52 protein-coding genes and 1 pseudogene (2 of these 53 cut by a window edge) are annotated in these 57,671 nt (G+C 34.6%); 19 read left to right on the top strand and 34 right to left on the bottom strand.

Features of this window, described 5'->3' with window-relative positions; all coding sequences use genetic code 11:
- The 13 genes from serS to BN30_RS09720 form a co-directional block, all read right to left on the bottom strand.
- Positions 1 to 1,198: the 5' portion of a serine--tRNA ligase gene (gene serS, locus BN30_RS07755; RefSeq protein ID WP_019214940.1), read on the bottom strand. The gene continues 80 nt to the left of window position 1, outside the view; 1,198 of the gene's 1,278 nt are visible here — the first part of the coding sequence; it begins with the start codon at positions 1,196 to 1,198; its stop codon lies off the left edge, out of view.
- An 11-nt stretch (positions 1,199 to 1,209) separates the two neighbouring features.
- Complete coding sequence (locus tag BN30_RS07750) at positions 1,210 to 2,124, bottom strand: ATP-binding protein (protein WP_019214939.1); 915 nt, start codon at positions 2,122 to 2,124, stop codon at positions 1,210 to 1,212.
- A 1-nt stretch (position 2,125) separates the two neighbouring features.
- Complete coding sequence (locus BN30_RS07745) at positions 2,126 to 3,193, bottom strand: DnaD domain protein (RefSeq protein WP_019214938.1); 1,068 nt, start codon at positions 3,191 to 3,193, stop codon at positions 2,126 to 2,128.
- Positions 3,168 to 3,758 (bottom strand): GNAT family N-acetyltransferase, encoded by a 591-nt coding sequence (locus BN30_RS09440; protein WP_019214937.1) that lies wholly within the window; start codon positions 3,756 to 3,758, stop codon positions 3,168 to 3,170. The genes BN30_RS07745 and BN30_RS09440 overlap by 26 nt, the downstream gene beginning before the upstream one ends.
- Positions 3,751 to 5,079 (bottom strand): replicative DNA helicase, encoded by a 1,329-nt coding sequence (gene dnaB / locus BN30_RS07735; RefSeq protein WP_019214936.1) that lies wholly within the window; start codon positions 5,077 to 5,079, stop codon positions 3,751 to 3,753. The genes BN30_RS09440 and dnaB overlap by 8 nt, the downstream gene beginning before the upstream one ends.
- Positions 5,080 to 5,088: 9 nt before the next feature.
- Positions 5,089 to 5,532 carry a 50S ribosomal protein L9 gene (rplI, locus tag BN30_RS07730; RefSeq protein WP_019214935.1) on the bottom strand — a complete coding sequence of 148 codons (444 nt, stop codon included), beginning with the start codon at positions 5,530 to 5,532 and terminating at the stop codon, positions 5,089 to 5,091.
- Positions 5,532 to 7,541 (bottom strand): DHH family phosphoesterase, encoded by a 2,010-nt coding sequence (locus tag BN30_RS07725; RefSeq protein WP_019214934.1) that lies wholly within the window; start codon positions 7,539 to 7,541, stop codon positions 5,532 to 5,534. Before BN30_RS07725 ends, rplI begins: the two co-directional genes overlap by 1 nt.
- A 1-nt stretch (position 7,542) precedes the next feature.
- Positions 7,543 to 8,442 (bottom strand): DUF2232 domain-containing protein, encoded by a 900-nt coding sequence (locus BN30_RS07720; protein WP_019214933.1) that lies wholly within the window; start codon positions 8,440 to 8,442, stop codon positions 7,543 to 7,545.
- Positions 8,442 to 9,113 carry an orotate phosphoribosyltransferase gene (gene pyrE, locus BN30_RS07715; protein WP_341348935.1) on the bottom strand — a complete coding sequence of 224 codons (672 nt, stop codon included), beginning with the start codon at positions 9,111 to 9,113 and terminating at the stop codon, positions 8,442 to 8,444. Before pyrE ends, BN30_RS07720 begins: the two co-directional genes overlap by 1 nt.
- Positions 9,110 to 10,390, bottom strand: coding sequence for a metallopeptidase TldD-related protein (locus BN30_RS07710; RefSeq protein ID WP_019214931.1), 1,281 nt, complete (start codon positions 10,388 to 10,390; stop codon positions 9,110 to 9,112). The genes pyrE and BN30_RS07710 overlap by 4 nt, the downstream gene beginning before the upstream one ends.
- Positions 10,390 to 11,814 (bottom strand): TldD/PmbA family protein, encoded by a 1,425-nt coding sequence (locus tag BN30_RS07705; RefSeq protein WP_019214930.1) that lies wholly within the window; start codon positions 11,812 to 11,814, stop codon positions 10,390 to 10,392. The genes BN30_RS07710 and BN30_RS07705 overlap by 1 nt, the downstream gene beginning before the upstream one ends.
- Positions 11,804 to 11,989 carry a hypothetical protein gene (locus BN30_RS07700; RefSeq protein WP_019214929.1) on the bottom strand — a complete coding sequence of 62 codons (186 nt, stop codon included), beginning with the start codon at positions 11,987 to 11,989 and terminating at the stop codon, positions 11,804 to 11,806. The genes BN30_RS07705 and BN30_RS07700 overlap by 11 nt, the downstream gene beginning before the upstream one ends.
- Before the next feature lie 295 nt (positions 11,990 to 12,284).
- Positions 12,285 to 12,926, bottom strand: a complete 642-nt coding sequence (locus BN30_RS09720; protein WP_019214928.1) for a glucosaminidase domain-containing protein — start codon at positions 12,924 to 12,926, stop codon at positions 12,285 to 12,287.
- Positions 12,927 to 13,297: 371 nt separating this feature from the next.
- Between BN30_RS09720 and BN30_RS07690 the strand changes: the two genes are divergently transcribed.
- From BN30_RS07690 to BN30_RS07625, 15 genes are read left to right on the top strand one after another with little or no spacing between them, the layout of a single operon-like run.
- The gene (locus tag BN30_RS07690; RefSeq protein WP_019214927.1) at positions 13,298 to 14,125 is read left to right on the top strand and encodes a GDSL-type esterase/lipase family protein; all 828 of its coding nucleotides are present in this window, start codon (positions 13,298 to 13,300) and stop codon (positions 14,123 to 14,125) included.
- A gap of 13 nt (positions 14,126 to 14,138) precedes the next feature.
- Positions 14,139 to 14,594 carry a DUF4358 domain-containing protein gene (locus tag BN30_RS07685; RefSeq protein ID WP_019214926.1) on the top strand — a complete coding sequence of 152 codons (456 nt, stop codon included), beginning with the start codon at positions 14,139 to 14,141 and terminating at the stop codon, positions 14,592 to 14,594.
- Positions 14,594 to 15,973, top strand: a complete 1,380-nt coding sequence (locus tag BN30_RS07680; RefSeq protein WP_019214925.1) for an MBOAT family O-acyltransferase — start codon at positions 14,594 to 14,596, stop codon at positions 15,971 to 15,973. The genes BN30_RS07685 and BN30_RS07680 overlap by 1 nt, the downstream gene beginning before the upstream one ends.
- Before the next feature lie 9 nt (positions 15,974 to 15,982).
- Complete coding sequence (locus tag BN30_RS07675; RefSeq protein WP_019214924.1) at positions 15,983 to 17,032, top strand: DHHW family protein; 1,050 nt, start codon at positions 15,983 to 15,985, stop codon at positions 17,030 to 17,032.
- Between the two features lie 50 nt (positions 17,033 to 17,082).
- Positions 17,083 to 17,391 carry a hypothetical protein gene (locus tag BN30_RS09715; protein WP_051149419.1) on the top strand — a complete coding sequence of 103 codons (309 nt, stop codon included), beginning with the start codon at positions 17,083 to 17,085 and terminating at the stop codon, positions 17,389 to 17,391.
- A gap of 5 nt (positions 17,392 to 17,396) precedes the next feature.
- Complete coding sequence (locus tag BN30_RS09430) at positions 17,397 to 18,170, top strand: FAD:protein FMN transferase (RefSeq protein WP_084691403.1); 774 nt, start codon at positions 17,397 to 17,399, stop codon at positions 18,168 to 18,170.
- Positions 18,170 to 18,622 carry a hypothetical protein gene (locus tag BN30_RS07665; RefSeq protein ID WP_019214923.1) on the top strand — a complete coding sequence of 151 codons (453 nt, stop codon included), beginning with the start codon at positions 18,170 to 18,172 and terminating at the stop codon, positions 18,620 to 18,622. Before BN30_RS09430 ends, BN30_RS07665 begins: the two co-directional genes overlap by 1 nt.
- 4 nt (positions 18,623 to 18,626) lie before the next feature.
- The gene (locus BN30_RS07660) at positions 18,627 to 18,830 is read left to right on the top strand and encodes a hypothetical protein (protein ID WP_019214922.1); all 204 of its coding nucleotides are present in this window, start codon (positions 18,627 to 18,629) and stop codon (positions 18,828 to 18,830) included.
- Positions 18,831 to 18,853: 23 nt separating this feature from the next.
- Positions 18,854 to 21,058, top strand: a complete 2,205-nt coding sequence (gene recD2 / locus BN30_RS07655; RefSeq protein WP_019214921.1) for an SF1B family DNA helicase RecD2 — start codon at positions 18,854 to 18,856, stop codon at positions 21,056 to 21,058.
- Positions 21,055 to 21,642 (top strand): ComF family protein, encoded by a 588-nt coding sequence (locus tag BN30_RS07650; RefSeq protein WP_019214920.1) that lies wholly within the window; start codon positions 21,055 to 21,057, stop codon positions 21,640 to 21,642. The genes recD2 and BN30_RS07650 overlap by 4 nt, the downstream gene beginning before the upstream one ends.
- A gap of 2 nt (positions 21,643 to 21,644) precedes the next feature.
- Positions 21,645 to 22,370: an MTAP family purine nucleoside phosphorylase gene (locus BN30_RS07645; protein ID WP_019214919.1), complete on the top strand. Its 726-nt coding sequence runs from the start codon at positions 21,645 to 21,647 to the stop codon at positions 22,368 to 22,370.
- Positions 22,367 to 22,750, top strand: coding sequence for a metallopeptidase family protein (locus tag BN30_RS07640; RefSeq protein ID WP_019214918.1), 384 nt, complete (start codon positions 22,367 to 22,369; stop codon positions 22,748 to 22,750). Before BN30_RS07645 ends, BN30_RS07640 begins: the two co-directional genes overlap by 4 nt.
- Positions 22,737 to 23,399, top strand: a complete 663-nt coding sequence (locus BN30_RS07635) for a uracil-DNA glycosylase (RefSeq protein WP_019214917.1) — start codon at positions 22,737 to 22,739, stop codon at positions 23,397 to 23,399. The genes BN30_RS07640 and BN30_RS07635 overlap by 14 nt, the downstream gene beginning before the upstream one ends.
- Positions 23,396 to 24,094, top strand: coding sequence for a gamma-glutamyl-gamma-aminobutyrate hydrolase family protein (locus BN30_RS07630; RefSeq protein ID WP_019214916.1), 699 nt, complete (start codon positions 23,396 to 23,398; stop codon positions 24,092 to 24,094). Before BN30_RS07635 ends, BN30_RS07630 begins: the two co-directional genes overlap by 4 nt.
- Complete coding sequence (locus tag BN30_RS07625) at positions 24,091 to 24,975, top strand: YitT family protein (RefSeq protein ID WP_019214915.1); 885 nt, start codon at positions 24,091 to 24,093, stop codon at positions 24,973 to 24,975. Before BN30_RS07630 ends, BN30_RS07625 begins: the two co-directional genes overlap by 4 nt.
- 154 nt (positions 24,976 to 25,129) lie before the next feature.
- On the opposite strand, the gene truA is transcribed toward BN30_RS07625, so the two are convergent.
- From truA to BN30_RS09425, 4 genes and pseudogenes are all read right to left on the bottom strand, one after another.
- Positions 25,130 to 25,864 (bottom strand): tRNA pseudouridine(38-40) synthase TruA, encoded by a 735-nt coding sequence (truA, locus tag BN30_RS07620; protein WP_019214914.1) that lies wholly within the window; start codon positions 25,862 to 25,864, stop codon positions 25,130 to 25,132.
- Complete coding sequence (locus tag BN30_RS07615; RefSeq protein WP_019214913.1) at positions 25,861 to 26,673, bottom strand: energy-coupling factor transporter transmembrane component T family protein; 813 nt, start codon at positions 26,671 to 26,673, stop codon at positions 25,861 to 25,863. Before BN30_RS07615 ends, truA begins: the two co-directional genes overlap by 4 nt.
- Positions 26,666 to 27,529: an energy-coupling factor transporter ATPase gene (locus BN30_RS07610; protein WP_026880714.1), complete on the bottom strand. Its 864-nt coding sequence runs from the start codon at positions 27,527 to 27,529 to the stop codon at positions 26,666 to 26,668. Before BN30_RS07610 ends, BN30_RS07615 begins: the two co-directional genes overlap by 8 nt.
- Positions 27,523 to 28,364 (bottom strand): annotated as a pseudogene (locus tag BN30_RS09425) (energy-coupling factor transporter ATPase). Before BN30_RS09425 ends, BN30_RS07610 begins: the two are co-directional and overlap by 7 nt.
- A gap of 239 nt (positions 28,365 to 28,603) precedes the next feature.
- Between BN30_RS09425 and dinB the strand changes: the two are divergent.
- On the top strand, positions 28,604 to 29,842 hold the full coding sequence (dinB, locus tag BN30_RS07600; protein WP_019214910.1) for a DNA polymerase IV: 1,239 nt from the start codon (positions 28,604 to 28,606) through the stop codon (positions 29,840 to 29,842).
- A gap of 61 nt (positions 29,843 to 29,903) precedes the next feature.
- On the opposite strand, the gene BN30_RS07595 is transcribed toward dinB, so the two are convergent.
- Positions 29,904 to 32,756 (bottom strand): stalk domain-containing protein, encoded by a 2,853-nt coding sequence (locus BN30_RS07595; RefSeq protein ID WP_019214909.1) that lies wholly within the window; start codon positions 32,754 to 32,756, stop codon positions 29,904 to 29,906.
- An 834-nt stretch (positions 32,757 to 33,590) separates the two neighbouring features.
- Between BN30_RS07595 and BN30_RS07580 the strand changes: the two genes are divergently transcribed.
- The 3 genes from BN30_RS07580 to BN30_RS09420 all read left to right on the top strand — a co-directional run bounded on the left by BN30_RS07580 (position 33,591) and on the right by BN30_RS09420 (position 35,919).
- A complete protein-coding gene (locus BN30_RS07580; protein ID WP_019214906.1) occupies positions 33,591 to 34,733 on the top strand; it encodes an AI-2E family transporter in 1,143 nt (380 codons plus the stop codon).
- Between the two features lie 239 nt (positions 34,734 to 34,972).
- On the top strand, positions 34,973 to 35,542 hold the full coding sequence (locus BN30_RS10185; protein ID WP_195890981.1) for a hypothetical protein: 570 nt from the start codon (positions 34,973 to 34,975) through the stop codon (positions 35,540 to 35,542).
- Complete coding sequence (locus BN30_RS09420) at positions 35,482 to 35,919, top strand: helix-turn-helix domain-containing protein (protein ID WP_195890980.1); 438 nt, start codon at positions 35,482 to 35,484, stop codon at positions 35,917 to 35,919. The genes BN30_RS10185 and BN30_RS09420 overlap by 61 nt, the downstream gene beginning before the upstream one ends.
- A gap of 51 nt (positions 35,920 to 35,970) precedes the next feature.
- Here BN30_RS09420 and BN30_RS07570 read toward each other — a convergent pair whose 3' ends face one another.
- The 16 genes from BN30_RS07570 to BN30_RS07495 all read right to left on the bottom strand — a co-directional run.
- A complete protein-coding gene (locus BN30_RS07570; protein ID WP_019214905.1) occupies positions 35,971 to 36,711 on the bottom strand; it encodes an alpha/beta fold hydrolase in 741 nt (246 codons plus the stop codon).
- A gap of 349 nt (positions 36,712 to 37,060) precedes the next feature.
- Positions 37,061 to 38,491, bottom strand: coding sequence for an aminoacyl-histidine dipeptidase (locus BN30_RS07565; RefSeq protein WP_019214904.1), 1,431 nt, complete (start codon positions 38,489 to 38,491; stop codon positions 37,061 to 37,063).
- An 11-nt stretch (positions 38,492 to 38,502) separates the two neighbouring features.
- Positions 38,503 to 38,736: a glutaredoxin family protein gene (locus BN30_RS07560; RefSeq protein WP_019214903.1), complete on the bottom strand. Its 234-nt coding sequence runs from the start codon at positions 38,734 to 38,736 to the stop codon at positions 38,503 to 38,505.
- Positions 38,737 to 38,745: 9 nt separating this feature from the next.
- Positions 38,746 to 39,675, bottom strand: a complete 930-nt coding sequence (locus BN30_RS09710) for a ribonuclease H-like domain-containing protein (protein ID WP_019214902.1) — start codon at positions 39,673 to 39,675, stop codon at positions 38,746 to 38,748.
- Positions 39,675 to 40,772: a redox-regulated ATPase YchF gene (ychF, locus tag BN30_RS07550; protein WP_019214901.1), complete on the bottom strand. Its 1,098-nt coding sequence runs from the start codon at positions 40,770 to 40,772 to the stop codon at positions 39,675 to 39,677. The genes BN30_RS09710 and ychF overlap by 1 nt, the downstream gene beginning before the upstream one ends.
- Positions 40,772 to 41,878 (bottom strand): non-hydrolyzing UDP-N-acetylglucosamine 2-epimerase, encoded by a 1,107-nt coding sequence (gene wecB / locus BN30_RS07545; protein WP_019214900.1) that lies wholly within the window; start codon positions 41,876 to 41,878, stop codon positions 40,772 to 40,774. Before wecB ends, ychF begins: the two co-directional genes overlap by 1 nt.
- Positions 41,875 to 42,900, bottom strand: a complete 1,026-nt coding sequence (locus BN30_RS07540; protein WP_019214899.1) for an MraY family glycosyltransferase — start codon at positions 42,898 to 42,900, stop codon at positions 41,875 to 41,877. The genes wecB and BN30_RS07540 overlap by 4 nt, the downstream gene beginning before the upstream one ends.
- A 9-nt stretch (positions 42,901 to 42,909) precedes the next feature.
- Complete coding sequence (gene upp, locus BN30_RS07535; RefSeq protein ID WP_019214898.1) at positions 42,910 to 43,533, bottom strand: uracil phosphoribosyltransferase; 624 nt, start codon at positions 43,531 to 43,533, stop codon at positions 42,910 to 42,912.
- Between the two features lie 9 nt (positions 43,534 to 43,542).
- Positions 43,543 to 43,977, bottom strand: a complete 435-nt coding sequence (gene rpiB / locus BN30_RS07530) for a ribose 5-phosphate isomerase B (protein WP_019214897.1) — start codon at positions 43,975 to 43,977, stop codon at positions 43,543 to 43,545.
- Between the two features lie 42 nt (positions 43,978 to 44,019).
- Complete coding sequence (locus tag BN30_RS07525; protein WP_019214896.1) at positions 44,020 to 45,039, bottom strand: L-threonylcarbamoyladenylate synthase; 1,020 nt, start codon at positions 45,037 to 45,039, stop codon at positions 44,020 to 44,022.
- A 220-nt stretch (positions 45,040 to 45,259) separates the two neighbouring features.
- The gene (locus BN30_RS07520) at positions 45,260 to 48,301 is read right to left on the bottom strand and encodes an S-layer homology domain-containing protein (protein ID WP_019214895.1); all 3,042 of its coding nucleotides are present in this window, start codon (positions 48,299 to 48,301) and stop codon (positions 45,260 to 45,262) included.
- 11 nt (positions 48,302 to 48,312) lie between these two features.
- Positions 48,313 to 52,752 carry a S8 family serine peptidase gene (locus tag BN30_RS07515; protein ID WP_019214894.1) on the bottom strand — a complete coding sequence of 1,480 codons (4,440 nt, stop codon included), beginning with the start codon at positions 52,750 to 52,752 and terminating at the stop codon, positions 48,313 to 48,315.
- A gap of 188 nt (positions 52,753 to 52,940) precedes the next feature.
- Positions 52,941 to 53,441, bottom strand: coding sequence for a DUF4446 family protein (locus BN30_RS07510; RefSeq protein WP_019214893.1), 501 nt, complete (start codon positions 53,439 to 53,441; stop codon positions 52,941 to 52,943).
- Entirely contained in the window at positions 53,425 to 54,594 is a 1,170-nt protein-coding gene (locus BN30_RS07505) for an aminotransferase class V-fold PLP-dependent enzyme (protein ID WP_019214892.1), read from the bottom strand. The genes BN30_RS07510 and BN30_RS07505 overlap by 17 nt, the downstream gene beginning before the upstream one ends.
- A gap of 105 nt (positions 54,595 to 54,699) precedes the next feature.
- Positions 54,700 to 56,826 (bottom strand): polyphosphate kinase 1, encoded by a 2,127-nt coding sequence (ppk1, locus tag BN30_RS07500; RefSeq protein WP_019214891.1) that lies wholly within the window; start codon positions 56,824 to 56,826, stop codon positions 54,700 to 54,702.
- A 4-nt stretch (positions 56,827 to 56,830) separates the two neighbouring features.
- On the bottom strand, positions 56,831 to 57,671 hold the 3' portion of the coding sequence (locus BN30_RS07495) for a Ppx/GppA phosphatase family protein (protein WP_019214890.1). 44 nt of this gene lie beyond the right edge of the window; the window shows 841 of its 885 coding nt (coding positions 45–885); its start codon lies beyond the right edge, outside the window; its stop codon occupies positions 56,831 to 56,833.

The raw sequence follows: 57,671 nt of genomic DNA, 5'->3' as shown, positions 1-57,671 counted from the left end.
TTTGATAATTTTCTACAAGTGCTGCAAATGTTCTACCAACTGCAAGGCCTGAACCATTAAGTGTGTGAACGAAGTTTAATTTGCCTTCTTCGTTTCTATATCTAATGTTGGCTCTTCTTGCTTGGAAGTCCTCAAAGTTCGAACAGCTTGATATTTCAACGTATCTACCATAGCTTGGCATCCAAACTTCTATGTCATAAGTCATTGCTGATGAAAAACCTAAGTCGCCTGTTGATAATTGAACAACTCTGTATGGTATTTCAAGCTTTTGAAGAACCGCCTCAGCATCTGATAATAATTTTTGTAATTCATCATAGCTTGTTTCTGGTTTAACAAACTTAACAAGTTCAACTTTATCAAATTGATGGTTACGAATAAGTCCTCTGTTGTCTCTACCTGCTGCGCCCGCTTCTTGTCTGAAGCATGGTGTGTACTCAGTTATATTGATAGGTAATTGGCTCTCATCAACAATTTCGTCTCTAAGCATATTTGTTAAAGGTACTTCTGCTGTTGGCACTAAGAAAAAGTCTTTTGATGGTAAATAAAACATATCATCTTCAAACTTTGGTAATTGTCCTGTGCCTAGCATGGACGCTCTATTAACCATGAATGGAGTGCTCATCTCAGTATAATCTTGTTCAAGCGTATGAAGATCAAGCATGAATTGAATTAAGCTTCTTTCAAGTCTTGCTCCGTCGCCTTTAAATATAGAGAATCTTGATCCAGCTATCTTACCAGCTCTATCAAAATCAAGTATATCAAGGTCTGTTCCTAAGTCCCAGTGAGCTTTTGGCTCGAAATCAAACTCAGTTGGTGTGCCATATTTCTTTACTTCAACGTTATCACTATCATCCTTGCCAAAGACAACATCTTTATTAGGAACGTTTGGTATGCTTAGTAAGTACTCAGATATTTTGTCATCTATTTCCTTAACTTTTTGGTCATACTCCTTGATCTCGTTTGAAAGCTCTTTCATCTCTTCAAAGATTTGGCTAACGTCTTCACCAGCCTTCTTTAGCTTAGGTACTTCTTTTGAAATGGCATTTTGCTTTTGCTTCATTGTTTCAACAACGGTTAAAAGCTCTCTTCTCTTCTTGTCTTCTTCAAGAAGTTCTTCAATTGGGAAACTTCCGTGTCTCTTTTTTAAAGCTTCTAATACTTCTTCTGGATTTTTTCTAATTCTTTTTATATCTAGCATAAAATCACTCCTTATCTTAATCTTAAATCGCGTCCTTTAAAGCGATATATATAATAATTTGATAATATCCTTGACGATAGTCTCTCTCCATACTTTTCTTTTATTGCGTCAACATTTAAATTGCTTGTGATTAGCGTCTTTAAATTTTTACTTAGTCTATAATTTATCAAATCAAGTATAGATTTCGAGCTAACCTGTGTATCTATCTCGGTTCCAAGGTCATCAATGATTAAAAAGTCTGTGTTATAAAATAAATCTCTCTTAGTTACAGCGTCGCCATCGGCCTTGAATATAGCTTCGTTAATGGTTTGGCACATTTCATAAGAGCCCACGTATGTAACATTGATAAGCTTTTCTATAAGTCTCTTTGCAAGTGATACCGCCATAAATGATTTACCTGTACCAACGTCTCCAAAGAAAAATATGGATCTGTGCTCTTTATTAAAATTATCCGCATAAGACTCAAGACTCTTTTTTATCTCAATCATTTCATCTCTTACATCATCTGAAAATATATTGGCATCAAAATTTTCAAAACTTTTTTCTCTCATCTCAGTATTTAGTTCATTCGTCTCAAGCATTTTTTCTCTGAGCATATCGTCAATGCAGGAGCATCTCTTTGATTGATAAATGCCTGTATCTTCACATTTGTCGCAGTCGTAATGAACTTTGAAAGCATCATTAAGACCATAAGTCTCTATAAGTTTTTGTTTTTTAGCTTCTATATCAAGTATCTTTTTATTAATATCTTCATAATTTGTAAAATTCATAGACGCAAAATCATTAAGCACAGAATTTTTTTCGTTCTCAAGGCTTAAAAACTCAGGATATTTTTTATAAATAGCTTCTATCCTCTCGCTTCTCTCCCTCTCTCTAATGTTCTTAATATTCGCTTTTTGTCTATAAACATCATCTAACAAAGTCATGCTACTTCCTCCAATTGCCTTCATAGGTATCGCTTAGATAATCATCTGGGTACTCTCTCTCGTCAAAATCCTTTACTCTCGCCTTTGGCTTCTTAGTATTATTATTTTTTCTATCGGACCTATAAAGCTCATTCGTTCTTTCAGCGTCTTCAACTGTCTTTATGCCTTCTTTGTGCCAAGCTTCTAAGATTGCATCAAGATATGCGATAGAAGGCTTAGCTGTATATATAAAATTTTCAGCAGCTTTTAAAATTATATCATTGCCATAATTAAAATCGTCATACCACTTGTCTATGATTTTCTTTTCAAAATCAGATACATTTTTAAATGGCATTGCTAGTGACTGCATAAGTTTATTGTAATTTCTTTGGCTATCGTTCATCACGTTAAAATCGCTCATAACTTGAGAAAGATTTGTAAAACCCTTATCGTACCAATTCATGATGATGGTCTCAACATAAGCTGGTGACTTCTTCTTAAGTATATCATAAGCGTATGAGTAAGCATGTGATATCATCTCACAGCTGATATTGTAATCACGAAGCCACTTTATAATCTTAATCTTCTCTTGAGTATTAAGCGGCCTTCTGACTATGTGGGCGACGTCTTGGAACATCTTTTTTACGCCGTCGTCCTTATTTACTTCAATAATTAATTTAGTGTCGCTACTTAAGTCTCCTTCATCTATATCAAGCTCATCATCATAAGTATTTTGACTAAGAGAATTATTTGAGCTGTTCTTATCAAGTGATGAGCCGCTAAGATAAAGAGCTCTTAAATCTTTAAATAAGACACTAAAACTCAAGCTATCACCATCGTCATCGAAATCAACTATACCAACCGATTTCCAAAATCTCCAAGCTGATACGACATCTATGACAGGAATTTTTAAAACTTCGGCTATCTTCTCGTTGCTCGCCTCTATGTCATCGTCTTGCGCAAATCTTAACGCTAAAAGATAAACTTTAACGAAGGTTCCGTCCGCTTGAGGCATAAACTCACTGATAAATATATTATTAACTGATGTGTCTAATAAATTTGAATTAATTTTCTCTAGCGTGAAGCTCAAAAAACTCACCTCTCTTTATCTCATAAGTATATACATAAGAAAACAGCTCCCTGCCATTTTGTATAAACTCTTCTTCATTTTCTATGTATTCCTCTCTAGTTTTATCAATATCTTGAATATTAAATGTATCTAGATAATATGCCTTCTTAGTAAAACCTAATTTTTTATATAAATGTATGGCTCTCTCGTTAAACGCATTAACATCGAGCCATATTCTCTTAAATTTTAGTTCAATAAAAACAAAATTTAAAAATTCTACAAGTATTTTATAGCCATGGCCTTGATTTTGATAGCGTACGTCCATGACTATAGATAACTCAGCAGATTTTGTTAAAATATTTATCTCTTTCAGTCCAATGTAGGCAATAGCCTTATCTTCATAATAAATTGCAAAATAGCGCTTAAATATGCCCTTCTTAGTTTTAAGCCACTCTTTTATTTCCCAATCCTCTTCATAAATGAAGTCATAATCATTTAAAAGATAGTAATTGCCTCTCTCCCAGCCCCTAAACTTGTATGCGTCTTCAAGCTCTAAAGGCTTTATCCTGTATTTATTATTATTCATACGCATTCTTTGAAACGTCAAAGAACCTTGTGTATTCATCTTTCCAAATTAAGTTAACCACGCCAATAGGACCGTTTCTGTGCTTTGAAACGATTACTTCTGCTAAATTTGGATTTTCAGTTTCTTTGTTGTAAACATAGTCTCTATATAAGAACATAACTATGTCCGCATCTTGTTCTATGGCTCCTGATTCTCTTAAGTCCGAAAGTTTTGGTCTTTTATCTGGTCTTTGTTCAAGCGCTCTTGATAGCTGTGAAAGTGCTAAAACTGGTACGTCTAGCTCTTTAGCAATGGCTTTAAGGCCTCTTGATATTTGTGAAATTTCTTGAACTCTGTTTTCAATTCTTTCGCCAGTTGTCATAAGTTGTAAGTAGTCAATAACAACTAAATCTAAGCCTTCTTCCATCTTAAGCCTTCTTAATTTTGCTTTAAGCTCTATTAAAGAAATGGCTGCTGTATCATCTATATGAAGATTATAATTTGATAATTCATTTGAAGCAGTAATCAGATTGACAAGGTCCGTGCCTTCAAGCTCACCCTTGAATAAGCTAGATAAGTTCATTTGAGCAAATGCCGCTAAAATTCTTTGACCGATTTGTGTCTTACTCATTTCAAGAGAGAACATGGCAACTTTTTTGCCTGCCTTGGCTGCGTTTACTGCAAGGTTAACCGCAAGAGCAGTTTTACCCATGGATGGTCTCGCCGCTAATAACACTAGGTCTGATTTTTGAAAACCGCCTAAAAGTGAGTTAAGATCAGTAAAGCCTGTAGTTACACCGCTAAGCTCGCCTCTGTTTTGTACCCTCTTCATTATAGTTTGAACTGTTTCGCTCATAATATCTTCAAGAGCTGTTAATGAGTTTCTAAGACCTCCTTGAGAAATTTCAAAAAGTTCTTTTTCAGCCTTTTCAAGCACATTCTTCGCTGGCGATTTATCTTCAAGCGATAAAGCTTTTATTTCGTCAGAAAATTCTGCAAGACTCCTAAGTACAGACTTTTCCTTAAGTATATCTATATAAGCATCTTGATTTGAGCTAAGTCCTTCGTTATTTGCATAAATATTTGCAATATAAGTTATTGTATCAGCATCAATTTTTTCATTTCTTTCAAGTGTTTCTGTTACTGTCAATAGGTCTATGGGCTTGTTTAAAGAGAATAAAGTCCTAATCGCACTGAAAATCTTTCTATGAAGCTCGTTATAAAAATCAGCTTCATAAAGTCCTTCAATAGCTTTGACAGCAGCAGTTTTATTTTGCATTGCATTTGCTAAAACTTCCTGCTCAACTATTAAGTTGTTAGGTAATTCTCTTAAAACTTCCATATTACTCCCCTATATACTTATATTTACTCTTAAATTAGCTGTGATTTGTGGATAAAGTCTTAAAACTACAGTATATACACCTGCTTGTTTAATATTTTCCTTCATCTCTATCTTTCTTTTATCAATATCTAAACCAAATTCTTCAAGCAAAGCCTTTTGTATGTCTTGTGATGTAACTGCGCCAAATAATTTGCCAGTAGCGCCGCCTTCAGCCTTCATCTTAAGAACTTTCTTTTCTATATCTGCTTTGATCGCATTTGCTTCTTTAGTTTCTTTTTCGATTTTAGCTTTTAGTTCGGCTTGCTCTTCTTTCCATTGCTTTATGTTTTCATCAGTAGCTTCTAAAGCAAGTTTTTTGGGAAACAAGAAATTTCTTGCGTAACCGTCCTTACTATTAACCATCTCGCCTTTTTTGCCAAGGCCTTTAACGTCTTCAATTAGTATAACTTTCATTATTTAACACCTTCTTCTTTCTTAGATTCTTTTTCTTCGTCTTTATATTCTTTAATTTTTCTCTTTAATTCTTCAACAGCCAAATCAACTGATAAATCTATCCTAGTAGCTGCTTGATTTAAGTGGCCGCCGCCTCCAAGCTTTTCCATAATTAATTGTACGCTTATCTCGCCAAGTGATCTAGCTGATACATGCGTTTCATTATTTGAGATCTTAACCGCAACGAAGGAAGCCTTCATGCCATTGATACTTAGCATCTCATCTGCTGCTTGTGCCGCGATAAGTATTGAATTATCAACCTTATCTTCAAGTATACCGATAATTGTATCATCCATAAATATTTCTGACTGTCTAACTATGTCAGCCCTATTCTTAATAACCATGTAATCTTCTTTAAAGTATTTCTTAACTACTTCAGGATCAGCTCCAAACCTTCTAAGCATTGATGCTGCCTCAAATGTCCTTACACCAGTTTGAACAGTAAAATTCTTTGTATCAACTGTAATTCCCGCAAGTAATGCCTCTGCCTCAAACTTGCTTAAAACAACATTGTCAGTCATATATGTGAATAGCTCAGTTACAAGCTCTGCTGTACTCGATGCATAAGGCTCTAAAAATACAAGTTCAGTCGATTCAATAAATTCACCGCTTCTTCTATGGTGGTCTATAACTACCCTGTCTCTAATTTGATCAACTAAGTCTGGTGCCTCAGAGATGGATTTTTTATGATGATCGACAACTATAAGTAAAGTCTTGTCATCAATTAGTGAGCTAAGTTCAGCCTCAGTCCTTACAACGCCATTAAGACTTTTTTCTTCTTTAAGTCTAGCCATGATATTTCTAATACTCATATTAACTGAGTTAAGTGCGATATAGGCAGTCTTACCTCTCATTCTAACAAGCTTTACTACACCGATGGCTGAGCCGATTGCGTCCATATCAGCGTTTTTATGAGGCATGATAACTACGTTTGATGCGTCATCAATAAGTGATCTTAACGCGCCTCCAACTACCCTTGCCTTAACCTTAGTAGTTTTTTCAACTGCTTTTGATTTTCCGCCAAAATACTCGTAATTGTGTCCTCTTCTAAGAACTGCTTGGTCACCGCCTCTACCTAAAGCTATATCCATAGTGTTTCTAGCGATTTCATATTGCTTAAGAGGTGTCTCTCCATCAGTAGTTGCTGCGATTGATAGAGTTAGTGGTATTATGCTTTGCACTTTTAAATCACGAACCCTATCAAGAATATCAAATTTCTTTTGTATAATTTTTTGAAGATTTTCATTATTTGCAATGATTAAATATCTGTCGTCATCATATTTTCTAACAGTTGCTTCATAAGCGTTAAAATAATTTATGATTTCAGTCTCAACATTACCAGTGATAGTCGCTCTGGCGCTGTCCTCAACACTGCTCTTAACCTCATCAAGGTTATCTATATATAAAAGTATAGTCGCAATCTTTTCTTTGTCAATAGTGTCCTTTGCTTCTTTAAGGTCAGTTCTGTTAATCCAGTAAAGAAGAAGCATTTCTCTGTCTTTGCTGTCTTTTGATTTAACTTTATTAACATAAACTTGATAATAGTTATCTCTGTATAAAATTTTAAGTGGCTCATCGCCTGCGCTTAAAATTTCATTTAGGTTAAGTGATGATATAGCGTCAAGAATATTGTTTTCAGGCTCGCCATCAATTTCAAGCATTTTTATAAACTTACTGTTATACCAATTAATTTCACCATCTTGGTTAATGATAACCATAGGAAATGGCATCTTAAATACAGCTTGTTTTGTTAACGAGTCAATAGTTTCCTCTATATTTTCAAAATTCTTTTGCATAAGTGTAGTTTGATCTTCAAAATCTTGCAAAAATCTTATGTGTAGTGAAACAAAGATTACAAGCGCAATAAAACCTATGATGATATTTAATATCATAAGCAATATAACTAAAGCAAGCTCAAAAATCACTTCTATTAAATTTTCTTTTACATATGCTTCGATTTTTTTAAACATCTTATGCACCCCTTATCCTTGTGGCACCGTCTATGAAGCCAAATATTATATTTATAAAAAACATTATTCCTAAGAAAAATATAGATATGGCAAAATATAAATTTGCCGCGACTGTTTTTTTGTAGCGTATTTTTAATGTAAACATCACAAAAGAAAGTCCTTGTACCGCTAAACTCATAAATATCATTAAAGATATATTGTCAATTATAAGCTCATTTATTCCTAAATCTGTTAGCATAAAAATCAAAAGAATTGTTAGCATTAAATAAAATGCTGATCTTTTAAATTTTAATGCTTCAATAAATGGCTCTGTTATATTGACATCGCCTCTTTTTCTTATTATATAATGAGGCAATTTTAAAGCTATGAAAGAGGCTATAAATGCTAGAAAAAAGACAGTGCTTGCTAAGTACTTTTTAAACTCTTGATACGCTAGGCTCACCATGTCCTTGTCAAAAATAAGTTCGCCCTCATAAGATTTAACGAGCTCCATTTGCTTATCTAAACTTTTATTAAAAACTTCTATGAGATTTATATTGAAAATATCTCTTAAAAAAATTATATAAACTATACTTGAGACCACCAAAGTAAGCGTCATAGCTAAAAGCAGCTTGTCGCCTCTCATTTTCATTTTGATTAAAGTGACAGCTATTATTAAGAATGGCAAACCTAATATTGCCTTTTCAAATATAAACGCTGGCTCTAAAAATATTGCCAAGACGCCAAGTGAAGCCATGTATAAATATATTGAGCTGTAATCTTTATTCTCAATCGAATTCATTAGATAAGCTCCAAGTACGAATGGCATCGCAAAGATGCCTAAGTACCTTGTTATAAACATGGTTAGCGTTAAGACTACAAAACTTATAGCCGTCTCAAGATTTTTATTCTCTATTTGCATTATCTTTCCTTATAAGTATCGAGATGCTTCATGATTTTTTCGTACATCTCTTCGTCTATATATACTTTACCATCAATTTCTTTATTTCTTAAGTAGTCAGCGATAAATTTTATATCAAGTATCGAATAAACTTTAACACCGTAATCATCTTCAAGCTCGTGAATAGCTGACTTATCGCCACTACCTCTCTCCATCCTATTAACAGAGATGATTAGAGCCTTGACCTTTGCATCATAGTGTTTAAGTATATCGATGGACTCTCTAACAGCAGTTCCTGCAGTAATTACGTCTTCGATGATAACTACATCTGAATCAGCATTTGGAGTCTCTCCAACAAAAATTCCTTTTTCGCCGTGATCCTTTGCTTCTTTTCTGTTAAATGAGTAGCCAATTTCAAGGCCATAGTTTTTGTAAAGACTTACAGCACAAGAAACCACTAGTGGTATGCCCTTATATGCTGGGCCGAATAGCAATGGCTTATCTAATTTAATATTGTCCATGTAAGCTTTGGCATAAAAGTCGCCAAGCTTAGCTATCTCTTCAGAATTATTAAAAAAACCTGTGTTTATGAAGTATGGACTCATCCTTCCAGACTTAGTCTTGAAATCGCCAAACTTTAAAACATCTGATTTAAGCATTAAATGTATAAAATCTTCTTTGTATGACATTATCCTATGTTCACATCCTTAATTAAAATATATTTTGGTCCATAGTAATTATCTATATGAATCATCTCTTTAGAAAAATACATATCCAAGCCTTTTTCCATGATATTAGCTGAAAAAGCACCGTTGTTAATGATTTTTGTTTCTTTGCCGTCAAAATACTTGGCAAGTCTAAACTCACCGCCAAATATACCGATGGAAGCATCTGCTTGGAAACTTGAGAAACTCTTTATCTCAAGGTGTCTAGTCTTTCTCATCTCATCGATTGACATAGATCCAGGAGTTACTTCGATATTTACTAAATTACCTGTAGGCTCAATGCCCATGTATGACGCGAATCTTTGTCCAGCAGATAAATTTATCATCTTGCCGTCCTTAAATATTTGTGTTTCTTTTAGTTTAACACCATCGCTGTCATACTTGCTATTATGCACGGAACCTTCAATCTCAGGCTTTAAAGTGATATTTACAAGATCACCCATGGCTCCTTTATGAGCCTCTTCATTTAATTTTAACTTATTTAGCTTCATATAATGAGTTGAGCCGCTTGCTTGATAATCATAAAAGTTAAAGAAGGCTGGAACATCTAGACCAGTGATGATTACATCAACTGATTCTATCGGCTCAGCTAGCTTAGACATAGCTCTATCCTCTGCCTCTTTAAGCTCTTCATAAATATTTTCTTCAAATTCTTTTTCATTTAGCTTAGAAAAAGTAAACATTCTATAAACCTCGATTGAGCCCGCTTCACCACACGCATCTGCAATTGATTCAACGATTATCTCGCTCTTTTTAGACTTGCAGTCGCAGCTCTTTGAGTTCACAAGATTTTCTTCTATATTATTAACAAAGATTTCGCATGAGTTTATCTTAGATTTTGTTCCATAGTCCTTGTATACTATGTCCTTCACCTTTTTTATAGTCTCAAGCTCATTTATATAATCTTTTTCATCTGTCAATATAGTTCCTTCAGCTAAAGGAAAATATTTATTCTTAATGAATTTTGCTCTTTCATAAGCAAGAGCTACTTTTCTTGCAATTTCTTCATCACTATCTGATGGAGCTGTATTAAATGAAGAGTCTCCTCTAAACTTTTTGCCATCTTCTTCAGTATCAGCATATATAGTCACACTCACGTCATCAGTCTCAACGCTTCTGTCCATATCTACCTTATCTCTTATTAAGAAAAGCTCCTTGCTAGATGTTTTCTTTCTAATTAACTTAAAATCAGAGATTTCTTTATTTTCTTTTATTATATCAATAATATTTTTAATTCTGTCCATTAGCTTAATCTCCCCTTAAATTTTAAGTAGCTGCCACCAGTTGAAGTCTTAACCCATTCCTTATATCCTTTGCCGCAGTAACCAGAGCCGTTCATTTCGATTTCACCAGAAACCATAGATATAGACTCAAGTACATCAGGTACGTAACCTGTTAATGTCGCTGGGCTAAATACTTTTCCAGTTAATTTGCCGTCCTTTATCTCTCTCGCCTTCATTGCAGTGCATTGAATTCCCCAGTTCTTAGGGTCTTCCATACCATTGTTCATGCCATCAAGCAAAAATCCGTAGTCAATGGACCTAATCATATCGTCAACGCTGTCCTTGCCGCCTTCAAAGAAAGTATTTGTCATTCTTGTATAAGCCTTTCTTCTGAAAGATTCTCTCTTGCCATTGCCTGTTGGCTTAACGCCTAAAGACATTGCAGATAGCTTATCTGCCATGCCTCTTCTAAGTATACCATTTTCAATAATAACAGTATCAGACGCTAAAGTGCCTTCATCGTCAAAGCTATAGCTTGAGCATTCGCCAATGGCTGTGGCGCCGTCATGCATTGTAGTTATGTCACTTGCCACTCTTTTATTGACATAATCCTTTGCCAAAGCTCTGTCCTTAACAAACATATCCATCTCTACTCCGTGGCCAAAAGCCTCATGAGCAAGTAGGCCAGTTATGTCTGGCGCACTAATTAAATCATAGTAACCAGGTTTAACAAGTTCTGATCCAAGAAGCTCAATCGCATTGTGAACAACTTCTTTATAAATATTGTCAAGCTCCTTAAGTACTTCCAAGCCGCCTAATCTACTAACGCTCTTGTAATCATATCTAAAGTCGTCATCCTTTTGTACGTCAGCTTCGGCCATGACGCTAGTAAAAGTGTATGCTTGATTTAAACACATCTTTTTAGAAACAAAAAGCTTTCTCACTTCAGTTTCTATGTACATAGCTCTCGCAGAAACAACTAAATCAGACTCTTTAAGCATCTTGTCCTTAATTTCTGTTAAATAATTTATCTTGTCTTGAACACTCATCTCGTCAAGAGAAATTTCTAAATCAGATGAAAAATCCTTTACAAATTCTTCCTCATCGATTAGAGAATATTTTCTCATAGAAAAATTATTCTCTTTATAAAATTTATAGTTTTCCTCAATTTCTTTTTTTATCATCTTGGAGAGCTCTTCTGGGCTTTGAAGTTTATCAAAAGATACTTCACCGTAATAATCATTATTATATACACGTGCTACAAAACCTCTCTCGCTGTCCATGCCTTCACCAACACGTGTTATGCTCTTTGATACCATATAATTAGTAGAGTCAGTATCAGTAGCAAGTATCGATACATAGTCAAAGTCCTTGCTAAGTAAGCCAACTGTCTTTACAAGGCATTCCTTTGCATCTACTAAGAACTGTGATAATTTATTTTTCATCAGTCTTTTTCTCCTTTCTCTCAGGTTTACTTGTAGATAAACCTACGATCAAAAGTATATCAACTATAGCTAGTGCATATACAGTGTATTCTTGCACCGGTTTATAAACTACATTAGCTATTGTAAACGCTAGTAAAATTATAAATGCTGCTTTGATTAAATATTTTCCGTTCATAATCACACCTCTTTAGATATTATATCACATATGAATTATATTTATCAATAATAATTATACATTAAAAAATTACTAATATATTTATAATTTTTAATGTATATTTCTTACTAATGATTCATGACTTTTAAATAATTTTTTATAATGAGTTAATTATGATTATCTTAAAATAATTTTTTAATAATTAAATATGGTTTCATGATTAAAATATAATTGCACAAAAAATAAGCCTGCAATTAAATTGCAAGCTTATCTATTACATTTTACTATTTTATTAATTCACTTTTTATTTTTATTCTTATTTAATTTCTTCCATTAACTTACCCATAAGCCAAACGACATCTGAGTGCCATTTTTTATAACGTGGTGGGCAATATATCTTTGCAAAAGTTTTTAATGTTTTTCCCTTATATACACTCTTTGTAATTAATTCTCCAAAGTACAATATATTATCCTTTGGTGTTTTAAAACTAAGGTAGCCATTTGATCCTCTCATACCGTAGAAGTTATTCTTACTAGCTTGTCTACCGTCCCAACCTGCTTCAGCGATCGAAACAGCTATAGCAAATATACCATTAACTCCGAACTCATCTTCAAGTGCCTTAAAGCTTTCGCCTTGTCCAGCAAGTGCTGTCTTTGCTAATACTTTATTAAACTCTTCTACACTTAAATTTGTTTTTTGATAAACATCGTATGTAAGATTCTTTTCTTCTTCTACCATAACTAAAACTAGTTCGTCTATGTTGGCAATCATCTCACCATCTCTTTTATTTACCATATCATCTTCATTGTAGTTAATAATCATATCTATATCTTCTTGATTATTGTTTTGATTGTTTTCATCTTCCCTTTGCGCCATAGTTCCTGTACTATTAAAAAAATATCCACAAAGAAAAACAAACAATAGTAAAAATGTAATTATAAATTTTTTCCTATTCATTTTGTCCCTCCTAAATTGTATGTCTTATTTTAACAAAATTTTTAACGAATGTCTAGTTAAAGTTTTTTAATTAAATTATGACATAAATGTTACAACTTGTGACAAATTCTTCATATCATTTTTCAATAATTTAGGCAAAGAGTATTGAATTTTCTACATTTACATTATATAATATTGAAAGAGATATTTCGAATGAAAACTTTATTTTTATGGTTAAAATTATTTCAAAAAAATGAAATTATATAATTTTGTTTCATAAAAATCATTTCGAAATAAATAGGGGTGTAATTAATGAGAGATAATTTTGAATATAGAAGAAAAAAAGAAAATCAAGAAAAATATTTTCTTCAATAATATTTATTCTTATTATATTGGGTTCATTATATTTTTTATATAATAATCATAAATTAAATAATAAAAAAGAAAAAATAAATCTTGATGAAGTTTTTGAAGGTATTAAACAAGCAGATATTGTTAAAAATTTAGTAAATGAAGAAATTTATAACTATAATTTTTCTATTAGAGAAAAAGAACTTTTAGCTTATAGAAAAAAAGTCAAGGAAGAAGAACTTGCAAAGCTACTTGAAAAAGGTAAAGAAATTGATCCTAAGGCATTTAAAAATGTTAAGGTTGCTAAATCTTCTGTAAATACTGTTCCTATATCGGTTTATACAGAATTCTTTAAAAATGACCTTTTCATTGGTGACTCTATCACTGAGGAGCTTAAATACTACAAATTTCTTTACGAAAACAATGTTTTTTCTAAGATTGGTTTAAATACTGATACTCTTAGAAAGCTTCTTCCAAATGAAAAATTTGGTATTGAGCCAAAAAATATTTATCTAATGATGGGTCTTAATGACTCTGTCTTTGTTAAAAGTGAAGAAAAGTTTAAAGAAAGGTATGTGGCTATGCTTGATGCACTTCAAGCTAAGTTTCCTAATGCCAAAATTTATCTTCAAGCAATCTTCCCTGTGAGCAAGGCTTTGGATGAGAAAGAAGATGCAAGGGTAAATAATACTAAGATAAATTCATTTAATAGTGTTATTAAATCTATAGCAAGTGAGAGAGGACTTGACTTTTTAGATTTCTCTTATCTATTAAATGAGAATCAAAATTACTTTGAACCTGATGGAATGCACTTAAAGAGTAAATTCCACAAGGTTTGGTTAAATGAAGTTAAAAATATAAACAGTTAAAGGTAGGTTATTTATGAAAAAGATATTAATAATTTTAAGCGTAGCACTTATGATATTTATGGTGGGATGCTCTACTAAGGACGTAAGCCTTAATGATATTAAGGACAAACTTAAAGATACTATTGATTTTTCTACTTTTTCTAAGGAAGAAGAAGATTCTTATCTAAAGGATACTTTTGATTTTGATAAGGAAAAAATCGATTCTTATGAAATGTATGGTCCTCAAACTAATTTAAATACAAACGCAGTGCTATTATTAAGACTAAAAAATGCAAGTGATGCAAGTGAATTTAAAGAAAAAATTGATGCATATAAAGAAAATCTTATAAAAATTTATAAAGACTACGCTCCTGATCAAGCAAAGCTTGTTGAAGACAGCGTATATGAAGAACATGGCAAGACTATCGTACTAGTAATTTCAGAAAAGTCTGAAGAAGTGAAGAAAGCTTTAGCTGAGCTTTATAAGTAATGGTATTCTCTTCACTTTTATTCTTATACGTATTCTTACCGATTGCATTATTCTTATACTATATATCGCCAAAAAAGATAAAGAACTTCACGCTCTTTATACTCTCGCTCATCTTTTATGCGTGGGGCGAGCCGATATATGTAGGGATAATGCTTTTTTCCAGTGTATTTGATTATTTTAATGGAAGACTTTTAAATAAATTTAAAGATGAATGGAAACGCAAAGCAGTCCTTATATTGAGTGTAATTGTCAATATTGGTCTGCTTTTTTTCTTTAAGTACTACAATTTTGTGATTGATAATTTAAATTATTTATTTAATTTAAATATTAGCGCAAATAATTTAAGTCTGCCTCTTGGTATATCCTTCTATACATTCCAAACGCTTAGCTACACAATTGATGTATATAGAGGCGAGGTCGAAGCATCAAACAGCTTTTTTGACTACAGCGCTTATGTTGCGATGTTCCCTCAGCTTGTCGCTGGACCTATAGTTAGATACATCGATATATTTAATCAACTAAAAAATAGAGACTTTTCTGACAATTCCATCGCCTATGGCATAAAAAGATTTGTTTATGGTCTTGCTAAAAAAGTTTTGATTGCAAATAAACTTGGTGAGCTATATAAAATTATTCTTGCAAAAGAAATATCAGCACTGCCATCGTCAATGGCTTGGCTTGGCATCATCGCCTTTACTTTGCAAATTTATTTTGATTTTAGTGGCTACTCTGACATGGCAATAGGTTTGGGCCGCATGCTTGGCTTTGACTTTTTAGAAAACTTTAATTTTCCATACATTTCAAGGTCAATAACTGAGTTTTGGAGACGCTGGCACATGAGTTTATCACTATGGTTCAGAAACTATGTCTACATACCACTTGGCGGTAACAGAGTGAAATTACCAAGACAGATACTAAACTTATTTATCACGTGGTTTTTGACAGGTTTTTGGCACGGAGCGGACTTTAACTTCATTTTATGGGGTCTATACTATTTTATTTTGCTAGTTTTAGAAAAATTTGTTTATGCAAAGGCACTTGAAAAGGCACCAAATTTTATAAAACATATATATGCAATTCTATTTATAATTATTGGCTGGGTAATATTTGAGTTTAAAGTGACTGAGATAGGTCCATTTATAAAGGCAATGTTCAATTTTAAAAATTTCTCATCCCTAGAAGCGTATTTTTACTTAAAAGAGTATGGTTTTTATCTAATCGTTGGTGCGCTTTTATCGCTTGGCGTATGCAAAAATCTTATTGATAAGGATAGAAAAACATCTTATTTAGAAATTGCCTTTTTATTCATCCTTTTAATACTTGTGACAATGTCACTAATTAGCGAGTCCTACAACCCATTCTTGTATTTTAGATTTTAGGTGATATATATGAAAGATAAATTATTAAAAATATTATTCTTTATATTTATAAGCTCAGTTTTAATCGCAAATATTTTTGCTAAAGATAAAAGTTTTAGCCAAAATGAAAATAGAGTTTTAGAAGAACTTCCAAAATTTTCATTTTTTTCACTTAAAAATGGTGACTTCACTAAAAAATTCGAGGCCTATTGCAAGGATCAATTTATAATGAAAGATGCTCTAGTTGGCGCAAAATCAAGACTTGACTACGCTCTTGGCAAAAGAGAATTTAACGGCGTTTATATCGGCACAGACAAAAATTATTACGAAAAATATATTTATGATGAGAAAAAAACTGATAAATTTATAAAATATATAAACGATATCGATGTAAAAAATAAATTCATCGCCATCTGCCCCGATAAAGGCGAAGTTTATAGAGAAAAGCTTCCAAAAGGCGCTACATTTAGCGATGAAACAGTGGTTCTTAATAGATACAAAAATGAAATCAAAGGTAATTACATCGATTTATATAAGCTTATGATGGATCACAAAGAGGAATATATCTTCTACAAGTCCGATCACCACTGGCGTGAAGGCGCTTACCTTGCCTATAAAGATATAGCTCTGGCCATGGGTCTTGATGAGATGAAGACAATTGAAAAAATCACTTGTGAAAATTTTAGAGGCTCACTTGATTCAAAGTCTTCTTATTATAATAGCGCTCTAGATGAAATATTATTCTACCTGCCAAAAAATTATGACGAGATCAAGGTTAAAGGCGACGATAAGGATATAAAAGTGCTTGACAAGGATGAGTTCAAAAACAAAGATAAATACAAAGCTCTATTTAGCGGTAACTATGGTCTTGTTGAAATAAGTGGCAATCCTTCTACGGATAAAACTCTACTTATTATAAAGGACTCATTCGCAAACGCAGTGGCAAGTCTATTCACAAATGATTTCAAAACTATATACATGATTGACAAGCGTTTCTTTAATCAAAACATCAATGATTTTGTTCATGAAAAAGAAATTGACACATGTTTAATTCTTGGCAGCGTGAACGGACTTAATTAAATCTTGAAAAATCGAGCTTTTTGTTGTATTATATACTTAGAGGTGAAACTATGAATAAAAGAAAAATATCACTATTAGTAGTAATAGCTTTATTATTTAGCTTACTAGCATCGTGCAAACCAAAGGTAAGAATGAAATTTTCATTTGATTATTTCGATAGCTTCGATACTTTAGTTAAGGCGACCGGCTACTTCTTTACTCAAGAAGAAGCAGATAAATTTGATAAAAAATTAGCTGAAAGATTAAAATACTACGATAATTTGTTTGACTGCCACAAAGAACATGAAGGCGTAAACAATGTCTATACTATAAACAAGATGGCTGGAAAGGAAAAGTTAAGGTCGATGCAGCTCTTTTAGATCTTATATCTCAATCCAAAACTCTTGGTTTGAAATATGATTCTCGCGTAAACATTGCTTTTGGCGCTGTAATCGAGCTTTGGGAAAAAAGCATGACTGAAGCTCTTGAAAATGATGAGCTAAAGGCAGCTACACCTGATATAGAAGTGCTAAAAGAAAGAGCAAAATACGCCTCATTAAATAATATTATCATTGATAAAGAAGAAAGTACTGTATATATAACAGATGAGAGAACAAAAATAAATCTTGGCTCAGTTGCCAAGGGTTATGCTGTTGAACTTATATGCAACGAACTTAAAGAAGATGGCTTTGATTCAGTAGTTCTAAGTGCTGGTGGTAACGTTAAAACTATCGGCCACCCTAACGGAGAAACTAAGAGGAAATGGACTGTAGGCGTTGAAAATCCTTACTCTGCTTCAGAGATGAAGGAAGGCGACTCAGAAATTTATGACATTTTATATACTATGGATAAAGCAATAGTTACATCTGGTGATTATCAAAGATATTTCTATGGACTTGACAACGTTAAATACAATCACATTATCGATACAAGAACTTTATCTAGCGCAAGAAATTTTACAGCTGTCACTGTAATCACTAAAGACTCAGGCATCGCAGACTTTTTATCTACATTATTATTTACACTTACTTATGAAGAAGGCGCTGAAGTAATTAAGGACTTCCCTGACACAGAAGCATTGTGGATTAATTTTGATAATACAGAGTTTTATACCGATGGGCTTAAGCACTACTCCAAATCTTTAGGAGCAACAAATTAATGATTAAGAACACAATAAAAGCACTTTTATCATATATACTAATCACAGTAGTAGCAGTATTTATGATGCTTTCACTAAAAAAACTTACTAGCCCCTTAGTTTTAAGGATAGTAATGATTTTATATTCATTAATAATACTGATACTATTCTATTTATCAGGATTTTTAGTAAATACAAAATATAGAAAAAATAAAGCGCTTAAATCGTACAACTTAATCATATTTATAGGCCTAATCATATTTATAGCCTCGCTGATTTTTTCAAAATTTTATATAAAAGCAGAGCTATTTACAGAGAAATATTTTATATTCAATATAATTAATCAAGCTATGTACCTAGTTTTGAAAAGTTTTTTCATACCAGTAAACGCTATCACATCATTTATTGGATTTTTACTGACAAAGCTTCTCTATTCACTAGGTGTAATTAGCAAATACAATTTAAGGAAGTGATAATATGGCAAAAAGTATTGATGACAAATTCATGGATCTAATGAAAGAGACTAATGAAAAATTTGACGCACTTAAAAATAAGATTAACAATATCCCTAAGATGTCAAAGGCAGGCACAAGACTTATTACTAAGGAAGAAAAAGAACTTATAGAAAATTCGAAAAAAGAAGAAAATAATTCAATCGAAGAAAAAAATACTGAAGAATAATTAAAATTATTAAAGGAGTTAATATGATTATAGACGGTGAAGTAATTAAAATTGTATATAGAAATGATTTAAACGCGTACACCGTTATGCAAGTTAACTCTGATGGTGAGCTTATTACTTGCGTTGGCACTGCTCTGACTGTTAAGGAGCATGACTACGTTGAGCTTGAGGGCGAACTTGTCTTTCATGAAAAGTATGGCGAGCAAATTAATTTTACTAAGCTTTCTTTCAAAGAGAGAGACACAATTGAATCTATTAGAAGCTACTTGATTAAAAGTGGTATTCCTAAAATTGGTGAAAAAAGAGCCGAAGAGATAATTGACCTCTTCGGCCTTGATTCTATTAAAGTAATTTTTAATGAAACAGATAAACTTCTTCAAGTAAGAGGCATAGGTAAAAAGGCCCTTGCCGATATAAAAGAGTACATAAAATCAAATAAAGAGCGTGAAGAAATACTTCAAAAGCTTGCAAAATATAATTTACCTACGGCTACACTATTAAAAATATATAATATTTATGGTGATGAGGCCATAAATATATTAAAAAATAATCCATATAGATTGATATATGACAAAATCGGTGTAGGCTTTAAAACTGCGGATAAGATTGCTTTAGAAGAAGGCGTCGATGCCAATGGACTTGAAAGGTTAAAAGCAGCCATCATCTATCTTTTAAACATATATCTTGCTCAAGGCTCTACCTACATACCAAAGGATAGACTTTATGAAGAACTAAAATTTCTTATGACTATGGACGAAGATAAATTTAATTTAGCTATAAAAGAGCTCGCAACGACTGGCAGCATCGCTGTTAAGAAGGAGCGCGGCAAAGAATATAATGTATACTTAAGTCTTTATTACGAGAAAGAACTTGAATGTGCAAAGAGGCTTTATGACATAAAAAATGCTGCTAAAGAGACTTATGTATTTGATTGTGACGAACTTATAGAAAAATATGAAGCAGCTGAAAATATTATTTTTGATGAAAAACAAAAACTTGCTATAAAAAAAGCCTTTGTCAATAACATCTCCATCATCACTGGTGGACCGGGTACTGGAAAAACTTCAATCATAGAAACAATCATAAATATACTTAAAAATTTTAATATATCTTTTGCACTTGCGGCGCCAACTGGCAAGGCCGCTAAACGTATGGAAGAAAAAACTGGTGAAGCGGCTATGACTCTTCATAGACTTTTAAATATCGCCCCTATCGATGGTGCGGATTTTTTTGAAAGCTCAGAAGAGATTGATGCTGACTTCATTATCGTGGATGAAGTCTCTATGATGGATACGCTTTTATTTAGTGAGCTCTTGGCAGCTATTGAACCAGGTAAGACACTTTTACTTTTAGGCGATAAAGATCAGCTCCCAAGTGTTGGTGCAGGTAATGTTTTAGAAGATCTAATCAATTCTGGTGAGGTTGAAACAACTGAGCTTGAGCATATTTATAGACAAAGTGAAAACAGCATGATAGCTATTAACTCACAAGAGATACGCTTAGGCAATATGCCTGAGGTAAATAAAAAAGATAGTGATTTTTTCTTCATTAGCAAAGACTCTGATGATGATATACTTGAAGAGATACTTGATCTTTTAAATGAAAGGCTGATAAATTATTTCAGTTTAGACCCATTCAAAGACGTTCAAATACTTACGCCAACTAAAAAAGGCAAGCTTGGCACAGTTAACCTAAATTATATGCTGCAAAACTTACTTAATTCACGCGCTGATAGCGAAACTGTCAGAGCCATGGGCAAGGAATTTCGTGTTGGCGACAAAGTGATTCAAATGAAAAATAATTATGATATAATTTCTCATGAATACAAAAATGGCAAATACGAAGAAGTTACTGGCGTTTTTAATGGCGACACAGGTATAATTAAAAGCGTTGACAAAGATAACGAGACCATTGATATAGATTTTGATGACGGTAAGAGCGCTACTTATGATTTCTCCTTGCTTGGAGAGCTTTCACTTAGCTATGCACTAACCGTTCATAAATCTCAAGGAAGTGAGTTTGACTGCGTTGTCATGCCCATTACCTATGCTAATGAAAAACTACTAACTAGAAATTTATTATACACTGCCATAACTAGAGCAAAAAAACTTCTTATCTTGATTGGCAGGGAAAAATATTTAAAGCTCATGATTGATAATAATTTCATCATGAAGAGATACACTAGCCTTGAAAAAAGAATTCGTGATTTAAAGAAGGTATTCAAATGAAAATCTGCCCATTTTGCAATGAAGACTTTGACGGTGCTATGCCCTACTGTTCTAGCTGCGGCGCTAACATTGAGATAATCAGAAAAACTTTTTATGTCAATGGTTTTGATGAGCTTCACTCAATAGTCTACTACAATGACTTTTTTAGAGAGCATCTATTTAACTACAAGTTTGGCATACAAAAAAAATATTTATCTGCACTCGCCTATTTATATGAAGAAGAGTTAAAAAATATTATGCAAAATGAAAAAATTGATTACATCACAAGTGTCCCTATGAATACAGAAAAGCTAAGAAAAAAAGGTTTTGATCACATGGGCGAAATTTTAAAAATAATTTCTAAGGACATGGGTATAAAAATATATACTTATGAAAAGCTACAAAAGCGTGATATGCACAAGCTTTCTTTCTCTGAAAGATCTAATACGAAAAATATTTTTAAAAAAAGTGCTGATGCAAGTGGCAATGTAGTAATAATTGATGATATAATAACTACAGGAACGACTATGAAGGATTCGGCTCGCGTTATGAAGGACGCTGGCTTTGAGAAGATTTTTGGTCTCATCCTGTGCTCAAGGAGGTAAAAATGTTTAAATACGCAATAATTGGTGGAACGGCTCTTAAAAGCATGAAGAGCATTGAAACGAAAAGCATTGAGAATGAATATGGCGTTTGCGAATACAACATTCTTAATGAAGATACCATCTTTGTTCCAAGGCACGGAATGAATTACTCAGTTCCCCCTACCTTTATAAATTACAGAGCCAATGTTAAGGCGATGAAAGACTTAGGTGTGGAGTATGCCTACGCAATCAACTCGGTTGGCTCGCTTAGAGAAGAGATAGAGCCTCTTACTATAGTTATGGCGAATGATTTTTTTGATTTTACTAAAAAAAGGGACTACACATTCTTTACTGGTCTTGATAAAGGCGTTAAATTTATTGCCATGGATGAGCCTTATTCACCAGAGATGAATGAATTATTCGAAGAAAAATACGATGGCAAGATTAGTACAGGTGTTTTGGTAACTACTGAAGGACCAAAATTTGAGACCAAAATCGAAAATAAATTTTATAAATCAATCGGCGGCGATGTTGTTGGTATGACTGGTTCACCCGAAGTTATTTTAATGAACGAACTAGGCATCAAATACGCATCGTTAAACGTTGTTGGTAACTACGGTACAGGCGTTACTGATAAGCACGTTGAAATCACTAATGAACAAGAAGATATAGCTTTAAAGGCAGCTCATGTGGTTCTTGATATTTTCAAAAATGGACTAGACTTTAATGATGGAGCGAAATTCCTATGATGCCAGACATTGATACATTCACAGCTTGGACTGATGAAGCTTGCGAGAGACTACCTGAAATATTCTTTAGAGATTTAAATTTAGGTGTAGTCGTCTCAGAAGATTTAAAAATTTCTCCAGATGCAATTGACGATGACTTATTTATTTTAGGTCAATATGAGCGCTCAGCCATGGGCAAAGCTATATACATCTACTACGGTTCTTTTATGAAAATGTATTCTGATTATTCAGAGAATGAGATTAAAGACATGATATATCACGTTTTAAAACACGAGTTCACTCATCACATGGAAGGTCTCGCAAATTACAGAGACTTAGAGGTAGAAGATGAAATTCAGCTCGCAAGATACAAGGAAATGAAGAAAAATGATCATAAATAGCGATTGGGAAGAATTTTTACAAAATGAATACACTAAGGACTACTTCATCAAGATGCGTGATGCGCTTCGCCGCGAGTACAAGGAGCACACTATATATCCAAAATACTATGAAATATTTAAGGCGCTTGAGCTATCGCCACTAAAAGATACAAAAGTTTTTATCTTGGGTCAAGATCCATATCATGAAGTAAATCAAGCCAATGGCCTAGCCTTCTCTGTTAATGACGGAATGGCTCTCCCGCCATCTTTAAGAAATATATATAAGGAGCTTTATGATGATTTAGGTATTCTTAATAAAACTGGTGATTTAGATGCGTGGGCAAAGCAAGGAGTACTCCTACTTAACTCAACATTAACGGTTCGCAAAGGCTATGCTAATTCACATAAAGACATTGGCTGGCAAATTTTTACTGATAAAATTATAGAAACGCTTTGCAAAAATAAAGAAAATGTCGTCTATATCCTATGGGGCGCTTATGCAAGAAGCAAGATGCACTACATCGATACAAGTAAAAATCTTGTAATCACTTCAGCTCACCCATCGCCTTTGTCGGCATATAGAGGATTTTTCGGGTCAAGACCATTCTCAAAGACAAATGCCTATTTAAAAGCACATAATATTAAAGTAATAGATTGGAGAATAAAATGAAAAAAATTTTGATAAGCTCTCAGCCATATTCAGATGGCAAGAGAAATTATGTACAAATCAATAGAAATTACGCCGAAGCTGTAAGATTAGCTGGCGCAGTGCCTTTCATCGCTCCATACACTGACCTTGAAGGAGTAAGTGAACTCGTTGAAATGTCTGATGCAATTATACTTACAGGCGGTCACGATGTAAATCCACTTATCTATGGCGAAGAACTTCAAAAAGGCATCTTAGGTATATCGACTGAAAGAGATGCTTTTGATATGAGACTGATTGAAGAAGCAATCAGAGTAAAAAAGCCAATGCTTGGTATATGTAGAGGAATGCAGCTGATAAATGCATGCTTAGGGGGAACTCTATATCAAGATATATACAAGGACAATCAGGCTAAGCTAGAACACGTAAACTTCGATACCATAGCGACTGGTGCTCACTACATCACAATCAAAGAACAAAGCTTTTTACACAGAGCGACTGGATTAAAGAAGATGCTTGTTAATTCAGAGCATCATCAAGCAGTTAAGGACGTGGCGGAAGGTTTTAAAGTCACAGCAAAGTCTTCCGATGGAATTATCGAGGCAATGGAGGATGCTCATAGAAATATCTATCTAGTGCAGTTTCATCCAGAAGCCATGGCTGTGAATAATAATGGAGAAGCAATAAATATATTTAAGGAGTTTATAAAATTAAAATGAAAAAGAAATTTGACAGATACGAATACTTTGGCGACAACGAAGAAATCTTTACAACGATCACAGCCATCATCATCGGCTGTATGCTATCAAGTTTTGCGATAAACTTTTTCTTCATACCAAATAAACTACTTGCCGGCGGTGTCGGTGGTATCTCCATCATCATAGAACTGCTTACTGGCTTACCAGCAGGTATCATGCTATTCGTGATTAACTTACCAATATTTTTATTTGGATTAAAAGAGCTTGACAAGAAATTTTTGGTTTACGCATTTATAACAACTTTTGTTTTATCTGCGACAATGGTTTTGTTTAGACCAATGCAAAAGCTTAATACCTTTAATGACATACTTATCAGCGCTATATTTGGCGGCGTGCTTAATGGTATAGGCATGGGCGTATTGTTTAGGCACGGTGCTTGTCAAGGCGGTCTTGACATAGTTGCTGCAGTATGTAAAAAGCGCTACAATATCAATATCGGAAGTGCTCTTATGGCGATGAATGGCATTATAATAAGTTTAGCGAGCATAAAATTTGGTGTGTTAAAAGGACTTTACACAGTTTTATCGATGTTTGTTGCATATCAAGTGCTTGACAAGGTGCAAACAGGCTTCGACGCTACAAAGAGTGTTTTAATCATATCAAAGGACTACGAAAAACTTTCTTATGAGCTTATGAATAAACTTGAGCGTGGAGCTACCATCATCGACTCGTACGGTGCTTGGTCAAAAAGCGATTTAAAAATTATATTCATGCTAGTTAAACCAAGAGAGATAGTTGATGTCAAAAAAATAACTAACTCCATCGATAGAAATGCTTTTATAACTATACAAGATACAAACGAAGTAAAAGGTAGAGGCTTTAAAGGCGGAGACAATTTTTAAAATTATAAAAATAATACATCAAATATAAAACCCAGTTCAGATGAGCTGGGTTTTTGTGTAATTTATTTCAAATTGCCTAATTCACTCCATATTTTAGGCGGTTCTTGGGGTTTTAGGCAAAAAAATATCTCTCGCTCTAAGCAAGAGATACATATTAATAATAAACTTCTTCTAAGACAAGTCCTTTTGCTGGCAAAGTTGGTGCAAGTCCCCTTCTATCGCCATCTTCAATTGCTCTAGCCATAGAATCTATATCTAAAATTCCTGTTCCAACAAAAACAAGTGTGCCAGACATGATCCTTACCATGTTATATAGAAAGCTTCTTCCTTTTACATCGATGTAAACAAAATCGCCATCTCTGATGATATCGACTGAATGAATAGTCCTAACTGTCGTATCAACAGCACTTCCTATAGCCATAAATGCTCTGTAGTCTTTTTCACCGACCATGTATTTCGCTGCTTCACGCATTAAATCTAAATCTAGCTTATATGGAAAATTATATGCAAAGTGCCTAGCTGTCGCTCTGCCAAATTTTCTGTGCTCAAGCGTATATCTATAGTACTTGCCCTTTGACGAGAAGCGCGCGTGAAAATCATCCGCTGCCTCTTCACTCTTAAGCACTCTAATATCTTCGGGAAGCTTGTCATTGATTGGATAAATCATTTTTTCAGCCGGACAAACCGATTCAGTCTTGAAATTCAAAACAAAACCATGAGCGCTAACTCCCTTATCAGTCCTCGAGCAGCCAATAACTTTGATGTCTTCACCCAAAGCCTTGCTAATGGATGCGTTCAAAGCGTCCTCAACTGTGTGTGCATTGTCTTGCGCTTGAAAGCCTGAATAATTTGTTCCGTCAAAATCTATAATTAATTTTATGTTCTTCATATTAAATTAAATAAATACTTTGTTGATATTATAAATCCAAAGTATATAATTATTACAAGTATAGCTAATCTATCTACAGCTGTGTAAATAAGTGGATTTAGCTTGCCTCTGTGTTCTCCACCTGAGTAGCATCTAGCATCCATGGCGATGGCTAGTTCATCTGCTCTCTTAAGTGCGTTTAAGAAAAGCGGTATCATTAAAGGAAGCATCTTTTTAGCCGTCTCTATAATATTTTTGCCATCAAAACTTGCTCCTCTTGATTCTTGCGCCATCTTTATCTTATTTGCCTCTTCAGCTAGTGTCGGTATAAATCTTAGTGCTATAGTCATCATCATAGCTAGTTCATGAGTTGGCACCTTAATAAGCTTTAGTGGACTCATAAGTGACTCAAGTCCATCAGTTAGTCTTATTGGTGATGTAGTTAATGTTAGTAGTGAAGAGCCAAGCAGTAGAAGTAATAGTCTAAACGACATGAAAAGACCTGTGTTTAGTCCTTCATAAGACATTGACGGCCACTTAATATTTGGAAATATTTGTGTTCCTGGCGTAAAAAATACATTAAAGATGAGTGTCATTATGATAATCGCACGCATCGGCTTAAGCCCTCTTAATATTATTTTTAGCGGTACCTTGCTCATTAGTATAAGTAAAATTATAGTGATGCCAACAAGAGCAAGTATACTATATGAATCAACGAAGAAGATTGCTATCATAAATACGAAGACAAAGATAAGTTTAACTCTTGGGTCTAATCTATGAACAAAACTATCTGTCGGAAAATATTGTCCTATGGATATGTTATTAAACATTTTTCTTCACCTCGAAATACTCAAGTATATTGCGTCTCGCCTCTTCAACAGTTTTTACATAAGGGTTTAGACCCGGATATTTCTCCTGCAAAGTAAACATAAACTCAGTTATCTCAGGCACGCCAACATCATATTTCTTAAGAAGTTCGCGCTCCTTAACTGCTTCGTCAGTACTTTTGTGCATGATAAGTTTGCCCTTGCTTAGAACAACTATCTCATTTGCGTAAGTAAAAACGTCTTCCATTGAATGAGATACTAAAACTACTGTAATTTTCGTTTTTTCATATATATCATATATCTCATTAAGAATTTCTTCTCTAGCTCTTGGATCTAGTCCAGCAGTTGGCTCATCAAGTATAAGCACCTTAGGTCTCATAGCAAGTATACCAGCTATGGCAACGCGCCTTTTTTGTCCGCCTGATAATTCAAATGGAGACCTATCCTTAACCCATTCGTAGTCAAGCCTAACGTCTTCAATTGCGCCTTTAACTCTCTCAGCTACTTCTTCATCGCTTAGTCCAAGATTTTTTGGTCCAAAGGCAACGTCTTTCGCAACAGTCTCTTCAAATAGCTGATACTCAGGATATTGAAATACCATCCCAACGCTCTCGCGAAGCTTGTTTAGCTTGATGTCCTTTTGAGTTATGTCTACCCCATCTATAATTATATTGCCTGATGAAGGCCTAAGTAGACCATTTAATTGCTGCATAAATGTTGATTTGCCAGAGCCTGTGTGGCCAATGATACCGATAAAGCTGTGATCTTTGATAGTAAGCGATATATCGTCAAGCGCCTTCACCTCAAATGGCGTGTCCTTATTATATATAAATGATAAATTTTTTATTTCAATCATAATTTTGCCACCAATTCATCTATACTAAGCTCATCGCCAGTAACATTGAAGCCGTCCTCTTTAAGCAAATTACTTAATTCAGTCACTTGTGGCACATCAAGTCCAAGCGAGTGCACATTTTTTACGTCTGAGAAAATCCTTCTAGGTGTATCGTCCCAAACCAGCTTGCCCTCATGCATAACCATGAGCCTGTCTGATAAAACCGCTTCACTCATAAAGTGCGTGATAAGCACAATAGTTTTTTCGTATTGTCTATTTAGTTTGATAATAGTATCCATGACTTCTTTTCTGCCAAGCGGATCAAGCATGGCAGTTGGTTCGTCAAATACAATTATGTTCGGGTTGATAGCAAGTATACCAGCGATGGCAAGCCTTTGTTTTTGTCCACCGCTCAATAGGTTTGGCGCGTGCTTTTTGTATTCCGTCATCGAAACTATCTCCAAAGCATCGTCAACCCTCTTTCTAATCTCAGGTGTTGGTAGGCCAAGATTTTCTGGGCCAAAGGCAACGTCCTCTTCGACTATAGTCGCTATGATTTGATTATCTGGATTTTGAAAAACAAGTCCTAAGTTTTGTCTTATCTCAAGAAGGTTCTCTTCGTTCTTCGTGTTCATGCCCATGACAGTCGCGTCGCCTTCAGTAGGAAGCAAAATTCCGTCCATAATTTTCGCTATGGTCGACTTGCCACTGCCGTTCATACCAAGAATTGATACAAACTCACCCTTCTTTATCTCAAAGCTCACATCATCCAGAGCTTTTTTTCTTTTTCATTTTTATCGTAAGCAAAACTTACATTTTCAAATTTAATCATGCTATCACCTAAATTTAATAATACCATATTTGGCGCGATTTTACAAGGTATTTAGATTGATTATCTTAATTATAATTTAAGTAGTTTTATAATTTTTATAAATCGAAAATAAATTAATGAATATAAATTAACAAAATATTTATGACAAAAAATGTCAAAAATACTACAAAAGTAGTATTGACAAGCCCATGTAAATAGTCTATAATTGTCTTAGTCATTCAAGTAGTAATAATATTTAAGAAGGTAGATGAAAGACAGGTGATAAGATGACAAGAACAATACTTCATTCAGACATGAACAACTGCTACGCATCCATCGAGAGAAAACTAAATCCGTCTCTCGTTGGAAAACGGCTTGTAGTCTGTGGTTCAGTCGAAGACAGACACTCCATAGTTTTAGCAAAGAGCTACGAAGCAAAAGCTTTTGGAGTAAAGACGGGAGATAGCCTTTATGAAGCGAAGATGAAATGTCCCGATTTAGTAGCTGTTAGGCCTCATTACAATGAGTACTTAAAGTTCTCAAAACTTGCGCACAAAATTTATTACAGCTACACCAATCAAGTCGAACCCTTCGGCTTAGATGAGTGCTGGCTAGATGTGACCGGCTCCGAGAAACTCTTTGGTAGCGGAGAAAAAATTGCTCACGATATCAAAGAGCGCATCAAAAAAGAGCTTGGCATCACAGTTAGTATCGGTGTGAGTTTCAACAAGATATTCGCAAAGCTTGGTAGCGACCTTAAAAAACCAGATGCGGTGACGCTCATTCCTAAAGAGCATTTTAAAGAGATAGTTTGGCCACTTGATACAGATAAAATCATTGGCATAGGCAATAAAACAAAGAAAAAACTTATGTATATGAACATAAATACACTTGGTGAACTCGCTAAAACAGATGTAAATTTATTAAAAAGAAAGCTTGGACTAAGAGGACTATATCTATGGCAGTATGCCAACGGATACGATACTAGTGAGGTTTGTGACTACTACCACCACGATAAGATAAAGTCCATATCCAGAGGTGTAACCACCAAGGCGGATTTAAACTCATACGATGAAGTTAAAAAAATATTTGAGGAGCTAGCCATTGACGTGAGCAAAAAATTAATCGAAGAAAATCTTAAGGCAGGCGGCGTGAGAATATCCATAAGAGATAAAAATCTTGAAACACTTAGCTTTCAAAAAGTTTTTACAGAGACAAGCATCAGCGCACTTAGGCTAAACGACAAAGCCATGGAACTATTTGAAGAGCGATACGACTTCAAAGAAGGTATAAGGAGCCTAACAATATCCGCAATAAATCTTACAAGAAACACAAAATCAGAGCAGATAAGCCTCTTTGCACCAAAACAAATTGTTAAAGACGATAGACTCGAAAAAGTTTTTAACGAGATCAGAAATAAATTCGGCAAAGACAAAATTGGCTACTTAGGCCTTAAGCTCAATAATAAGATGCCAGAAAAACCAAGCGTAGTAACCTTGCCAAGTGGCTTTAGAAATATAATATAAAAAATAATAGAAAAATATCCGTAAGGCAAAACCCTACGGATATTTTTTTAAATTCAATATTTTATTTTGAATAAACTCTTCTAATTATTGTTGCTTGTCTTGTTACTGGGTTCCAAAGAATGTCTGTACCATCCTTTAATCCAAGTGCTCTAGCAATATTTGCAATTGGAAGTAAAGTTCTGTTGTTTACAATTTGTGGTTTAACATCGCTTTCGAACTTAACACCGTTAACAATGATTCTATTAGTGTCAACAGGTATTTCAACTTTGAATTGATTGTCATATATAACTACAGTTCTTGTTTCCTTAATCCATGTAACGTTAAAGCCAAGTGCTTCAGCTACATATCTAAGAGGAATCATTGTTCTACCATTCTTAATTTGAGCAGCTACATCCATAAGAGTAACTGTATGAACTCCATTGACAGTTTTTTCTAATTTTTTTGATCCTATTGTTACTAAAGCTATCGCCTCATAAACTTTAACTGGATTTTCTTCTACAATAGTATCTTCCTCGTTATTATCTTTTCTGTTTCTTCTGTATCTATATTCGTAATTATCTGGATAATATGGTCTATGATAAGAGCCAATTTCTTTAAATACAGGGTAAACAGTTACAGGTCCATCTGGCATATAGAAGTAATCGCCATAAACTTTAACTGGATTATCGAATTGATCTCTAACATCAAAGTAATCAAGTTCAAATCCGTTGTCTGGTATTGCAGTTAATCTTACTAAATCTCCAGGTAGTGGATTTGAAGGATTTGCGTATACTTTTCCATGATATGCTGGAGCTATAGATACTTTATCTTCTGGAGTTGGTGCTTTTGCTTTAACTGTAACTTTTACTGTAAGCTTATCAGTTGATTGGTCTGGATATGTTACTGTTACTGCTACGTTAAAGTCTGCTGCTGTTTGTCCATCTGGCAATTTGCTTGGATCGTCTACTGTTACTGTATATGCATCTTTATCTTGTGGATAGTCTGCTACACTTACAGCTGCTTTTACTTCATCTTCTGTTGTAGCTTCTCCAAAATTTTTTGTTATATTTGTTGCTGTTGGATTATACTTTTCGTTATCTTTCTTTTCTTCTGGAGTTACTGTCTTTGCTTTAACTGTTGTTTCTATACTATTTGGTTTTTTACCATTTTCAGTTTGTTCAATAGTAAGCTTATCATCAGCTTTCAGCTTTGTAGCATCGATATTTTCAGCCTTCCACTTGCCATCGTTACCTACAACAATATTTTCAGCTATTACTTCTGTGCCTTTTAGTATCTTTATAGTCGCACCTTCTACACCAGTTCCATTGATAACTGTTGCACCTTCCACAACATCTTCAACAGTTGGCGCTGCTGATTGATCATCAAGAGGTTTAACATTTATAACTATTTCAGCGTTGTCTGTTGAGCTGTCTCTATAAGTTATAAGTACTGGTAATTTTATAGTTTTACCTGCATCCTCTTCTTTCACTGTATAGTAGAATTGTCCATTATCATAAAGAGTTGCGTCTGGTAATCCTTCACCTACAAATGTTACTTTATAAGCTGTAGGTTTTTTGCTTGCTTCAGGCTTAGATGTTTCTGTGCTTTTTTCATCTAAAAACTTTATTTTAGTTGCTACAAAATCTTCAACCTTTTTCTCAAGCTTATCATAAACAGGCACATACAAAGCGCTTTCTTTTTCAATAATCAAAGCCTCTTCTGTATATGCAAAGTTTCCATTATACATTACTTTAATTGATTTTCCATTGTATGAAGCATCTAATATGTCTTCATTTGCTGGAATAGTTTTGATACCTCTTGCTTTGAAATCTTCAAACGGTATATAAGTTTCTTTTCTTTCATCTTCTTTATCCACTACAGCAAGAACAATATGCGATAAATCAAGTTTAGCTTCGTTCTCTTTAGTATAATTTACTCTTGGTTCTCCCTTAACATAAAGTGTAGGGTGCGGATTATCTTCATTATCTTTAATTATATCTAATGTATCAACATCACTTGTTATTTTTTCACTTAAATCAAGCTCTACATGTGTTTTAGCGACTAAGTCTGTAATCTTATAAAGCTTAGTTTTGTCAAAACGGTTACTTGCTGCTATATTACCAAAAGTGAATTTTTCTTTAGCATCTGGATTAACTATACATGTTGCATCATATCTATATGATGATAAATCTACCTCTCCTTGATACTCATGCTCATATGCAGAAAAAGTATTTACAACAGGATTAGTCTTTTTTGTTACAACTTCGTATAAGTCAACAGTTGTTTTAAAACCATCATATCTAGCTCCAACGAATTTTCTATCATAATCTAGGTAATCATCGTACTTAGCCTCAAGTATTGTTCCATTAACATTCCTATAACTATTAATACTTTGTGGATTATATTTTGAAGCAAAACTATCATTAAGTTGATCTTTTACCGTTGACCAGCACACGAATTTTTCATCATCGCCTAGCTCACTTTGATGAGATCTTACTGTGCTTTTGATGTCTTCATAAGTGCTTTTACCAGGTATTGTTATTGTATCAATAGTTGTTTTATCTTTCTTATGCAAGTTCAAAGTTATCTCTGGCATAGCTTTGTATTCAACAGTTATTGTTTCGTTTGCAGTGAATTGTTTTTTTACCGGCTTACTTATAATTTTTCCTTCTGGCGCATATAAAGAATAGAACTCAAAGTATGCATCATTCTCTTCTGCTCTTAATAGTTCAACTTCATACAGTGGGTTTACATAAAAAGTTAATGTTTTTAAAGGTGTTCTATTTTTATCATGCTTTTCAAATTTTCCGTCTCCAGCATTCAAAGTCACTGTCTTCCATTGTGCAGGTTCTTTTACCCCATCACGAGCAAGTATATAATTCTTCGTATGATATCCGTCCCTAACCACATCGATAGTTACATTCTCTTTTGGCATTTCAAACCCATTATAATCAAATTCAACACCATTAGCATAGTACTTATAATCATGATTCCAATCATAGCTAATTTTTACTCCTGCACATAATTGAACTCCAGAAGTTAGTTTTTCATCTACGTACGTTGTTTTTGAATAATATTTTAATCCTAGTTCCTCTCCTGGGTCAATGTCTGGGCTTAAATTAATTGTTACAGTGTACTTAGCTTCTTCACTAGAGCCAGTACCCCCCCCCTCCTGCGTATAGCGTGATACCTGATGAAAGCATCATGGCTAGTACAAGTATCAAGCTAAGAATTCTTTTTGCGTTCTTCATTTTAAAACTCCTTTCTTTATTAGCAAGTCTTTCTTGCCACTGTTTGGTAGATTGTCCTAGATTATTACCCACCTAAACATATAATGTTACTTTAATTATACTACCTATTATTATATAAGTCAATCACTTTATTTTACTATATAAAAAAATCTTATAGGTGTGCCAGTATCCATAAATTATCCTATAATAAACTAAATAATAAACAAATTTTTCATTTTTATGAAAAAGAAAAGCTCTGCCGAGCTCTTCTTTCCCAGGTAAATTTTAATTTGGAGGTTTCTTGAAGTGTATTTTGTCCGCTTTCTTGTAAATATACGGATACTTAATAAGTGAAAATGCTAGTGACATTAATCTCATTTAACACACTCCTTTTATTGATTTGAAAATTTTTACAACTATATTATAAATCATCTCGTGTTTTTTGTGGTTAAGTGCGTGTAAAGTTTAGGTAAATTTTAATTTTGTATTGAATTAGCTACTTTTATATTGTATAATTAAAGTATGAAGGAGGCAGAAATATGGACGAAAAATACAATAAAAAGTCATTATTCTTTTATTTTAAAATAGTTGCCTTTGGTGTCATTTTATACGTGGCACTCTCTAATTTAAAGTCGCTTTGGTCATATCTAAACATTTTCTTAGGTATAATCACGCCATTCTTAGCGGGTGGTTTTGTGGCTTTTATACTAAATATTCCGCTAAAACTATTCGAGGAGAAAATTTTTGGCAAGTGGAAGCCTAAAAAAATTGGTTTTAAGCGCGCTATATGCATGCTTCTTACTATATGCATACTGATTGCAATTATGTTCCTTCTTGGCTACATCGTTGCGCCTCGTGTGCAAGAATCAATTATAAGTGTTGCGCAAAAACTTCCTGAGTTTGAGGACCAACTTGTTAAGCTTCCAGTGCTCAAAGAATATGAGGAAAATATTCACGAACTATTCTCTAAGCTAAACATCAACAGTGTTCAAAGAACTCTTATCAACTACGTTCAAAATGCTAACTCCGACTTATTTAACACTATAGTTTCAAGGGTTGGCTCAGTTCTAAACACACTATTCGCCATGTTTATGGGCTTTACATTTGCAATATATGCTTTATCGTCCAAAGAGGACCTAGCAAGAAAGACTAAGGAGCTTTTATACTCCGCTTTTCCTGAAAGATGGGCTGACAAGTTTGTAAGGTTTGGAGAGATAGTTTTTGACAACTTCTACAATTTCTTCACTGGTCAGTTCATAGAGGCTTTGGTCTTTGGTTCTATGTGCTTTGTCGGTATGCTGATATTTGGGTTCCCATTCGCTCCAGCTATATCCATAATTATGGGTCTTGGTGCCTTGATACCAATACTAGGTGCCTACATCGGTGTTTTCACTGGCGCACTGCTTATACTACTTCAATCGCCGTTCAAGGCTTTGATGTTTATAATATTTGTAGTAGTCTTGCAACAATTCGACGGCAATGTAACTTATCCAAGGATAGTTGGTAACAAGGTAGGACTACCTGCAATGTTTGTAATTGTCGCAATCACAGTCGGCGGTGCACTCTTTGGCATCATCGGTATGATACTTTTTGTTCCCTTGTTTTCAACTATATATACACTGCTTGGCATATACAAGGACAAAAAACTTAAAGAAAAAGGTATTGATATAAAAACTAAATAATTTAGATAAATGTAATGCACTTCGTACTTGAAGTGCATTTTTTTATGAGATTTAAAAAACTTTCATTATCTATCTTATTTAGACATATAAGATATAAAAAATAAAAAAGTAAAACTTTTGTTAGATATAGCTAACTTTTTATGTGTATCTATTGTACTAGAGTTCAAATTGTGCTACAATATATTTAAAAGATATATCTTTTTGATATATTGGCTAATTGTGATAATGGAGTTGAAGCTATGAATAAATTTAAAGACTTAATTAAATTATACGCTAAGGAAAGGATTGAAAATCCTAAGCAATTTCCAAAGCTTGGCGAAACTTATTTAATAAATGAAGAAAATATCAAGGGCTACTACTGGTTTTACGAAACTGATGATTTTATTTTTGATATAAATGATTTAACAATGCTTGATGATGTTATTTATAAGGATGTGCCTGATATTTTTAATTTTTTCTATATTTTATCTATATACATCATATCTGCTTCGGGCGAAACCTTCTACCCTTATCAGGTAGTTGAGCCAAAAACTTTATATATAATAGATAGGACAAAGCCTGTTATGAAATATGTTTTGCATAAAAATTCTAGATATAGCGCTGTGAGCTTAAAGATTAAAGAAAGTTTTCTAGATGATGAATTTTTTAAAAGGAATAATCTTAATAAAACAAAAATTGCTTCAATATTTGTAGAAAATAAAGGAAAAGTATCAAAAAAGATTGAAAAGATAGCGATGGAGATACTTAAGTGCAAGATGGATGCGGAAGATGCAAAATTATTTTTGAAAAAAAAGCTAAGGAGTGGATAGCAATATCTTTAAGTGCTATAGCTGATGAAAAAGATAATGTAAAACTCCCTCAAGACGATGACAGAGCCATCACCAGCGTTGCAAAATATATCGAGGATCACTTCTCCATGAATTTAAAAGAAGATCTTTTATCAAAAATTGCAATGATGAGTCCGACTAAGCTTAAATACACTTTTAAAAAGAAATACGGTGTGAGCATAACTGAGTTCACTCAAAGAAAAAGGATGAATGTCGCTGAAAACCTAATACTAACAACTGATCTTGATGCCAAATCCATCGCAAAATCTGTTGGATATGCATCTCAAAGCAGGTTCTCAACACTTTACAAAAGATACAAAGGCTGCCTTCCATCGCAGCTTAAGAAAATTAAAAAGTAAATTTTAAAATGCACTTCATGAGAGGTGCATTTCTTTATATATATAATATTTTTATTTAAGAAAATCTAATAATTTTTCTGCGTATAATTTAGGTTCTTCGTGTAAGAATTGACCGTGTCCCTTGCCTTCGAAAACTTCGGTCTTCATTTGCGGTAAATATTTTCTCAAAACTGCCTCGCTCTTTTTGGGTATAGCTTCTTCGCTGCCCAGCAAAAATGAAACTGGCTTGTTAAAATTTTTCAGATTATCTGAAACATGATAGTGATACAAAGTCTTACAAGCGTTTAAAATGGTCTTCTTAGTGATATTTGTATACATCATCTCACTTGCGCTATCATTGCCCTTGCCCATAAAGTAGTCAAGCATGAACTTTGGTATAAATTTTCCTTTTTTAATCCTATCCGTTCCTATAGCAAAAGCATAGGCGAATGGTTTTGCCGCAAGACCCATTTCTATGGTGATGGCTGCGTCAAGAAAAAGTCTCTCTGCTCTTATACTTGCTCTTGAAACAAGATCAACTGCCATGGTCGCGCCCATTGAAAAACCGCATAAGCCATAAACTTCGCCTGATAAATTATTTATTATATAATTTTCAATGTCTTCTATACAATCATTCATTGAGAAAATATCTTTTTTGCTCTCATCATAATGACAATCAAGTTCGCATAAAACAACGTAATAATCACTTAAATGTGGCAAAAGCGCTCCAAAACATAGCTCAGCAGTCGACGCAAGTCCATGAATAAAGACTAAGGACTTATTATTTCTATCGCCACAAGTAATATAGTTCATATTGACTCCTTTCTTGAATATATTATAGCACAAATAAAAAAAGAAGGTAATATGTTTTTCATACTACCTTCGTATAATTTAATTTTAGTTTTTCTCTAATTGCTTAGGAAATATTTTCTATATATATCTATCCTGCTTATTTCAAAGAGAAAACAGATGGATTTGCCTGTTTTAATTTGAAAGTATTCTGTAGGCAAAAGAAGGCATCGTACATAAATGTACGATAACCTTTGCGCCATGATGCAAAAGGCGAAGTCTAGAATGCGATATACCGGAGTCGTGCTGTTGCACGTCGAGGATATAGAGGCATTCGTTACGAGCCTTAGACGCAATTTTGATAAGAATAAGCTTATTTAACTGCTTTTAGTAGCGCCTTTAGGAAGTGCCACATTCTTTCAGTTGACTTAATATCTAGATGCTCTCTAGCTGTATGAACGTCGTAGATGTTTGGTCCAAAGCTTATCATCTTAGTATCTGGTAAGATTTGTTTTAGTAGACCGCATTCAAGTCCTGCGTGTATAGCGCTTACTTCTGCGTCTTTGCCTGTTTCTTCCTTATATACTTTACTTACTAAGTCTCTTAGTACTGGGTCCTCATCAAATTCCCAAGATGGATATGCTTCTGATAATTCTACCTTGCCGCCAAGTACTTCTGTCATGATTCTAACTTGTTCTCTTACTTCAACAAGTGCTGCATCTGATGAGCTTCTGATTGAGCATAGATAGTTCACGTTATTTCCTTCAGTTCTTAATATAGCTGCGTTACAGCTTGTCATTACAAGGCCTTCTATGTCCTTAGACATGTATATAACGCCGTGTGGAGCAAGCATTAAGAAGTTTATAATTCTATCTGTATCTTTCTTTGTCATGCGTTTATCTGCTTTGACTTCTTTAAATTCAAGTGTCATATTTGGATCTTCTACATGATAATCTTTTTTGATATGGCTGAATAATTCATTCATTGCTTCTTTAACTTTAGCGTAATCTGTATGAACTATAGTAGCTTTGGCAACGTTGGCAATTGCATTGTGCTTAGTACCGCCTTCGATTGAAACTAATTTTAATTTATCGCAGTTGCATTCATTTAAAAGTCTTGCTAAAACTTTGATAGCGTTTGCTCTTTGCTTGATGATTTCCATGCCGCTGTGTCCGCCTGTAAAGCCTTTAAGTGTTATTTCTAAAGCTTTTTTGTCGTTATCTTTGTATTCTACTTTGAATTTGGATTCACTATTAACTCCACCTGAGCTTGAAGATAAGAATATGCCTTCTTCTTCAGAGTCTATGTTGAATAAGTAGTCTCCGCTTAAGTGTTCGTTTGTTAAATTAAGCGCTCCTACCATGGAAGTTTCTTCTGCAGTTGTAAATACTGCTTCGATTGCTGGGTGCTCAATTTCTTTTGAGTCAAGAACTGCAAGCGCCATAGCAACTGCTATACCATCGTCAGCGCCAAGTGTTGTATTATTTGCTCTTAGGTAGTCGCCGTCAACTATCATCTCGATTGGATCTTTTGAAAAGTCATGATCGCTATCTAAAGTTTTTTCGCAAACCATATCCATGTGACCTTGCAAAATAACTTTTGGAGCATTTTCATAACCCTTAGTAGCACCCTTGTGTATAACGATGTTTAGTGCCTTGTCTTGCCACACATCTAAATTTCTTTCCTTAGCCCAATTGTATAGGAAATCGGAAATTCTTTTTTCGTCGCCTGATCCTCTTGGGATTTGGTTAATCTCTCTAAACCAATGAAAAACCTCTTGTGCTGGTAAATCTTTGTAGTCCATAATTTTACCTCCTAAAAATTTTCTTTAAAATATTTAATTATATCGTCCGATTCATAAAGTGCCTTGCCATCTATGAATAAGCATGGTACTTGGTCCTTGCCGCCTCTTTTAATTAAGTCTTCGTTATTGTTTCCTTCTTTGATGTCAACAAGTTCAACGTCCTTGATTTGACAATTGTCCATCATGTAATTTAATACCTTTTGGCAAAATGGACACTCAGCTTTGTAATAAAGTTCTAATTTCATCTTAACCTCCTAAATACTACCTAATTTAATTATATTTCGAATAAATAATTTATTTTGTATGCGTATAGGAACTATGCCATCTTCAAGTGAATCTTCTCCATCAAATTCATCATTTTTTAGTCTGCCTAAGGAGCTCTTGTCAAGGTACTTAACCTTACGTGCGTCCTTCATATATCCAGTTTTTAGCGTAAACTCAAGATGCCTATTGCGCTCATTTTCTTCAATGAAATAATCCGCTTCCTCTACATAGGTATTGATACCCATATCCGTAGTAAAATCAATCATCAAAAGATCTTTTTTTATGCTGTGCTTATCAAATTTATATTTGCGTCCGTCTATGTCAATGGTGATCTTCTCATCTAAAAGGTCTAGTATAGACATAGTTGCTGGCATATATAAAAGGTCATCGTAGTTATGAAGTACAAATCTATCAAAACTTTCTTGATTTTTATTTTTTGCATAATCTTTGTAAAAACTGATGCACTCGCCGCCATTGTAGCGGTCTTCTCTAGTGATGCCAAGCTTTTTCTCAATATTTTTTTGCTTAAGTCCATCAAGATTCAAAGTATCCTTGTGCAGCCTTAGTTTTTCATACATATCAAAGGACTTTGGCTCAGTGACGTATATGCCGTAGCGCTCAGCTCTTTTTTTAATGAAGGGTAAGTCAAAGGAATTGCCATTGTAGGTAACTACTGTCTTGTAGCCCTTTAGTCTTTCGTTCATCAGATTAAGAATTTCTTCTTCCTCATCCTTATCTTCAGCTATAAGCTGAGTTATGCGCATAGATTTTTTACTTAAGTCAATAAAAACTAGCCCGATGAGGTAGATAAAGCTTCTCATGGGGCTAAGTCCTGTCGTTTCAATATCAAGAAAAACAGCTTCCTCATCGTAGTACTTTGACTTAAAAGTTAATTTTTCATCATATTCTAAAATTTTCATTATACATTAAACCTAAAGTAAACTATATCTCCTTCTTGCATAATATAGTCCTTGCCTTCTAGTCTCATAAGACCCTTTTCTTTTACTTTGTTCATGGACATATCGTTCGCAACAAGGTCATCGTAGCTAACAACTTCCGCGCGTATAAAGCCTCTAGCGATATCTGAGTGAATTTTGGCAGCTGCATCAACAGCTTTTGTGCCTTTTTTAATAGTCCACGCCCTTGTCTCATCTTCACCAGTTGTTAAAAAGCTCATTAAACCAAGAAGCTCGTAGCTCTTTTTGATTAATTTATCTAGACCCGATTCTTTTATGCCCATGTCCTCTAAAAAGGCTTTTCTTTCTTCGTCATCAAGCTCGCTCATCTCTTCTTCAATCTTAACAGAGATAGGAACTATCTCGGAGCCTTCTTCAGCAGCGAATGCTTTTAGTTTATCGACGTACTTATTGTTCTTTAAATCATTGATGTAATCATCTTCAGACACATTTAAAACATAAATTATTGGCTTTTGGCTAAGCAAATTAAAACCTCTAAGCATAGCCTTTTGATCATCATTTAGATCCAAGACTCTCGCTGACTTTCCTTGTTCAAGAACTTTTTTCACTTCATTTAATAAATCAAGCTCACTTTGCAAAGACTTATCGCCCTTCACTTGCTTTATTAATTTTTGTATTCTTGCTTCAACCATATCAAGGTCAGAGAAGATTAATTCTAGGTTAATAGTCTCTATGTCTCTTAGTGGGTCAATGCTTCCATCAACATGAACGATGTTTTCGTCTTCAAAAACTCTTAGCACGTGAACTATGGCTTCTACTTCCCTTATATGTGATAAGAATTTATTGCCAAGGCCCTCGCCCTTTGATGCGCCCTTAACTAGACCAGCTATATCATAAAATTCAATCACTGCTGGTATAGTTTTTTTCGATTTATTTACTTCTGTTAATATTTTTAGTCTCTCGTCTGGCACTTCAACGACGCCAACGTTAGGATCTATGGTGCAGAAAGGGTAGTTTGCTACCTCTGCTCCCGCCTTTGTAATGGCATTGAAAAGTGTTGACTTACCTACGTTTGGTAGTCCTACTAAACCTAATTTCATTATTTTACCTCTCTTATTAATATATCTTTAATCATTTTGGCGCTATTGCCGTCACCATAAGGGTTTATGGCCTTATGCATCTTAGTGTACTCGTCTTTATCTGTTAGTAGCGTCTTCATATTGTTATAAACGCTATCAAATTCAGTTCCGACAAGCTTTGCAGTGCCATACTCAATGCCTTCTGGTCTTTCAGTCTCGCGTCTAATAACAAGAACTGGTACGCCTAGTGCTGGTGCTTCCTCTTGAAGTCCACCCGAGTCAGTCACTACCATGTAGGCATGTTTAAGTATATAAGCCATGTCTTCATACTCAACCGGTTCAGTTAAAATTACATTATCTGCTCCGTCTAAATGCTTTTTAGCAAGCTCTCTAACTCTTGGATTTGGATGCATAGGAAAAACTATGTTAACATCGTTAAACTCATCAGCAATTTTTCTTACTGCACCGAAGATATTTTCCATAGGCTCGCCTTGATTCTCTCTTCTATGTGAAGTAAGAAGAATTAATCTTTTACTTAAATCTATCTTTTTTAAATCATCTCTTGTAAATGAATCGACCTTATCGGCAGTCATTAAAAGTGCGTCTATAACAGTATTACCAGTTATGTAAAGCTTTTTTTCGTCATAGCCTTCCTTGATAAGGTTTTCCTTTGCCCTCTGTGTTGGGCAGAAATGAAAGTCAGTCATGATGCCAGTTAGTTTTCTATTTGCTTCTTCTGGGAATGGACTTAAAATATTGCCACTACGAAGACCAGCTTCAACGTGACCTATCTTAACACCATTATAAAAAGCCTCAAGTGCTCCAGCAAACACAGTCGTTGTATCGCCTTGAACCAAAACAACGTCAGGCTTTTCCTTTTTGATAACTTCCTCCAAACCCTTTAAGGATCTTACAGTTATATCAGTCAAAGTCTGTCCTTTTTCAAATATATTCAAATCATAATCAATTTCAAGATCAAAAACCTTTATTACCGAGTCCAAAAGCTCTCTGTGTTGACTTGTTATACACGTTACAAGCTCAACGCCATCAGCTTTTTTAAGCTCTTTAATAATAGGTGCCATCTTTATACCTTCAGGCCTTGTTCCAAATATTACTAAAGCTTTCAATTTTCACCATCCTTAAATAATCCAATCTTATATGCTAAAAAAACTATTATCATAAATATAATTCCAGACATAAGCACAGACACAGTATTTCTAAGCTTCATCACAAGTATACCAAAGATTGAAAATATCGCTGATATCGTATATAGTATCAAAACTGTCTTTTTTGTCGAATATTTTCTTAAAAGTCTATGATGCAAGTGGCCTTTATCAGCCGAGGCAATGGATCTTCCGCTAAGAAGTCTTCTAATCATTGCAAATGTCGTATCAAAGACAGGTAGACCAAGTATCATGATTGGTACTATGATACCTATGGCTGCGACTGCCTTCATTGCTCCTTGTATTGTGATTACAGCAAGCATGAATCCAGCGAGTAAAGCGCCTGTATCGCCCATAAATATTTTTGCCGGAGCAAAATTATATTTTAAAAAAGCTAAGTAGCTTAGTCCAACGCATAAGCAAAGTGCTGTAAGTGAGTACTGTTCATACGAAACAGATACCACAGCTAAAGTCATTGACGAGATAAAGACAATGCCGCCTGCTAGACCATCGAGTCCGTCTATTAAATTTATGATGTTAGTTACGCCAACTATCCAAAATAGTGTTACAGGCAGAGAAAGTAAGCCCAAGCTCAATAAATTATTATCTATAAATGGGTTACCTATGTTCATTATCCTGATATTGCCTAAAAAATAAACGATAAGTGAAGCTATGAGTTGAAATAATACTTTGTATTTCGGCTTAAGGTCATGAATGTCATCGTAAAAACCAGATAGCATGATGATCGTTGCACCTATGAATATAGCTGTGTTCCTTGGAGTAAACTTATAAAGTATCATATATGGGATAAAGATTGCGAAATACATAGCAAATCCCCCACAAGTCGGGATAGAATCAGTATGCATGCGTCTTTGATCCTTAGGAACGTCTATAAAGCCAAATTTTTTAGACAAACGTATTTGAAGCTTTGTAAATATTAGTCCAAGAACTAAACTTACAAATGCCGCAAAATATATTCTCCTCAATTAATTCACCTACTTAGTTCCGAAAAGTCTGTCTCCTGCGTCTCCAAGTCCTGGAACGATGTATTTGTGCTCATTAAGCTTTTCATCAACATTCGCTACATAGATGTCAACATCTGGGTGATGGCTCTTTACGTATTCAACTCCTTCTGGAGCAGCGATGATGTTTACAAGCTTTATGTGCTTTGCGCCTCTCTTCTTTAAGAAATCTATAGCAGCTGTGGCACTTCCGCCAGTTGCTAGCATTGGGTCAAGTACTATAACCTCTCTTTTATCAATATCTGAAGGAAGCTTGCAGTAGTATTCAACTGGTTCATAAGTCTTTGGATCTCTATATAGACCTATGTGGCCAACTTTTGCTGCTGGTAATAAGCTTAACATGCCGTCTACCATACCAAGACCAGCTCTAAGTATTGGTACTAGCGCAATCTTCTTGCCAGCTAAGCTATAGCCAACAGTTTTGCATATAGGTGTCTCTATAGGCATTTCTTCTAATTGTAAGTCTCTAGTTACTTCGTAGCCCATAAGCATAGATAGCTCTGTAACTATCTCCTTAAATTGCTTTGTGCCAGTTTGCTTCATTCTTAATATGCTTAGTTTGTGTTTAATAAGTGGATGATCAAATACAGTTACCATAATACCCTCCTAACAATTTTCGATTAAATCGACTCTTCTTTTATGTCTTCCTGCTAAAAATTCTTCAGCTAAAAATGTATCAAGTATAGACTTAGCAAGTTCATCACCGATTACTCGTGCTCCAAGAGCTAGCATGTTTGCGTCGTTATGATTTCTAGACATCTTCGCCATGTACTCGTTAGTGCAAAGAGCGCATCTAATGCCTTCTACCTTGTTTGCAGCAAGTGAAATGCCTATGCCTGTGCCGCAGATAACGACAGCTTTTTCTACTTCGCCAGCTACAACGCCATTTGCAGCCTTCTTGCCATAAACTGGATAATCAACTGATTCAGTTGAATTAGTTCCATAATCAATAACTTCAATACCTTTTTCCTTAAGGTAGTTCTTTAATTTTTCTTTTAATTCAAATCCTCCGTGATCTGATGCTATGCCTATCTTTCTCATGATACCTCTCCTTTACAATTTTATCATATAAAATTTTTATTTTCAATACTTTATATTGTGGCCCGACGACTTGATGATTCTATTCATAATCGCCATGAAAATGCCTTTGCGCTCATATCCTTGCAAAATTATATAGCCAAAACCTTTGTCATCGGCAGTTCTTAATAAGTTAAATATATTGTGCGATATACTGATGGGCTCTTTGATTGAGCCTAAGTCCATAGTATTAAAATTCTTAAACTCATCTTCATATTCCTTAAGCGTAAAAATAACTGGTTTTTTATCAAGATTTACTTCATACTCGGCCTTCATCTTCTTGATAAGCTCTTCGCCCTCACCCATGATGATGACTACTTTTGCATTTGGCTTGTAATGCGTGTATTTTTGTCCTGGGCTGATTGGTTTTTTCACTTCTTTATCGTCAGTGATGGCCTCATCATACTCTGCCTCAGGAAGAATTTTTTGTAAATCCTCTAATGAGATTTTTCCAGGTCTTAAGATGCGCACCTTGTCTCTACTTAGGTCAATGACAGTTGATTCTATACCGACCTCACTCATCTCGCCATCTAGTATGTAATTAAGCTTGCCGTGAAGGTCCTTATATACATGCTCAGCGCAGGTTGGCGATGGATAGCCAGATATATTCGCGCTTGGCGCGGCTATGGGTGTGCCTGCATACTCAATTAATTTTCTCGCCACATCACTTGATGGCATACGTATAGCGACGCTATCAAGACCAGCAGTGATGACGCTTGGAACAATTTCCTTTTTCTTTAAAATTATAGTCATAGGTCCTGGCCAAAAAGCATCAAGCAAATCATCATATTTACTCTCATAATAAGCAAGCGGCTCTATCATTTCTCTTGACGCTATATGAAGTATCAGAGGGTTATCACTTTGCCTGCCCTTTGCTTCATAAATTTTTTTAACAGCCTCGGCATTTAATCCATCTGCACCTAAACCATATACAGTTTCAGTCGGAAAAGCAACGAGACCGCCTCTTTTGATCTCTTCAGCGCATAATTTTATATTATCATCAGTAATTTTTAAAAGCTCTGTCATTATATCAACCTCTAAACTTAATTTTACCACAAAAATGATGATTTATCAATACAAAGGCAAATGAAATTGATATTATTATTTATACAAAATGTTTACAAAATTTTTTTCTAAGATAAAAATATAAATCGATTGACCCCTTTCAAGAAAAAATATTTATGCATCACAAGGCAAAATAAAAGAGAGACTTATAAAAGCCTCTCTAGTATAAATCAATTTTAACTTATTTAATTACGGATACTTCGGCTATATCTCCAGTCTTAAGTGTTACATTTCTGTCGCCTAAGCTGCCCTCAACATCTTCAAGAAGCATTAGATATATTTGTCCCTTAATATCTTCTTTTTTATTTATGTCCTTAGTAGCTGCGTCGATGAATTTAATCTTGATATCGCTCTTGCCATCTTTATTTAAGAAAGCTTCTCCGCTATCTTGATTAAATATCTTAACTGTACTAGGTAACTTGAAGTTTTTGCTCTTTATGTCAAAAGCAAAGACAAGTCTTCCATCAGCATTCCTCATTGGAACAAAGTATGATGCATCATCTGGATTGAATATATAAAGTAATTCTTTTGTGTTAAGAGTTTTATCAACTATAAGTTTTGAACTTGCTTCGTAGACAATCTCTTCTTTGCCATCTAGGTAGTAGAATATTAAATCGTACTCGCCTTTTTTAAGCTTATTTGTCTCTTCGTTTAATTCTATTTCTTTTCCGTCCTTCATTACCTTAACTTTAAGTTCATCGCTTACATCTTTTGATGTAACTGTGTCAAATAGGGCTGCCTCGGCTCCTTCATAAGTCTTGAAGAATTCTTCATCAATTGCTTCACCCTCAAGCGCTCTATATATACCTAAGATATTTTTAAATCTTTTTGCTTTTTCTTCTGGTCTATACTCAAGTGTTGCTGAATAAGTCCTACCAGCGAAATCATAAGAGAATTTAATTCTTATCTTTTCTTTGTTGCTTGGCTTTCTAAACTTAACAATCTTTTTAGAAGCGTCTCTAACTGCAAGATCTTGATTTGTTTCGCTTGTTACATTTATTTTCATAGCGTGTGAATTAAGTCCTGTGCCACATGGATATATAGCGTAAACAAGTCTTTTTACCTCATCCATCGTCATGTCGCCCTTCATATCAAAGCTTACTATTTGTCCTTCGATATCTCTAGAATTGTAAATAAACTTGATTGGTAAAATTTTTGCTATTTCAGAATTAAGTTCTTTATTAGCTTTTTTGATGGCAGCATTATTTTTACTTGCGATTGCGCCTTGAAGAGCCTTCTTTTTATTTATAAGATTCTTAAGACTTGAATCATATTTTAGTATATCATCAGCTGTCTTTATACTTTCTTTAGCATCTTTAACATCTTTAATGTCTTTGTACAATCTTGTTACTAATTCTTCAAGAGCTTTTTTCTTAGCATCGATATCTTCCTTAACTAGCTTTTCTTGTGTTAATATATCAGATGCTGAATCAATTAAAGCTGCGTCATCTTTATTTAGCTTAATTTTATTTGACTTAATAAAATCTTCTGCTTTTGAAATTTGTGTGTCTAAATCAATTTCTGATGCAAGTGTTTCTTGAATGCTGTCTAATTTATCCCAAATTTCACTTATTTTAGCTGTACTTATCTTGCCATAGCCCCTTGAAGCTGTTTTAGCAAGAGCTAAAATTTCTTCTACGGCTAATCTTTCTTCATTTTTTTCATTTAGACCAAAGTCCTCAATAAGTCCTTCGTAGTATTTTACTTCTTCAGACATATCTTTTAGGTCTTGAACTGCGTTATCATAAGCTTCTTTAACTTTGCTTGTATCATCTAATGCCTTGTAAAGATTTTCTTTTTCGTCCTCATCCTTATGATTTTTATTTCTATTGATAAGCCTTATTAATGTATAGGATTTATCTTCAAGATCACTGATTCTGCCTTGAGTGATGGCTTTTAAATTCTTTAGAGCTTCCTTCATCATCTCAGCTAATTTCGAATTTTCATCCATTGTATTAAGAAGCATGTTTATAGCGTCATCAAGCTTATATAACATATCATCAGCTTCATCATGCATTGGCTTTGATACGATAAGCTTTTCAGCTTCTTCAATCAATCCATTTACATCAGCATTTTTAATATCTTTATTAAGATCTTTTAGATAATTAATAGCATCCTTTATCTCGTCAATAGCATTTTGATCTGCGTAAAGAGCATTTATGCCATCTTCAAGAGCAGTCTTTGCTCCTTCTAGGTCCTCTTCACTTATTTCGTCATATTTTAAAATTTCTTTTGCATTTCCAAGAACAGTTTTTAAATTGTCTAGAGCTCTTTCGTAATTATCCTTGTAATAATCACTATCAGCCATCTTAATCATAGCGTCTGCCATCTTGATTAAATCTTTAAGCTCATCTTTATCACTACTTGCTTCTTCAACTTTAGCCTCATCACTCTTAGTCTCAGCATTTTCTTCTTTTATAGCATCTATCGCGTCTGAAAGTTTTTCACAAGCACTTTCAATTTCACTTACTATTGCCTTTTTATTATTTAAAACAAGTTTTGCGTTTGCATAAGCAAATTCATAAGCATTTGCTAGCTCATCACTTGCCTTCTTTGCATAGCCCATGCCATTCATTAATAGCTTCTTAAGCTCGGACTTGTCAGCGTCTTTGTAATTAGCTGGATATCTAACTGGTGTACCAAGTCTTTTATAAATAACTGCTACAAGCGATATAAATTCAGCTCTTGTAATATTGTCATTCGGCTTAAATGTTCCGTCAGGGTAACCGATAAGAAGGCCAAGTGCATTCAATGCGTTTATATAGCCAGCTTCCTTTACTCCTTCAAGGTCAGTGAAAACACCTTCATCTTCTTTTGCGTCTATACCATAAACAATGGCAAGCATTGCAACTGTTTCACTTCTACTTACTAACTTCTTTGGCTCAGCCTTATCAGCTTTGTTTTCAATAAAACCTGTGTAAACAGCCTTTTTATATTCTTTGTAATAAGGGTCATCCTCTTTTATATCAGTAAAGCTAATATCACTTTCTTCAATAACTCCAGTTAATCTATTTATCGCTTGAATCAATTCAGCTCTGCTAAGCTTTTCATTTGCGCCAAAGCTTCCATCTTCACGCTTATCGAATAATTCTAGTGCTCCGCCATCGTCTATATAGTCCTTTGCCCAGTGTCCATCAAGGTCCTTATATGAGGCTGCAACTAAATTTACAGAAAAGATAGCGACTAAGATTAGTGAAATAATTATAGCTAATTTCTTTTTCATGCTCTGCCTCCTTATTTAAGCTTCTTAAGCTTGATACTTGGGTCTAGTCTGTAAATAATTATATATTTTTCATTTACTCTAGCTGTGCCCACTTCACTTATAGAAACTTTAAATTTGTTATAACCTGGTTTAAGTTTTACTGTAAACTTATCCTTGTTAATGTATCTAACTGCATCAAGCCTATCTATATCAAACTTATCATAAAGTTTTCTATAAACTGTTTCTATAAATTCATTCTTGTCATCATTTGTAACTCTATCAACAATAATCTCTGTAGATTTGTTATCATCAGCAAGAGTGTACTTGATGGTAGCTTTATCACTAGCTATACCTCTTTTGTCAATAGTGTAGTTAAATGTAGCAGGACTCTCATCAACTGCAATTGTAGCAGCTGTGATAGTTTTCTTGCCAGATTTATTTTCAGCTTCTACTTGTAATTTTAGATTGCTATAGCCCTTAACCATATCGATGGAAGTTTTGAATACAAGTGCAAGTCCATCGTAGATAACGCCATCAGCATTGCTAATTTCGCCAGTTTGTTCAAGCTTAACTTCATTTGTAATATCTTTTTCTGATAAAACTTTTTTATTTACATCGTCTATTATTCTAAGAGTTAATTTAGCTAAATCGCTCTTATCAGTGAAAGCCACAGCTCCTATAACATTTAGCTTGCCATCTTCAATCTCAGGCGCATCACCTTGATCGTTAAGAGGTCCGTTCTCACTAACAGTCCATGCGTTTTCTGGTTGTGTTAGATATATGGAAGGATATCCATTGCCTTGAGGAAGTCCTTTTGCTTCAGCTGGCTTTACCTCATATATTCTTGAAGTAAATGTAGTATCATCTTCAAATCTATATGGCATGTAATAAAGTCTTGCGTCTTGATCATATTCAAATTTATCGGCATACTCTTCGCCATTGATTATAGCTGATCCGATGGCATATTCCTTGTCATTATCTGGCAATTGTATTTGAACTTCACCATAAGAACCTTTTTGAATATTATAAATATTGTCATTCCACTTGCTCTTGTCAGAACATGTTGTTTCTGTCCAAAAAGCAGCGCTCTCGCCTATAAGCTTAAGCTTAACAGTTTCATTTGATTTGTAATTAGTGTCAAGAACCTTCTCTTCAGCCCAGTTGCCTGCAATGTCTTTAACATATACGCATAATTTTTCAATATCACAAATGTCATCAACTTTTACATAAACTGTATTTAATTTTTTAGAATCTTTAAGCTTTTCAAGTGACTTAGTAACTTTTTCATCTTGTTCAGTCACTCTCGCTTCATCTTCAGTGTAAAAATCAGTGTTTCCATAATAAAGTCCGCTCACTTCATTATACTTGTGATTGTTGTATATAGGCTCGCCATCATCGTCTTTACCAGTTTCTTTTACTTGCTGAACACCTATAGTATCTATGCCTATGTCATCTGAGACGCTTAGCTTAACATATTTAGCATCGCCTTTGCTGATTATTTCAGCTGACTTGATTATAGGTTTATTATCATCAAAGTAGATAGGTACTGAAACTTCTTGAATATTTTCTTTTTCAGTATTAAGCTTACCCTTTAAAATTACCTTGGCAAAATCATTTTCAGCAAAATCTTCCTTAAATAAGCTAATCCAATTTTCTCCGCCATTCTCAGCTAGTCTTGATTTAGCAAAGTAGCTTAAATCAATAAGATTGTCCATAAGAATTTTATTAGATGCATCTTCAATTCTAGCCTTGATGTACTCAGCGTTTCTTAGGAGGCCAAATCTTATCTTGATTTGTTCAGATGAATCATGATTTGTGATATAAGTCATCTTACCCTTGTATTCAAATGAGTTTACCTTGTTATCAACGCCAGCAGCCTCATCACTTTCTTCTGTAAAGTCAAAAACATCGCCCATAGCGTCATTAGTATCTTTATTTAAAATATTTGGTTTTAAATCATCGCTCCATTCGTGACTAAATACGTCAAATAGTCTTGGTTTAGACCAATCGCCATAGAAACCAAGATAAGGAACTGTAAGAGTCGCATCTTTTTCAGTATCTTCTGGAACAAATCTTAAGAAACCTTCTACATAATTATTTAGATTGATATCATCGTTAGCAAAATTAAATTTAACACTAAACTTGATAGTGCTAGAAGCCTTTGCCACTACAGATTTTTTGTCAATACTAAAGTTCATATCTCTGTCAGTCTCTGTTGATACAGAACCAAAATCTTTATCGTTAACAAATTTTTCTGTAAGCATAGCTGGCTCAAGAGTATAAGCTATGTCCTTATCAGAATAATTTTTCAAAGTGTAGTCGATAGTGAACTCTTTATCTGCAAAACTCTTTAATTCAGCCTTAGCATCAAGCATTCTGTCATTTTTAGCTGTCGCTTTTACAGTTGCTTTTGCTTTCATTAGATTAGCTAAATCAATAAGGCCAGCGCCTTGTCTTCTTACTGGATAGTATGTTTCTTCGTCCTTTTGAGGAATTGCAGTGTTCATAAGAAGAGTCTTTGTTAAAGCCTCTCTCTTAGAAGCATCTTTTGCTTCTTCATAAAAGACTGAGTCTCTATCCTTGATAAATTGCATAACTATCGCAGCCGCACCAGCTACATGAGGTGTTGCCATTGATGTACCGCTCATAACTTGATATTTATAATCTTGATCGATTGAATATATATCAGCGCCTGGAGCAGTGATTTCAGGCTTCATAGTAAGATCAGGTGTTGGTCCCCAGCTTGTGAAGTCCGCCATCTGTCCAGCTTTTGGATTGTCTTGAACACTCATCTCTTTATTAAATGAAATGCTTAGACCACTATCATCAATATATTTTAGAATTTTTTTACCATCAGTATTGCCAACAATGACAGCTGGGAAATTTACATCGTTAAATCCAACCATAGTCATAGGCTCATCATCAGTGTTGATAACGATTACGCCCTTCGCTCCAGCATCTCTAGCGTTACTTGCCTTTTCGTTGAAAGTGCATTCGCCTCTGTCAACTAAAACTAAAGCGTCCTTTATCTTTTCAGGTTCAATCTTATTTATATCACTTGCTTTGCCCTTATTGGCATAAACAAATTTATTAAATGTATAGTTCTCAGGAGTAATTTCAGAGCCCCAAGTGTATTTAATGTTCTTTATCTTATCATTATTTGAATCTAAAGAACAAACTAAATACTTGGTATTTGTTATAGCTGCAACAGATGTAGTCGCCCAGCCAGTAGCAGGTGAACCAGCCATACCATAATCAGTGTTGCCTTCAAGAGCCTTCATAGCGCCGTCAGCATCAAAATATGAAGTGCCTTCGTTACCGTTAGCAACAGCAACTAAGCAGCCCGCCTTGATAGCGTTTTGCATGGCAACTTGAACGATGTCATCATCAGTGATAAAACCAGCTGGCGAACCAAGTGAAAGGTTCATAACATCAGCACCAAGCTTATAAGCGTCTTCAATTGCCTTGCATTGAGCGTCTGAATAAGTGCTTAAATCAGTTAAAGATGTAGAGAAAACCTTCATAATTATTAGCTGAGCATTTGGTGCAACACCCTTGATTGGTGTTTTAGCAAGATTATTTGCATTCTTATAATCATCAGCTTCATTCGCGCCAATAGTTCCGGCAACATGAAGACCATGTCTTGAGCCGTATCTATCTTGCAAAGCATCTAAATCAGCTGTCTCATCATGATAATTATAAACATAAGGAATCTTTTCACAGATGTATTTGCCCTTTAAGCCATACTTTTCTTTAAGTTCATTAACTTTATTCTTTGTAAGAGCAATCTCTTTTTTTGCATCGTCATCAAGTCTGAAGCTCTCAAGATTGTTCATATCAAAACCAGTATCAAGCACAGCTACAACTTGTCCTTCGCCCTTATATTTTTTAGAAGCCCAAACATTTGGAGCTGATATCATTGATAAAGACGCATACATTTGTGGCTTGTCACCCTTATTAGTCTTAGGCAAAGTATATTTTTCAGATATATGTACCCTCTTAACACCCTTAATCTTTTCAATAGCAGCGATATTTTTCCTCTTTGTATAAATAGAAAAACCGCTCACAAAAGTATCAAGTGAGTACAATTCCTTAAAATCAATCTTAGCCTTACGCATAAGAGCCTTAACATTGTCCTCAGATTTTTTAATCTTATTAAGCGCATCCTTTGTTTTGCGAGTGTTGGCAAGAACCTTAGCGCCCTTCTCTTGCATTACAAGAGGCGCCTCATCAAGCTCAACTACAAGCCTTACGCTTTCATTCATAGACTTAGCATCGCTCTTTGCTCTTTTAGCATTTATGCTCTTGCTAAGGACCCTTTTTTGATTAATAGGTCTTTTTCTTGTGTGTATTGCCTTAATCATAGCCTCAGTAGTATTCACATCTTTTTTAGCAAAAGTGATTTGCGAAAAACTTGTGCATAGCATCATTAGAGCTAATATTAAAGCAAAAATTTTTTTACTGTGTTTCAAGAACATCCCCTCCTCGTGAAAATATTGCTTTGTCTATATTATACTACAATCACGAGGCTTTAGGTAAATAATATATAATTATGAAGAAAATATCTTTTTTGTAAAAATAAAATAAATTTATAAAAATTTTTCAAAAAATTCACGCATAAAAATAGACTTGCCTAAACAAGTCTATATGCATAAATATTCTAAAGTCCTGTGATTGCTTTTTCTACCGCGCTTTGCTCTTCTTCTGAAAGAGGCACAACGCTCTCGCCATTCTTAATCATCTTGCCATAGCTAACGCTTTGCTCTCTTCCATGTATGACTGAAAGCAAAACTCCGTTGTTAAATTTATCTAAAAAACAAATTGAAAAACTTAGCTCTGAAGCGCTGTCTTGAAAGGCGTTGTATTTAACGTAGCCGACTTTTTGTACACAAAAACTTAAATTTGTCTCAAGTCTTGTGAATCTGTCTTCATTAAGTATCATGTCTCTATGAATGTCTTTGATGTCTTTACCAAAGGTAGCTAGTAGCTTTTCAACGCTAATGCCGTCCATGCCTTGTGTAAATGTATCTACTCTTTCTTTAAGTTTTTTGAGCTTAATCATTTGCATAACTATTAAGACAATGGCTGCAATTGTAATTACTGAGAGCGCCATGACTATGATGAAAGAGTTAGCACTAATAATTTTATTGATATTTTCCATCTTTCGCCTCTTTTTTAATCTTTTTTAAAGTTTCTATTGCGTAGATAATTTCGTCTTCTGTATTAAAGCAAGAAAAACTAAATCTAACCGCGCCTTTTTTTATTGTGCCAATGGTTTCGTGTGCAAGTGGCGCACAATGAAGGCCTGGGCGAGTTTGTATGTCATATTCATCATCAAGCACATAGCTTAGTATGGATGAGTCTACTCCTTCCATGTTCATTGAGACGACTGGAGTTTTTCTCTTTTCATCAAGTAGACCGTATATTTCTACTCCGTCAATAGTTTTTAGTCCATCGATAAATGTTTTTGTTAGAACTTCTTCATGTTTTTTTATATTGTCTATACCTTCTTCAAGAATATATTCAATACCTGCTCCCAAGGCTATGATTCCGTGGCCATTTGGAGTGCCCGGCTCTAATTTATCTGGCATATCCATTGGCTGATAAACTTCATTTGATCTAGATCCTGTTCCGCCCTCAATCGTGTGCATAACAAGCTCTGGATTTCTTAAATATAAAACGCCTGTGCCTTGTGGGCCGAATAATGATTTGTGCCCAGCTGTTGCTAGCATATCTATATCTAGCTTTTTTAGGTCTATGTCTATGATGCCAGCTGATTGAGCTGCATCGATGAGTATAATTATATCTTTATTAATAGCTTTAACCGCTTTTGAAATTTCATCTATGTTTTCAACTGTTCCTAATAGGTTCGATGAATGTGTCATTACAAGCATTCTAGTATTATCTTTTATAGCTTCAACTATCTTATCTTTACCTACTTCACCAGTTTTTTCTGCCTTAACAACTGTTAAATCAATGATACCCATTTCCTTAAGTGTGAATAATGGTCTTAAGACTGAGTTATGCTCCATAGATGTTGTGATTACATGATCTCCCTTCTTAAGCGCACCCTTGATGGCTGTATTTAAAGCGTATGTTGTGTTCATATGAAAGCTTATATTTAAAGGATTATCTACGTTAAATAGCTTTGCAAGAATTAGTCTAGTCTTCATAATCTCTTCCATCGCTCTAAGAGCTAGCTTGTGACCGCTCCTTCCGGGATTGGCTCCATATTCTCTAAATGCTTCATCAAATTTTTTATATACGCTTTCTGGTTTTGGGAATGTTGTCGATGCGTTGTCAAAATAATGCATATAATCACCTCTTTTTTAATTATATCACAGCTGAGTGCATTTTTCAATCACTATGAATTTGGCAAAGTAAAAGCCTCTCAAAATGAAAGGCTCTCTAATATTATATTACTTTGTAAATATCTTTTTAATCTTAGTAAAAAAGTTTTCTTTAGGCGCTTCGTCTAATTCAGCTCTCTCAAGCTCTTCGTAAAACTTTTCTCTCTTTTCATTTGCTTTATGCATAAAATAATCTTGAGCGATAAGCACTTCGCCTTGTACCTCTGGTTTGATGTAGTCACCCGAGTTAACAAGTATCCTTCTCTTAATATTATCCTTAAGCTGTATATCTAAGTAGCTTACAAGTCTTGCCCTTGCTTCTTCATCGTATACTGGGCAGGCTATCTCAACTCTCTTCTCTGTGTTTCTAGTCATAAGGTCTGCGCTTGAGATATATATCCTCATATCACTGCCTCTTCCAAATTGGTAGACCCTCGAATGCTCTAGGAAGCGTCCGACTATGGACGAGACATGAACATTGTCTGTATAGCCAGTCACATTAGGTACTATGCAGCATATACCGCGTATAATCAAGTCGACATTAACAGAATTTTGTGAGGCTTCGGCAAACTTTTCCAAAAACTCATAATCGGTTAGTGAGTTCATCTTACATCTAATGTAGCCGTCCTTGCCCTTGGCTATCTCCTTGTCCATCTCCTTAAGTAATCTCGCCTTAAGTGTCGATGGCGATTGTAGTAGGTGTAGGTACTTGCCATTGAGCTTAGCTAGCGACATATTTCTAAAAAAATCATTTGCATCGAGTCCTATCTCTTCATTAGATGTCATCAGTGAAAAGTCAGTATAAATCTTCGATGTGTTTTCATTGTAGTTACCAGTACCTATTTGCGTGATGTACTTGATATTCTCCCTATCGTCCTTGTATGTGATTAAGCAAAGCTTGGAGTGCGTCTTGTACTCTTCAAAGCCGTACATTATATTACAGCCTGCCTTAAACAATTCTTCCGAATAATTTATGTTGTTCTCTTCGTCAAAACGCGCCTTAAGCTCCATAAGTGCAGTGACTTCGATGCCATTGTCACATGCTTTCTTTAGGTATTCGACAAGCTTCGAGTGCTTAGCAAGTCTATATATAGTTATCTTTATGGATATGGTCTTGTCACTCTCGGCCGCTTCCTTAATCAAATCGAGGAAGGTGTCAATATCGTCGTATGGGTAGCTTAGTAAAAGATCCTTCTCTTCTATTCTTTTAATGATAGAGCCGCGCTCTAAGGAATATTTTTTAAATGGAGTAAAGTCTTCGTAAGAAACTTTTTTGATGACGGAGCTCGGAATGATGTCCTCAAGACCATAGACGTACTTCATATTGATAGGACTCTTTGTCACAAGTATCATCTCATCCGTAATACCAAGCTCGGCCTTAAGAAAATCAGTAATGCTCTTTGACTTTGTGTTAGAAATTTCAAGGCGAAGAACCTCTTGACGCATCCTCTTTTTGATGACCTTCTTCATAAAGTCTTTGTAGTCGGCAATCTCCTCTTCGATCTCAGTATTTGTTTCGAAATCAAAGTTTCTAGTGACCGCAACAAGTGATTGCTCCTTAATTGTATAGCCTAGGAACATGGTTGGAACGTAATGCTCAATCACTTTTTCGACTCTGATGTAGTTAAATTCATCACCTGGCAGCGATAGATAGCGCTCGAATATGTCTGAGATGGCTACAAGTCCATGCGCAATATTGCCTTCAGCGTCCCACATCTCAGTCACTATATATAACTTTTTATTCTCTAAGAATGGAAGTGGATGTGCTGCGTCAACTATTTGCGCGGAAATCAATGGCTCAATCTTACTAAGGTAGAAGCTTTTTACATAACTTAGCTCCTCATCGTTTAAAGACTTCATGTTTTTATTGTGCATATTGTACTTATCTAGCTCTTTGATGACGTCCTTGTAGATCTTGTCCTTCATCTCGTAGTAGTAGGGCATTGTCTTGTATATGGCATCAAGCTGCTCCTTAGCTGTCATACCCGATTTTTTGTCGATGAACTCCTTCTTAGACTTCATCAAATCAAACAAAGATCCGACTCTAACCATGAAAAATTCGTCCAAGTTCGATGTGAATATCGATATGAACTTGAATCTCTCAAGTGGCGGCACGCTCTCGTCGCTCGCCTCTTCAAGTACCCTTTGATTAAATTTTAGCCAGCTCAACTCGCGGTTTTGCATGAACTCTTCCATTGCTTCACTCCTTAATTATCTTATCCTTTAAATAACCTTCACGCACGCCAAGCTTTGAGACGTTAACCTTTTCTATGCCAAGATGCTTTAAGAGTCTATATAGCATGATGGCTCCTGGCACTATGCTGTGAAGTCTTTCGGGCACAACCATGACAGTCGTGCGTATAATTTTTTTATTTTTGTCTATCATCTCGTAGATATAGTCTTTTATATCGTCAATAGTATATTCTTTGTCATCATCATTATCAAGCTCTTCGAATATATTGCCAAGTGCTCTTGCTGTTCCGCCTGAAGCGACTAGCTTTGTGCATTTGTATGTGGAAACGTTTTCAGCCAGCATCTTGTCGATGGCGTTTATCATCTCATCGTACTCTCTAACGCTCGGTATAGTGTTTTCAACGTAGTCACGGAACAATGATAAGGATCCTGCCTTTAAAAATGCCATGTCTTTAATCTCTTTATTCTTTAGATAGCAAAGTTCTGTCGAGCCGCCTCCTATGTCTATGGTGTAGTAATCATCAAAATTGTATGCCATCTTCATACCTTCAGCTCCATAGAAAGCCTCATCTTCTTCCGATATTAAATCAATGTTTAGATCAAGCTCTTTCTTGACTTTTTTCACTATCTCCTTGCCATTGTCAACGTTACGAAGCGAAGCCGAAGCAAAGACATATATCTCGTCAATCGGTAGGTAATCAAGCAGCATCTTTTGCGCGGATAAAACCTTCATCAGCTTTTTGATGCCCTTGTCGCTAAGCTTACCGTCTTCGACTAGGCCTGCAAGACCTGCCATGTACTTCTTTGAAAAGACTTCCTTTTGAATATTGTCCTTGTTATAAACGTTT

This window comes from Fenollaria massiliensis (assembly GCF_000312505.2).
GTDB lineage: Bacteria > Bacillota > Clostridia > Tissierellales > Peptoniphilaceae > Fenollaria > Fenollaria massiliensis.
Note: the sequence above shows the minus strand (reverse complement) of the source record. Positions and strands in the feature narration are given on the sequence as shown.

Coding starts and splice junctions, on each gene's coding strand:
- BN30_RS07750 (WP_019214939.1), bottom strand. CDS start 2,124: ATGACTTTGTTAGATGATGTTTATAGACAAAAAGCGAATATTAAGAAC.
- BN30_RS09440 (WP_019214937.1), bottom strand. CDS start 3,758: ATGAATAATAATAAATACAGGATAAAGCCTTTAGAGCTTGAAGACGCA.
- dnaB (WP_019214936.1), bottom strand. CDS start 5,079: ATGGAAGTTTTAAGAGAATTACCTAACAACTTAATAGTTGAGCAGGAA.
- rplI (WP_019214935.1), bottom strand. CDS start 5,532: ATGAAAGTTATACTAATTGAAGACGTTAAAGGCCTTGGCAAAAAAGGC.
- BN30_RS07725 (WP_019214934.1), bottom strand. CDS start 7,541: ATGTTTAAAAAAATCGAAGCATATGTAAAAGAAAATTTAATAGAAGTG.
- BN30_RS07720 (WP_019214933.1), bottom strand. CDS start 8,442: ATGCAAATAGAGAATAAAAATCTTGAGACGGCTATAAGTTTTGTAGTC.
- BN30_RS07710 (WP_019214931.1), bottom strand. CDS start 10,390: ATGGACAGAATTAAAAATATTATTGATATAATAAAAGAAAATAAAGAA.
- BN30_RS07705 (WP_019214930.1), bottom strand. CDS start 11,814: ATGAAAAATAAATTATCACAGTTCTTAGTAGATGCAAAGGAATGCCTT.
- BN30_RS07700 (WP_019214929.1), bottom strand. CDS start 11,989: ATGAACGGAAAATATTTAATCAAAGCAGCATTTATAATTTTACTAGCG.
- BN30_RS09720 (WP_019214928.1), bottom strand. CDS start 12,926: ATGAATAGGAAAAAATTTATAATTACATTTTTACTATTGTTTGTTTTT.
- BN30_RS07685 (WP_019214926.1), top strand. CDS start 14,139: ATGAAAAAGATATTAATAATTTTAAGCGTAGCACTTATGATATTTATG.
- BN30_RS07680 (WP_019214925.1), top strand. CDS start 14,594: ATGGTATTCTCTTCACTTTTATTCTTATACGTATTCTTACCGATTGCA.
- BN30_RS07675 (WP_019214924.1), top strand. CDS start 15,983: ATGAAAGATAAATTATTAAAAATATTATTCTTTATATTTATAAGCTCA.
- BN30_RS09715 (WP_051149419.1), top strand. CDS start 17,083: ATGAATAAAAGAAAAATATCACTATTAGTAGTAATAGCTTTATTATTT.
- BN30_RS07665 (WP_019214923.1), top strand. CDS start 18,170: ATGATTAAGAACACAATAAAAGCACTTTTATCATATATACTAATCACA.
- BN30_RS07660 (WP_019214922.1), top strand. CDS start 18,627: ATGGCAAAAAGTATTGATGACAAATTCATGGATCTAATGAAAGAGACT.
- recD2 (WP_019214921.1), top strand. CDS start 18,854: ATGATTATAGACGGTGAAGTAATTAAAATTGTATATAGAAATGATTTA.
- BN30_RS07650 (WP_019214920.1), top strand. CDS start 21,055: ATGAAAATCTGCCCATTTTGCAATGAAGACTTTGACGGTGCTATGCCC.
- BN30_RS07645 (WP_019214919.1), top strand. CDS start 21,645: ATGTTTAAATACGCAATAATTGGTGGAACGGCTCTTAAAAGCATGAAG.
- BN30_RS07640 (WP_019214918.1), top strand. CDS start 22,367: ATGATGCCAGACATTGATACATTCACAGCTTGGACTGATGAAGCTTGC.
- BN30_RS07635 (WP_019214917.1), top strand. CDS start 22,737: ATGATCATAAATAGCGATTGGGAAGAATTTTTACAAAATGAATACACT.
- BN30_RS07630 (WP_019214916.1), top strand. CDS start 23,396: ATGAAAAAAATTTTGATAAGCTCTCAGCCATATTCAGATGGCAAGAGA.
- BN30_RS07625 (WP_019214915.1), top strand. CDS start 24,091: ATGAAAAAGAAATTTGACAGATACGAATACTTTGGCGACAACGAAGAA.
- truA (WP_019214914.1), bottom strand. CDS start 25,864: ATGAAGAACATAAAATTAATTATAGATTTTGACGGAACAAATTATTCA.
- BN30_RS07615 (WP_019214913.1), bottom strand. CDS start 26,673: ATGTTTAATAACATATCCATAGGACAATATTTTCCGACAGATAGTTTT.
- dinB (WP_019214910.1), top strand. CDS start 28,604: ATGACAAGAACAATACTTCATTCAGACATGAACAACTGCTACGCATCC.
- BN30_RS07595 (WP_019214909.1), bottom strand. CDS start 32,756: ATGCCAAAAGAGAATGTAACTATCGATGTGGTTAGGGACGGATATCAT.
- BN30_RS07580 (WP_019214906.1), top strand. CDS start 33,591: ATGGACGAAAAATACAATAAAAAGTCATTATTCTTTTATTTTAAAATA.
- BN30_RS10185 (WP_195890981.1), top strand. CDS start 34,973: ATGAATAAATTTAAAGACTTAATTAAATTATACGCTAAGGAAAGGATT.
- BN30_RS07570 (WP_019214905.1), bottom strand. CDS start 36,711: ATGAACTATATTACTTGTGGCGATAGAAATAATAAGTCCTTAGTCTTT.
- BN30_RS07565 (WP_019214904.1), bottom strand. CDS start 38,491: ATGGACTACAAAGATTTACCAGCACAAGAGGTTTTTCATTGGTTTAGA.
- BN30_RS07560 (WP_019214903.1), bottom strand. CDS start 38,736: ATGAAATTAGAACTTTATTACAAAGCTGAGTGTCCATTTTGCCAAAAG.
- BN30_RS09710 (WP_019214902.1), bottom strand. CDS start 39,675: ATGAAAATTTTAGAATATGATGAAAAATTAACTTTTAAGTCAAAGTAC.
- ychF (WP_019214901.1), bottom strand. CDS start 40,772: ATGAAATTAGGTTTAGTAGGACTACCAAACGTAGGTAAGTCAACACTT.
- upp (WP_019214898.1), bottom strand. CDS start 43,533: ATGGTAACTGTATTTGATCATCCACTTATTAAACACAAACTAAGCATA.
- rpiB (WP_019214897.1), bottom strand. CDS start 43,977: ATGAGAAAGATAGGCATAGCATCAGATCACGGAGGATTTGAATTAAAA.
- BN30_RS07525 (WP_019214896.1), bottom strand. CDS start 45,039: ATGACAGAGCTTTTAAAAATTACTGATGATAATATAAAATTATGCGCT.
- BN30_RS07520 (WP_019214895.1), bottom strand. CDS start 48,301: ATGAAAAAGAAATTAGCTATAATTATTTCACTAATCTTAGTCGCTATC.
- BN30_RS07510 (WP_019214893.1), bottom strand. CDS start 53,441: ATGGAAAATATCAATAAAATTATTAGTGCTAACTCTTTCATCATAGTC.
- BN30_RS07505 (WP_019214892.1), bottom strand. CDS start 54,594: ATGCATTATTTTGACAACGCATCGACAACATTCCCAAAACCAGAAAGC.
- ppk1 (WP_019214891.1), bottom strand. CDS start 56,826: ATGGAAGAGTTCATGCAAAACCGCGAGTTGAGCTGGCTAAAATTTAAT.